Source organism: Aerococcus tenax (assembly GCF_003286645.3).
In the GTDB taxonomy this organism is placed as follows: domain Bacteria; phylum Bacillota; class Bacilli; order Lactobacillales; family Aerococcaceae; genus Aerococcus; species Aerococcus tenax.
In genome coordinates, this window is sequence record NZ_CP127382.2 from 2,012,783 (window position 1) to 2,070,453 (window position 57,671).

44 protein-coding genes (2 of these 44 running past the window's edge) are annotated in these 57,671 nt (G+C 46.0%); 14 read left to right on the forward strand and 30 right to left on the reverse strand.

The genetic code is table 11. The annotated features are described in order from the left end of the window. Window positions 1-2,683, forward strand: the 3' portion of a protein-coding gene (ppc, locus tag DBT50_RS09290; protein WP_111852283.1) for a phosphoenolpyruvate carboxylase. Its footprint begins 29 nt before the window's first position; only the last 2,683 of its 2,712 coding nucleotides appear in the window; its start codon lies beyond the left edge, outside the window; it ends in the stop codon at window positions 2,681-2,683. Between the two features lie 658 nt (window positions 2,684-3,341). On the opposite strand, the gene DBT50_RS09295 is transcribed toward ppc, so the two are convergent. From DBT50_RS09295 to DBT50_RS09330, 8 genes are all read right to left on the reverse strand, one after another. Then, the gene (locus tag DBT50_RS09295) at window positions 3,342-4,055 is read right to left on the reverse strand and encodes a DUF1129 domain-containing protein (protein WP_181566112.1); all 714 of its coding nucleotides are present in this window, start codon (window positions 4,053-4,055) and stop codon (window positions 3,342-3,344) included. A gap of 12 nt (window positions 4,056-4,067) precedes the next feature. After that, the gene (gene ychF, locus DBT50_RS09300) at window positions 4,068-5,165 is read right to left on the reverse strand and encodes a redox-regulated ATPase YchF (RefSeq protein ID WP_111852285.1); all 1,098 of its coding nucleotides are present in this window, start codon (window positions 5,163-5,165) and stop codon (window positions 4,068-4,070) included. A gap of 97 nt (window positions 5,166-5,262) precedes the next feature. Beyond that, window positions 5,263-5,466, reverse strand: coding sequence for a DUF951 domain-containing protein (locus tag DBT50_RS09305; protein WP_013668998.1), 204 nt, complete (start codon window positions 5,464-5,466; stop codon window positions 5,263-5,265). Between the two features lie 10 nt (window positions 5,467-5,476). Then, on the reverse strand, window positions 5,477-6,442 hold the full coding sequence (locus DBT50_RS09310) for a ParB/RepB/Spo0J family partition protein (RefSeq protein ID WP_111852286.1): 966 nt from the start codon (window positions 6,440-6,442) through the stop codon (window positions 5,477-5,479). Then, complete coding sequence (locus DBT50_RS09315; RefSeq protein WP_111853431.1) at window positions 6,432-7,196, reverse strand: ParA family protein; 765 nt, start codon at window positions 7,194-7,196, stop codon at window positions 6,432-6,434. Before DBT50_RS09315 ends, DBT50_RS09310 begins: the two co-directional genes overlap by 11 nt. A 321-nt stretch (window positions 7,197-7,517) precedes the next feature. After that, window positions 7,518-8,324: a hypothetical protein gene (locus DBT50_RS09320; RefSeq protein WP_111852288.1), complete on the reverse strand. Its 807-nt coding sequence runs from the start codon at window positions 8,322-8,324 to the stop codon at window positions 7,518-7,520. A 1-nt stretch (window position 8,325) separates the two neighbouring features. Next, window positions 8,326-9,195, reverse strand: a complete 870-nt coding sequence (locus DBT50_RS09325; protein ID WP_111852289.1) for an ABC transporter ATP-binding protein — start codon at window positions 9,193-9,195, stop codon at window positions 8,326-8,328. Window positions 9,196-9,627: 432 nt separating this feature from the next. Further along, the gene (locus DBT50_RS09330; protein WP_111852291.1) at window positions 9,628-11,343 is read right to left on the reverse strand and encodes a putative polysaccharide biosynthesis protein; all 1,716 of its coding nucleotides are present in this window, start codon (window positions 11,341-11,343) and stop codon (window positions 9,628-9,630) included. A 252-nt stretch (window positions 11,344-11,595) separates the two neighbouring features. Between DBT50_RS09330 and DBT50_RS09335 the strand changes: the two genes are divergently transcribed. Continuing rightward, a complete protein-coding gene (locus tag DBT50_RS09335) occupies window positions 11,596-12,840 on the forward strand; it encodes a peptidoglycan bridge formation glycyltransferase FemA/FemB family protein (protein WP_111852292.1) in 1,245 nt (414 codons plus the stop codon). 186 nt (window positions 12,841-13,026) lie between these two features. On the opposite strand, the gene DBT50_RS09340 is transcribed toward DBT50_RS09335, so the two are convergent. The 6 genes from DBT50_RS09340 to rsmG all read right to left on the reverse strand — a co-directional run bounded on the left by DBT50_RS09340 (window position 13,027) and on the right by rsmG (window position 22,904). Further along, a complete protein-coding gene (locus DBT50_RS09340; protein WP_111852293.1) occupies window positions 13,027-13,761 on the reverse strand; it encodes an ABC transporter permease in 735 nt (244 codons plus the stop codon). After that, window positions 13,758-14,510, reverse strand: a complete 753-nt coding sequence (locus DBT50_RS09345; protein ID WP_111852294.1) for an ABC transporter permease — start codon at window positions 14,508-14,510, stop codon at window positions 13,758-13,760. The genes DBT50_RS09340 and DBT50_RS09345 overlap by 4 nt, the downstream gene beginning before the upstream one ends. 1 nt (window position 14,511) lies before the next feature. Then, window positions 14,512-15,420 (reverse strand): ABC transporter ATP-binding protein, encoded by a 909-nt coding sequence (locus DBT50_RS09350; protein ID WP_111852295.1) that lies wholly within the window; start codon window positions 15,418-15,420, stop codon window positions 14,512-14,514. A 343-nt stretch (window positions 15,421-15,763) separates the two neighbouring features. Next, complete coding sequence (gene pepT / locus DBT50_RS09355; RefSeq protein ID WP_111852296.1) at window positions 15,764-16,984, reverse strand: peptidase T; 1,221 nt, start codon at window positions 16,982-16,984, stop codon at window positions 15,764-15,766. A gap of 285 nt (window positions 16,985-17,269) precedes the next feature. Further along, window positions 17,270-21,601, reverse strand: coding sequence for a Cna B-type domain-containing protein (locus DBT50_RS09360; RefSeq protein ID WP_111852297.1), 4,332 nt, complete (start codon window positions 21,599-21,601; stop codon window positions 17,270-17,272). Window positions 21,602-22,184: 583 nt separating this feature from the next. Continuing rightward, complete coding sequence (rsmG, locus tag DBT50_RS09365; RefSeq protein ID WP_013670093.1) at window positions 22,185-22,904, reverse strand: 16S rRNA (guanine(527)-N(7))-methyltransferase RsmG; 720 nt, start codon at window positions 22,902-22,904, stop codon at window positions 22,185-22,187. Between the two features lie 197 nt (window positions 22,905-23,101). Here rsmG and DBT50_RS09370 point away from each other — a divergent pair, with 197 nt between their 5' ends. The 4 genes from DBT50_RS09370 to lrgB all read left to right on the forward strand — a co-directional run bounded on the left by DBT50_RS09370 (window position 23,102) and on the right by lrgB (window position 26,959). Further along, on the forward strand, window positions 23,102-24,883 hold the full coding sequence (locus DBT50_RS09370) for a sensor histidine kinase (protein WP_111852298.1): 1,782 nt from the start codon (window positions 23,102-23,104) through the stop codon (window positions 24,881-24,883). A gap of 2 nt (window positions 24,884-24,885) precedes the next feature. Beyond that, on the forward strand, window positions 24,886-25,617 hold the full coding sequence (locus DBT50_RS09375; protein ID WP_111852299.1) for a LytR/AlgR family response regulator transcription factor: 732 nt from the start codon (window positions 24,886-24,888) through the stop codon (window positions 25,615-25,617). Between the two features lie 156 nt (window positions 25,618-25,773). Then, a complete protein-coding gene (gene lrgA, locus DBT50_RS09380; RefSeq protein ID WP_111852300.1) occupies window positions 25,774-26,223 on the forward strand; it encodes an antiholin-like murein hydrolase modulator LrgA in 450 nt (149 codons plus the stop codon). Between the two features lie 52 nt (window positions 26,224-26,275). Next, on the forward strand, window positions 26,276-26,959 hold the full coding sequence (lrgB, locus tag DBT50_RS09385) for an antiholin-like protein LrgB (RefSeq protein WP_013669843.1): 684 nt from the start codon (window positions 26,276-26,278) through the stop codon (window positions 26,957-26,959). A 423-nt stretch (window positions 26,960-27,382) separates the two neighbouring features. On the opposite strand, the gene DBT50_RS09390 is transcribed toward lrgB, so the two are convergent. From DBT50_RS09390 to DBT50_RS09405, 4 genes are all read right to left on the reverse strand, one after another. Further along, a complete protein-coding gene (locus DBT50_RS09390; RefSeq protein ID WP_111853434.1) occupies window positions 27,383-28,537 on the reverse strand; it encodes an MFS transporter in 1,155 nt (384 codons plus the stop codon). A gap of 121 nt (window positions 28,538-28,658) precedes the next feature. Further along, window positions 28,659-29,669: a transglutaminase domain-containing protein gene (locus DBT50_RS09395; protein ID WP_111852302.1), complete on the reverse strand. Its 1,011-nt coding sequence runs from the start codon at window positions 29,667-29,669 to the stop codon at window positions 28,659-28,661. 38 nt (window positions 29,670-29,707) lie between these two features. Next, window positions 29,708-29,914: a PspC domain-containing protein gene (locus DBT50_RS09400; RefSeq protein ID WP_111822088.1), complete on the reverse strand. Its 207-nt coding sequence runs from the start codon at window positions 29,912-29,914 to the stop codon at window positions 29,708-29,710. Window positions 29,915-30,788: 874 nt separating this feature from the next. After that, the gene (locus DBT50_RS09405; RefSeq protein WP_070558764.1) at window positions 30,789-31,706 is read right to left on the reverse strand and encodes a magnesium transporter CorA family protein; all 918 of its coding nucleotides are present in this window, start codon (window positions 31,704-31,706) and stop codon (window positions 30,789-30,791) included. Window positions 31,707-31,958: 252 nt separating this feature from the next. On the opposite strand from DBT50_RS09405, the gene DBT50_RS09410 reads away from it, so the two are divergent. From DBT50_RS09410 to DBT50_RS09425, 4 genes are read left to right on the forward strand one after another with little or no spacing between them, the layout of a single operon-like run. Further along, window positions 31,959-33,470, forward strand: coding sequence for an ABC transporter substrate-binding protein (locus DBT50_RS09410; protein ID WP_111852303.1), 1,512 nt, complete (start codon window positions 31,959-31,961; stop codon window positions 33,468-33,470). A gap of 50 nt (window positions 33,471-33,520) precedes the next feature. Next, the gene (locus DBT50_RS09415) at window positions 33,521-34,444 is read left to right on the forward strand and encodes an ABC transporter permease (RefSeq protein WP_111852304.1); all 924 of its coding nucleotides are present in this window, start codon (window positions 33,521-33,523) and stop codon (window positions 34,442-34,444) included. Beyond that, on the forward strand, window positions 34,434-35,213 hold the full coding sequence (locus DBT50_RS09420; protein ID WP_111852305.1) for an ABC transporter permease: 780 nt from the start codon (window positions 34,434-34,436) through the stop codon (window positions 35,211-35,213). The genes DBT50_RS09415 and DBT50_RS09420 overlap by 11 nt, the downstream gene beginning before the upstream one ends. 6 nt (window positions 35,214-35,219) lie before the next feature. Then, on the forward strand, window positions 35,220-36,722 hold the full coding sequence (locus DBT50_RS09425; protein ID WP_111852306.1) for an ABC transporter ATP-binding protein: 1,503 nt from the start codon (window positions 35,220-35,222) through the stop codon (window positions 36,720-36,722). Between the two features lie 109 nt (window positions 36,723-36,831). On the opposite strand, the gene mnmG is transcribed toward DBT50_RS09425, so the two are convergent. The 7 genes from mnmG to DBT50_RS09460 form a co-directional block, all read right to left on the reverse strand. Next, a complete protein-coding gene (gene mnmG / locus DBT50_RS09430) occupies window positions 36,832-38,736 on the reverse strand; it encodes a tRNA uridine-5-carboxymethylaminomethyl(34) synthesis enzyme MnmG (RefSeq protein ID WP_111852307.1) in 1,905 nt (634 codons plus the stop codon). 227 nt (window positions 38,737-38,963) lie between these two features. After that, complete coding sequence (locus DBT50_RS09435; RefSeq protein WP_111852308.1) at window positions 38,964-39,953, reverse strand: helix-turn-helix domain-containing protein; 990 nt, start codon at window positions 39,951-39,953, stop codon at window positions 38,964-38,966. Between the two features lie 379 nt (window positions 39,954-40,332). Beyond that, window positions 40,333-41,721: a tRNA uridine-5-carboxymethylaminomethyl(34) synthesis GTPase MnmE gene (mnmE, locus tag DBT50_RS09440; protein WP_111852309.1), complete on the reverse strand. Its 1,389-nt coding sequence runs from the start codon at window positions 41,719-41,721 to the stop codon at window positions 40,333-40,335. A gap of 189 nt (window positions 41,722-41,910) precedes the next feature. Beyond that, the gene (locus tag DBT50_RS09445) at window positions 41,911-42,651 is read right to left on the reverse strand and encodes an energy-coupling factor ABC transporter ATP-binding protein (RefSeq protein WP_111852310.1); all 741 of its coding nucleotides are present in this window, start codon (window positions 42,649-42,651) and stop codon (window positions 41,911-41,913) included. An 81-nt stretch (window positions 42,652-42,732) separates the two neighbouring features. Continuing rightward, a complete protein-coding gene (cbiQ, locus tag DBT50_RS09450) occupies window positions 42,733-43,410 on the reverse strand; it encodes a cobalt ECF transporter T component CbiQ (RefSeq protein ID WP_111852311.1) in 678 nt (225 codons plus the stop codon). A gap of 89 nt (window positions 43,411-43,499) precedes the next feature. Then, window positions 43,500-43,787, reverse strand: coding sequence for an energy-coupling factor ABC transporter substrate-binding protein (locus DBT50_RS09455; RefSeq protein ID WP_064293029.1), 288 nt, complete (start codon window positions 43,785-43,787; stop codon window positions 43,500-43,502). Then, window positions 43,788-44,519, reverse strand: a complete 732-nt coding sequence (locus tag DBT50_RS09460; RefSeq protein ID WP_064293030.1) for an energy-coupling factor ABC transporter permease — start codon at window positions 44,517-44,519, stop codon at window positions 43,788-43,790. A gap of 434 nt (window positions 44,520-44,953) precedes the next feature. On the opposite strand from DBT50_RS09460, the gene DBT50_RS09465 reads away from it, so the two are divergent. Next, complete coding sequence (locus tag DBT50_RS09465; protein WP_111853435.1) at window positions 44,954-46,276, forward strand: HlyC/CorC family transporter; 1,323 nt, start codon at window positions 44,954-44,956, stop codon at window positions 46,274-46,276. Window positions 46,277-46,922: 646 nt separating this feature from the next. On the opposite strand, the gene DBT50_RS09470 is transcribed toward DBT50_RS09465, so the two are convergent. Together DBT50_RS09470 and DBT50_RS09475 are read right to left on the reverse strand one after the other, a co-directional pair. Beyond that, on the reverse strand, window positions 46,923-48,452 hold the full coding sequence (locus DBT50_RS09470; protein ID WP_285935969.1) for an IS1182 family transposase: 1,530 nt from the start codon (window positions 48,450-48,452) through the stop codon (window positions 46,923-46,925). Between the two features lie 196 nt (window positions 48,453-48,648). Next, complete coding sequence (locus DBT50_RS09475) at window positions 48,649-50,445, reverse strand: heavy metal translocating P-type ATPase (protein ID WP_111852443.1); 1,797 nt, start codon at window positions 50,443-50,445, stop codon at window positions 48,649-48,651. A 219-nt stretch (window positions 50,446-50,664) separates the two neighbouring features. Here DBT50_RS09475 and DBT50_RS09480 point away from each other — a divergent pair, with 219 nt between their 5' ends. From DBT50_RS09480 to DBT50_RS09490, 3 genes are all read left to right on the forward strand, one after another. Beyond that, window positions 50,665-51,879, forward strand: a complete 1,215-nt coding sequence (locus DBT50_RS09480) for an AI-2E family transporter (protein WP_111852444.1) — start codon at window positions 50,665-50,667, stop codon at window positions 51,877-51,879. A 156-nt stretch (window positions 51,880-52,035) separates the two neighbouring features. Further along, window positions 52,036-52,359 carry a putative heavy metal-binding protein gene (locus tag DBT50_RS09485; protein WP_111852445.1) on the forward strand — a complete coding sequence of 108 codons (324 nt, stop codon included), beginning with the start codon at window positions 52,036-52,038 and terminating at the stop codon, window positions 52,357-52,359. Between the two features lie 194 nt (window positions 52,360-52,553). Next, a complete protein-coding gene (locus tag DBT50_RS09490; protein ID WP_111852446.1) occupies window positions 52,554-53,219 on the forward strand; it encodes a PepSY domain-containing protein in 666 nt (221 codons plus the stop codon). Between the two features lie 88 nt (window positions 53,220-53,307). On the opposite strand, the gene DBT50_RS09495 is transcribed toward DBT50_RS09490, so the two are convergent. From DBT50_RS09495 to DBT50_RS09505, 3 genes are all read right to left on the reverse strand, one after another. Continuing rightward, window positions 53,308-55,875, reverse strand: a complete 2,568-nt coding sequence (locus DBT50_RS09495) for a sigma 54-interacting transcriptional regulator (RefSeq protein ID WP_111852447.1) — start codon at window positions 55,873-55,875, stop codon at window positions 53,308-53,310. 171 nt (window positions 55,876-56,046) lie between these two features. Beyond that, a complete protein-coding gene (locus tag DBT50_RS09500; RefSeq protein ID WP_111852448.1) occupies window positions 56,047-56,895 on the reverse strand; it encodes a PTS system mannose/fructose/sorbose family transporter subunit IID in 849 nt (282 codons plus the stop codon). Next, on the reverse strand, window positions 56,892-57,671 hold the 3' portion of the coding sequence (locus DBT50_RS09505) for a PTS mannose/fructose/sorbose/N-acetylgalactosamine transporter subunit IIC (RefSeq protein WP_111852449.1). The gene runs 39 nt beyond the window's last position; the window shows 780 of its 819 coding nt (coding positions 40-819); its start codon lies beyond the right edge, outside the window; its stop codon occupies window positions 56,892-56,894. Before DBT50_RS09505 ends, DBT50_RS09500 begins: the two co-directional genes overlap by 4 nt.

A 57,671-nucleotide genomic window follows, 5' to 3' on the forward strand; every position in this document is an offset into this window, starting at 1 on the left:
CACCCAATCCATGGTCAAAGAAGAAGTTCATGTCTTAAAGGAAATCCTTGATGACACCACCCATAAAATGGTGGGGGACCAAGTCTTTGAAATGATCCAAGGTTTGGTTGATCTCTCCATGAAGGAAGACTACAAGCAACTGGAAAGTGTCGTCGCCCAGCTCAGTAACGATGAAATGGTGGTCGTTTCCCGCTATTTTTCGATTTTGCCGCTACTGATTAATATTTCTGAAGATGTCGATTTCGCCTATGAAATCAACTATCAAAACAATACCGACCAAGACTACCTTGGTAAACTCGCCTTAACCATTGACCGGGTCAGCCAAAGTGACCAGGCCAAGGAAATTCTCGAACACGTCAATGTGGTGCCCGTCCTAACGGCCCATCCGACCCAAGTTCAACGTAAAACCATCCTGGAATTGACCAATCAAATCCACCAACTCTTGCGTAAGTACCATGACGTCAAGGCTGGCGTGGTCAACCGCGACAAATGGTACACCGACTTGCGCCGCTATGTTGAAATTATTATGCAGACGGACATTATCCGGGAAAAGAAACTCACCGTCCGTAATGAAATCACCAATGTGACCGCCTACTATAACAATTCCTTAATCCGGGCCATCACCAAGTTAAGCCGGCAATACCGCCACTTAGCGGCTCAAAAGGGGATCGAGCTCGACCAAGCCAAGCCCATCACCATGGGTATGTGGATTGGGGGCGACCGCGACGGCAACCCTTACGTGACCGCCGAAACCCTACTCCTGTCAGCCACCACCCAAAGCGAAGTCATCCTCAATTACTACATTGAAAAAGTCCATAAACTCTACCGCAACTTCTCCCTGTCCACTACCCTAGTAGACATTAGTCCTGCCATGGAAGCTTTAGCAGCCAAGTCTAATGACCAGTCCATTTACCGGGAGAATGAACCTTACCGCCGGGCCTTCCACTATATCAAGGCCAAACTCGAACAGAACTTAGCCGAAGTCAAAAACGGCCTAAAAAGAGATGACCAAGCCCCAACCCCAAGCTACCAAAATGCGGAAGCCTTTAAGGCTGACCTCTTAGTGATTAAGGAGTCACTCCTAGCCAATGGCGAAGACGCTCTTTTAACCGGGGACTTCAATGAGTTAGTGGAAGCCATCGATATTTTCGGTTTTTACCTGGCTACTATCGATATGCGTCAAGATTCCAGTGTCAATGAAGCCTGCGTGGCCGAATTATTGAAGTCAGCCAAGATCGTCGACGACTATTCCTCGCTCTCGGAAACAGAAAAAGTTAAAGTCCTCCTCAAAGAATTACTGGAAGACCCCAGACCTCTATCTTCGGCCCATAGCGAAAAATCGGAGCTCCTGGAAAAAGAACTGAAAATCTTTAAGACCGCCCGTTTCCTAAAAGACCAACTGGGCGACCAAGTGATCAAGCAACATATCATCTCCCACACCGAAAGTGTCTCCGATATGTTCGAACTGGCCATCATGCTTAAGGAAGTCGGCCTGGTTGATCCTGAACAAGCCCGGGTCCAAATCGTGCCCCTCTTTGAAACCATCGAAGACTTGGAAAACGCCCAAGGGATCATGGAAGAATTCCTCAGTTATGACCTGGTCAAGAATTGGATCAAAGGTAACCATGGCTACCAAGAAGTCATGCTCGGTTACTCTGACAGTAACAAGGACGGTGGCTACCTCTCCTCCGTTTGGACCCTTTACAAGGTCCAACAAGAACTGACCCAACTCGGTGAAGACCACGGGATTAAGATCACCTTTATCCATGGCCGGGGCGGGACTGTAGGTCGTGGGGGCGGCCCTTCCTATGAAGCGGTCACTTCCCAACCCTTCGGCTCCATCAAGGACCGGATCCGTTTGACCGAACAAGGAGAAATTATTGAGAATAAATACGGTAACCAAGATGTGGCCTACTACAACCTGGAAATGTTAGTGTCAGCCGCCATTAGTCGGATCGTGCCGAACTCCGTTGATAAGAAGGCTGAGGTGGAAGACTTCTACCAAGACATGGATGACATTGTCCACTATTCCAACGGGGTTTACCGCCACTTAGTCTTTGATACGCCGGAATTCTATGACTATTTCTTTGAAGCCACACCAATTAAGGAAGTCTCCAGCTTGAATATCGGGTCGCGTCCCGCTGCCCGTAAGACCATCACGGAAATCACCGGACTCCGGGCTATTCCTTGGGTCTTCTCCTGGTCCCAAACCCGGATCATGTTCCCAGGTTGGTATGGGGTTGGTTCCGCCTTCAAACACTTTATCGACCAAGAGGAAGGCAACCTGGAAAAACTCCAAGCCATGTACCAAAGCTGGCCCTTCTTCCATTCCTTACTGTCCAATGTGGACATGGTCCTCTCCAAGTCCAACATGAATATCGCCGAGCAATACGCTCAATTGGCAGAGAATGAAGCGGTCCGTGACGTCTTCACCACCATCCGCGATGAATGGCAACTCACCAAAGAAGTTCTCCTAGCCATTGAAAACCATGACGACTTCCTGGCTACCAACCCTTCCTTAAGGGCCAGCCTGGACTATCGTTTACCTTACTTCAATGTTTTGAACTACATTCAAATTGAATTGATCAAACGCCTCCGTCACAATGAACTGGATGAAGACTACGAAAAACTCATTCACACCACCATTAACGGAATTGCCACCGGTTTACGTAACTCCGGTTGATACCTAGCTATGAGCATACGTTCTGCTTTTGAAATTTGGTCGTTATACAGCCATGGCACCGGCTCGGGCCAAGGTCCCTCACCTAGCGAGCTTCAAAGCCAGAGTGTGACAAAAGTATAAAAGCCCTGAAGAGCTACGCATACTATATCTGTAACTCGCTTGCGCTTCGAACAGCTATAGCAACTGGAATAAACGAAGGTAGAGCCTTTCCAAAGGCTCGAACATCGTTTATGAAGTGGATGTCAGGGCTACTTTTGGAACAGGTTTGGGGGCGTACGGCTAAAGCCTACGCTCCAGCTACGCATACTGAATCCGTAACTCGCTTTGCTTCGAACGGCTTCAGCATAATTCACATCGAGTCGGGTTCGGCCTGGCAGCTTTCGTGTCACTTCACAAGTCCCCGTTGCAGTCTTATGGACTGCTCTGGAGACTTGTTCCAGTGAACGAAAGCTAGTTGCCAGTCCTCACACCCTGATGCTTGCTTGTTCATGGCTAACGACCGCATTTCAAGCGCCACTACTGCTCATAGTTATTAGTTAAAAGAAACTTTATTTAATATTGCCAGTAACAAGAATAAATCAAAAAATAAAAAAGTGTTTCTATGAAAGCTGTCTTTTGCTTTCACAGAAACACTTTTTCTTTTTAACTTATTATTGAATTACTTTTTCCCCATAAATTGTCCTTGGAACCACCAGCGGGCGAGAAAGGCTAGGGCACCGATTACAAGATATGCGAAAGGCGGTAAGGCCCCGTTCCAGGATGGCGGTAAAACAGCTAGGGCGCCGACCAAGATCAGCATCCACAAGCCGACCACTAGAACCGAGAGCAGGATGTAACGACCAATGCCGCGTTTACCTTTTGCTTGGCTCATATCCGGACTGTATTGGTTTAAGACGGCCATAGCTAAGCCCCCCATAACAAAGTTAACCACCAAGGCAGCAGGACCGAAGGCGGTGGCTGAGTTGGCTTGGTTATTGGATAAGAGGGCTGACAAGCCAGCGATAATGGAGAAGAGTCCACCCACAAAGAGGGCCCCTTCTACCCAATGCATCCAGAAAGGTGCAGGGGATAATTCCTTAGCAGTTGGACGTTTTTCCAATTCTTCGGCGTATTGGTAGGGTTGGCCGTAGAGCTGTTGGGCGGTTTGGCCACTCGCTTGAGTCTCCACCAAGGTGGTTAAGATCTCATGGAGGACTTCGGTCTTATTCCGACCGCGTAAATCCTTATCTTTAATCGCCTTTTCAAATTGGAAGACAAATTCCTTATTGCGCTTGGTTAATTGAGGATAGAGGGCCTTATTTTCGGCCTCAAATTGGTCGAGTTGAGCCTGGCGCTCGGCGTCTTGGTCAGCTTTTTTATCTTGATTGAACACAACGTCCACCTCCTAAACATTGAAGCGGAAGAGCATGACGTCGCCGTCTTGGACCTCATAGTCCTTGCCTTCCGAACGGTAGCGGCCAGCTTCCTTGCAGGCTTGGATACTGCCGTATTCGACCAAATCATCGTAGTGGACGGTTTCTGCACGAATAAAACCACGTTCGAAGTCAGAGTGGATAATCCCCGCTGCTTGAGGGGCATGCATGCCCTTCTTAAAGGTCCAGGCCCGAACTTCTTGTTCCCCGGCCGTAAAGTAGGTGGCTAGGCCTAGTAACTTGTAGGCTTGTTGGATCAAGACGTCTAAGCCGGATTGGTCCATGCCTAAGTCTTCCAGGAACATGTCGCGGTCTTCCTCATCCATGGTAGCCAGGTCTTCTTCCAACTTGGCTGAGACCACCACCACTTCGGAGCCTTCTGCTTGGGCTAATTGGCGGACTTGGTTGACATAGTCATTATCCCCATCACTGGCATCGTCTTCGCTCACGTTAGCCACATAGAGGACCGGTTTCATGGTTAAGAGGAATAATTGCTTAGCTACCGCTTCCTCTTCTTCGTTGAAGTCGACGGTCCGGGCCGGTTTACCCGCTTCTAGGGCTTCCTTTAATTTCTTCAGGGTGTTGGCCTCGGTCACGGCATCGTGGTCTTTAGACTTGGCCATTTTGACCGCTTTTTCATAGCGCTTATTGACACTTTCCAAGTCAGCCAGAACTAATTCCAAGTTAATGGTTTCGATGTCATCTTGGGGGTTGATACCGCCAGAGACATGGGTAATGTTACCGTCATCAAAGCAACGAACCACGTGACAAATGGCATCCACTTCCCGGATATTGGCCAAGAACTTGTTGCCTAAGCCTTCCCCCTTGGAGGCTCCCTTGACAATCCCGGCAATATCGGTAAATTCAAAGGTAGTTGGGATGGTCTTTTTAGGTTGGTAGATTTCACTCAACTTCCACAAACGTTGGTCGGGCACTTCCACAATCCCCACATTAGGGTCAATGGTCGCAAATGGGTAGTTAGCGGCTTCCACTTGGGACTTGGTTATGGCGTTAAATAAGGTAGATTTCCCCACATTAGGCAAACCCACGATTCCTGCTGTTAAAGGCATGGTTTTTCGGTCACTCTTTCTCTTTAAAATTCTTATTCTTCACTGAGCCACTCAAAGCTTTTTGGCTTTACTCTCTGACTCCTAAACTGATCGGTGGCTACTTGCCTTGGTCATCATGGCCAATGACTTTTTTCATTTTCTTTTCAAATTCGCGCCGTGGCATCATAACAGACTGCCCACAGCCTTGGCACTTCATGCGGATATCAGCCCCCATCCGGATCAACTTCCAGGCATTGGTCTTACACGGATGGGGCTTCTTCATTTCCACGATATCATTTAAATCATAATTCTTTTCAGCCATCTTCTTCACCTCAATCATCAAAACGAATGTCTAAAATATCCAAGATCCGGGTGAGGTCTTCTTGGGATAGGTATTCAATTTCAATCTTACCGGCTTGGCCCTTGGGTTTAATCTGCACATTAGTACCAAACTTATCCATGAGGTGTTCTTCTCCCTCGAGTAGATAGGTCGGTTTTTCCGACTTATTATTGGCCACTTTGGGTGCTGGTTGAACCGGTTCGTTGAGATTTTGGACCAGCTTTTCCAAGTGACGAACGGTAATGCCTTCGTCGACGACTTTCTTGGCCAGGCGGCTTTGGTCTTTCTTGTTTTTCAATCCTAGCAAGGTCCGGGCTTGGCCCATGGAGAGTTTCTTGTTTTGTAGGAGCTCCTTGACATCTTCATTTAAGTCTAAGAGCCTCAAGGTGTTGGCCAGATGGGACCGGCTCTTGCCTAGCCGTTTGGCGGCTTCAGCCTGGGTCAGGTCGAGTTCATCCATCAAATTCCGGTAGGCTTGGGCCTCTTCTAGGGGGGTCAAGTCTTCGCGTTGCAGGTTTTCAATGATGGCAGTCTCGATCATTTGGGCGTCGGTCATGTCCCGGACGAGGGCCGGAATGCTATCGTAGCCCGCCAGTTTCATGGCCCGAAAGCGCCGTTCCCCAGCAATAATTTCATAGCCCTTGATGGCCGACTTTCTTAGGGTAATGGGTTGTAAGAGCCCCTGTTCTTCAATGGAATCAGCCAGTTCTTGGAGGGCGGTTGGGTCAAATTCCGTCCGTGGTTGGTAGGGATTGGGACGTATCTCATCAAGATGAATCTCTTGGACCTGGTCTTGGCCACTTTGGTTTTGGCCGCTCTCATTCGCTTCGGCCTCTTCGGCTTCTTGGTCGATGGCTTGGGCCTGTTGGGTCAGGTCGGTGGCTTCATTATCGAAGGAGTCCCCGGGAAAGAGGGCCCCGATCCCCTTACCCAGACCCCGGTTTTTCTTACTGGTCATTTGCGAGCACTTCCTTTGCCAGTTGTAGGTAGACTTGCGCCCCTTTGGAACTCATATCGTAATCAATAATCGATTGGCCATAGGAGGGCGCTTCCGACAAACGCACATTACGCGGGATCAAGGTGTCATAGACCTTGTCGCCAAAGTATTTGCGGACTTCTTCCACCACTTCGTTGGCCAGGTTGGTCCGCGAGTCGAACATGGTCATCAAGACCCCTTCAATCTTCAAGTGGGGGTTAAAATGTTTTTGGACCAGTTGAATGGTATTAAGCAACTGACTCAAGCCTTCCAGAGCATAGTATTCACTCTGCACCGGGATCAAAATCGCATCCGCCGCGGTAAAGGCATTAATAGTCAAGTGGCCCAAAGACGGTGGGCAGTCAATAATGACATAGTCGTAATTTTCCTTGACCCCATCAATGGCCTGCTTCATCCGGGCTTCCCGGTGGGGGAGGTTGGTCAGTTCCACTTCCGCCCCGGCTAATTGGATGGTGGCTGGGACCAGGACCAGGTTTTCCCGCGATGATTGCTGGATGGTAGTCGCCATATCCACATCATTGACTAAAACGTCATAAATATCCCGTTCGACTTCCGCCTTAGAGATGCCTAAACCACTGGTGGCATTTCCCTGGGCATCACTATCGACTAAGAGCACTTGTTTGTCTGAATAAGCCAGTGCAGCAGCTAAATTGACTGCTGTTGTCGTTTTACCGACGCCGCCTTTTTGATTGGCAATGGCAATGACCTTCCCCATGTTAATCCTCCTAAAACTTAGCAATGAAAAAAGGAACGAATGCGTTCCTTAATCCCCGCATTTCTTCCAAGTTAATCATTAACTCTTCGCTATCTTTTCTACTGTATCCGTTAAGCGCTCTTCCCTCAATCAGGAAAAGCGGTCCTTAGCGTGTCAAATAAGTTTGCCTGAGCGATTGCTGAGCTTTGACATTGGCCTAAAATCAACCGCTCCGGGCCCCAGTCACGGGCGTATAAACTTATTTGCATCGGTCTCTTTTATTGTATCAAAAAAAGCTTGACTTTGCTCAAGAAATATTAGCTGATTGCCTCTAACTTGCCCTTAGAGGTAAAGGTCCCGTCTGGAAAAATACATGACCGAGCCATAATCGATCAGGAGACTGACTAGAACCATGGCTAGGGAAGAGACGAGGAAGTAATGGGTATCGTTACAGATCTTATCGGGATCGTAAAAAGTGAACAAGGTACAATAATCCAGCCAATCGAGCTGATCCGATAATTTCCGAAAGACATCGGCCAGATAAAAGCACATGACTAGGCTAGTGGAAGCGGCCAAGGCCTGGCTACTATTGTCACTAATCACACTCAGCAGAATACACAGCGACCCCATCAAGATAAAAAGGGCCAGTAATTCGCCATTAATCTTCATCAGGTCAAAGAAATGAAAGTCTTGATCTGGTAGAAAGACCTGCCCCACAGCCGCTCCCAAGAAGGCCACCAAGGCGATAAAAGCGAGAGCCAATTTAAAGACCAGGATCTGACTAAGTAAGAACTGCTTCCTGGAAACAGAGGCATTGAGAAAATAAACCAGGGACGTATCACCCAGTAATTTAGCGGTCAAGCGGACGGCCAGGACAATCACTACCAAGATCAAAATATAAATGGCAAGGGAATTATAGAAATTGATATAGAGATAATCATTGACATTGGTCACGTCTCCCTGCATTCCAAAGGCAGCCAGCATATTATCAGGCAGCCCCTGGAGCATCTCGGCATAGCCGGCATTGCTATTCACCCAAGGAAAGACTGCTAACAAGGACACTTCCGCAATTAGGACTGATAGCGTCACTAGGGTCAAGAAGGCCCGGTTCATTTTTAAGGCGGTTTGACAGATAACTTTTACAGGCATGTTAATCCCCCTCCCGGTAATATTTTTGGAAAAGCTCGCGTAAGGTCACCGCTTGGCCACGTAAATCAGCAATATCATGTTGGGCCAGTTCCCTAAGGAGGGCATTATAATCACCCTCGAGGGGAATTCGGTAGGTCTGCTGACCTAAATCCTCAATCCCCGCTAAGACAGGAGCTAATGGCTTATCATCCTTTAAGGTCACCTGCAGGAATTCCTTCATTTCGGCATGGAGCTGGTCAATATCCAACTTTTTCACGATCCGACCTTCTTTGATAATACAGATTTCATCGGCGATCCGTTCAATTTCTTCCAAGACATGGGAAGAGAGGAAGATGGTTTTGCCCTTGGCCTTTTCTTCTCTTAAAAGCTGGATCAATTCTTCTTGCATGAGCGGATCAAGTCCGGTGCTGGGTTCATCGAGGATAATAATGTCCGGATCACACATAAAACAAGCCACCAAGGCCAGTTTCTGCTTCATCCCCTTGGACATCTTATGAATAGGAATAGCCATATTCAATTGAAAGCGATCAATTAAATCTTCGGCTAGGCGGGTATCCTGATGGCGGTGGATTTCCCTTTGCATGGCTAGAAAATCATGAGCGGACAATCCACTGGGAAAGACAATTTCCCCGGGTAAATAACCCAAGCCCTCCTTGACCTGGTCAGCTTCCCGCCAGCAATCCAAGCCATTGATGGTCAAAGTTCCCTTATCGGCCTTTAAAAAGCCCATCAAATGGCGAATGGTCGTCGACTTCCCTGCCCCATTGGGCCCAATAAAGCCCATAACCTGACCGTCCGCCACCTCCAGGCTAATATCAAAAATTCCCTTATGGTGGTCAAAAGACTTGGTCACATGATCGATTTTAATCAATTACTTCACCTCCGCGTAAACTGCGCTTTTAGGAGGACTTGGCTAACTCTTCTCATAAGCTTTCCTCAGGCGATCCTCCTTAATTGGATAGAATTATACTCTAAAATATATAAATTGAAAGACTTTTTTTACTCCCACAAAAAAGAGAGCCACCCACAAGGAGTAACTCTCTGGATAAAAATAGTTATTATTTTTAAAATATTCTTTTGATTAATAGCTTTGAGCAGTAGTGGCGCTTTAAATTTGGGCGTTAGCCATGGACAAGCAAGCGATGTGAAATAGGGATCGTAGGTTTTAGCCTTACGATCCCTTTGAAGCTCGCTAGGTGAGAGACCCAGGGCTCGAACCGGTGCCATGGCTTTTAAACGCCCAAAATTTAAAAGCAAAACGAATGCTCAAAAAATAATTTAAAAAAGCATGTATTCCTATTTTTTAAGCGATATGAAAGAAGTTTCTTAAGCGTTCGGCTTGTCTTTGGCCGATAATGACATCCAGTTGCCGGCTCTTACTAATCGACAAGACATAGACAAAGGCACCCACGCTAGCTAAGACCAGTAATTCCACCAAGGCACCCAAGCGATTTGGCGCGCCGATAACGACCTTAAAGAAGACTAAGAGTAACCCGTCAATCAGAAGCATGAGCCCACTCGCCTTCAAGGCCCCGGATAAGCGGCTGAGGACTGCCTTCGTTCTGAGCTGAACCTGGGACTGAATGATCACCAAGTAGTAAGCACACATGTAAACAAAGGCCAGGATGGAGGCGTACATGGCGCCTTCACTACCAAAGACAGCCAAGAGTGGGTATTGGACGATCAACTTCATAACCACCCCGAGGGCAATCCCCACCATAGCACGTTTTTGTTCGTCCATGGCTTGGAGAACCATCACTAAAACCGAGAAGAGTCCCATGGGAATGGCCATCACCGAAGAAATCTGTAAGTACCATTCACCTAGGGGGTCATAAATCCCATAGAGAAGTTGGTAAACCGGACCCGCAACCAGGGCCATCCCCAAGGAAGCCGGTAACATGACCAAACTGAAAAGATTCAAGGTATGTAAGATCACTTCCCGAGTCTTGGTGAAGCTGGCCTTGACCTTTTGTGTCAACTTGGCCCGGCGGTAGTGGGTCAATTCCCGGATATAGGTATCGGTCACCACTGGAACCGAAGTCGAAGCAATGGCGGTCGCAAAGGAGAGGATGATTTGAATCACCCGCCGCGCATTAGCGTTAAAGACCCCATATTGGTAGACCAGTTGATCATGGGGTAAGTCACTCACCTGCTGCATCATCGGCATGTAGGTATTCATATCGATCAAATTGATGACTTCAACAATTGACCCGGTGATGACAAAGGGAATGGCCACCCGGACAATCTCGAATAAGAGGCTTTTGGTAGACACCGTATTGGTATCCACATAACCTTCTGGCAGCTGGTACTGGTCCTTATCACGGATATAATAGAAAACCAAGGTGATAATGGCTACCACCGCACCGATAAAGGCCGCAAAGGTGGAGTGTCCCACCGCTGCCGCCACCGAGCCGTCTAAGAGTTGACGGATCACATAAACCGCCACTAGCATATAGGCTACCCGGGCGATCTGCTCGGTCACCTGGGAGATGGCACTCTGCTTCATCTCCAGATAGGCTTGAAAGCCCCCTCTAAGAATGGATAAGAGGGGAATCACGGCCAAGGCCGGCACCAAAGAGCGGATGACTAAGACCACATCTTCCTCCCGAGCCGCTGGTAAGTTTTGCGACAGGGCCGGCGCTGCCAGGTAGAGGAGGAGGGCACAGACTAGACCGGTGATGGTCATTAGAATGGTCCCGCTCTTAAAGAGGCGGCGGCTGGTCCCGTATTCTCCCCGGGCCATGTAATTGGTCATCTGCTTAGAAATGGCGGCTGGCACGCCAGCAATGGCCACCGATAAGAAAATCAAATAATAATTGTAACCAATACTATACAAGGCATTGGCCTGGGTTCCCGTATGGGGGTCTCCAATCCAACGCATCCAAGGAATAATATAGAGGACCCCGATGATCCGTGAGACCATACTGGATATGGACATCCAGGCCGATCCTTCATTCAATTTGGCTTTTGCGCGTGCTTCCTGGTCGATAACTTCCAGGTCTTTTTCATTTTTTGGCATCATTACTCTCCCAGAATTGTTTGACATGTTTTTTATACATCATAATCTTACTTATTGTACTCAAATTTAGCCATCAATTCAATACAACTTCCCTAGGCTCTTTCAGTCAGCCCCCTACCGTCCATACCGCTAGGGCAAAAATTGCCTGAGTTTTAGGCGGTTTTTTTGCTATAATGGGAGCTGTTAGACAAGATTTTGCTTATTTTTAGTAAAATAAACAGATAATATATTAAACATTAGCAAAGGACTATTATGATTTTTAAAGAAATTTCAGCCGATCAACTTGAACACTTTCAACAAAAGCAACCCGACCGTCACTTTTTCACCCAGGGCGCTGACTACCAACGACTGGCCGAAAGCAACCAGACCACTTCCAAAATCCTGGCCGTCGTTGAAGGCGACTCCCTACTGGCTTATGCCATCTTCATCTACTACCCTTACAAAAAGTTTTTCTACAAGGTGACCACCCAATTCGGTCCCATTATGGATTATGCCAACACAAACCTGGTCAATTTCTACTTCCACCACTTAAAAAATTACTTTAAGAGGAATTGGCGGGTCCTCTGTGTCCGGGTCAACCCCTTCCTCAATGAACGCTACTTCTCCGATGTCGACTTTATCGAGGATAATCCCCAAGCCGGCAGCGTGGATAAGGCCCTGCAAGCGGAAGGCTTTATTAAAACTGACCACGACCTCTTCGATGATCCCACCCTGGCTACTCGTTGCGTCTTTTCCAAGGATTTGACCGGGCTCACCAAGGATAATCTCCTGAAGAACGTCTCACAAATCGCCCGCTACACCATCAACCGTACCATCAAGGAAGGCGTGCAAGTACGGCCGCTGGATATTTACGATGAAGCCGATGGTAAAATCCTCGATGCCATCAACCAAGAGACCTCAGAACGGATTGGTTTTGAATTAAGAGATTCCCAATACTTCCGAAATCTCAAAAATATCCTCAAAGACGACCTCATTCTGGCCCTGGCCTATATCGATTGTGACTACTTCCTAAGCCAAACCAAAGAAACCATCGAGCATCTCAAAGAAGAAGGTCAAGAACTAGAAGAAAAGCTCGCCTTGGGCAAGGTCAACCCTAAAAAGACCAAGAACAAAATCCGCGAGCTCAATGAAAATATCGGTATTTGGGAAAAGAAAATTGAAAAGATCCAAAAGTTGAAAGCAGAAGAAGGCAATATTGTCAACCTGGCCTCAGCCAGCTTTATCCAATCGGCTGAGGACTTTATTTACTTCTCCAGCGGGGCCTTCAGCAAGTTTACCCGCTTTGAAGGGCCCTACGCCATCCTCTATCGTATGCTCCTAGAGGCCATCGAGAAAAACTTTAGCTACTTTAATTTCTATGGGACCAGTAGCGACTTTTCTGAAGAGGGACCTGATTACGGCGTCCTCCAATTCAAGCGTAACTTCAAGGGGAATATTGAATGGTTCATGGCCAACTACGAATTAAGAAATGCCCTAGGGAAAATTGTTTCCTGGTAGGACTGACCCTAGCTATAGTAAAAATAAGGCGCTGGTGAAGCTACACATGCTCCACCAGCGCCTTTTTCTTGTGGCCATTATTGACTAAAGCTTCTTTTTACTCGCTCAAAACCTTCCCTTAGAGCGGTCTAATCCTTGTTGAGCTTTCATCTTATATCTATCTGAAGCCCATCAAAGGACCTACCCTTATTTTGTTTTAGCTAATTCTTGACAAGATAATTGGTAGAATAAGCCCGTAACTCCCACATTGACTAAAAGGAATAAAACCAGTTCAGCCAAGCTAAAGTCTTCAAGCGCTCGGCTGCGTAAGGCCACCATGACTTGGGAGTAAGGATAGAATGGCACCAAGTTTTCATTGATGAAGAGCAAGACAAAGCCACCCATAGCACCTAGGGCGGAAAGGCCCACTGACTGGCTGAAATTTCTGCTTTTAGAAAAGAGATAACTTTGAATAGAAAGAATGCTTGCCGAAGCCAACACTGACAGGGCAATCCATTTTAAATTGACCAAGACATCCAGCGATAAAGCCAGGTCTGCAGCCCACGCTCCTCCAAGATAGACTAAGAAAAGCATTACCTGGACGAGAACGACGATTCCAAGAACCGCTACAAGCTTGCTAAAAAGCAGCTTCCTAATCGATACGGCATTGGCTCGAAGCATTTCAATATTCTTTCTTTCAAATTCTTGATTTAAGCTCATGGAGATAAAAATGGCCAGCATGGGCGCCGATAAAACCTGGCTGTAATAAAAAGTCAGCTGGCCCCACATGACTTGGTATTGGGTGCCTTCAGTAAAAACGGACTGGTTGGCAAAATAGATCCCCAAACCAATAAAGCTGGCTATAGCCAGAAAGACCAGGCCGATACAGACTAATTGGACTTTTCTCAATTTAACCCATTCTTGTGCTAGATAGTCTCTCATGCGAAGGCCCCCTTTCTGGCAATCATGGCCCGGATGACAACCGCTATGATAGCTAGGTAAAGCAAATAAAGCAGTAAACGTAATCCCAGATACCCATCCAAAACATAGGTATAAGTCATACTATCAACTAGGCTGAATTTATAGGGGGCTAAGTAGCCTGCCCCTAAAAAAGGTAGGATAAAACTCCCAAGCGCTGAGGTTTTTGAGGCTAAAACCAGGCCAAAAAAGCCACCCATAAAACCTAAGGATAACAAAAGCCCTTGTTTTTCGATCACCAACGCCAGGAATAAATAGAAGTAGATTAAGCTGAGACTGGCTAGAAATTGTCCAATCACTTGCAGGAGACTGATTGACAGAGGAACATGGACCCCATGGCTATAGGCATATAGGGTCACAAGCCCGGTTTGGACGATTGCAATTAGCAGGAAAAATAAGGCCGTGAGGAGCAATTTACTATCAAAAATCTTCAGTGTGCTTCTGCCATTGGCATTTTGCAGTTTAAAGGTCTGCCCCATTCTTTCATTGTTAACGATCCGACTGGTAAAAATACTAATGGCTATGGGGAGTAAGAGGCTATTAACGGTCTGATTATTAAACAAGACCCCTACCGCATCTAGTTGGCGGCTGGAAAACTCACTCCCCACACTGACTAGATTCCATAGCAAGGCCACCAGCATCAGGATGGCTGCGAGCGAAAATGACCGGGTTCTGCGACTCTTTAAAAGTTCGATTCCTAAAGCTTTCACCATCCTATACCTCCTTGGTTAACTGTAGAAAAATATCTTCCAGACTTTCCTGTTTGGACTCGATTCTAAAAAGCGGGAAACCCATCTCAACCAAGGCTTTGGCGATCAAGGCGACCTGGTCATCAGTCGTCCGATTGATTTTCAGAATATGGTCCGCCACTTCAAAGTCATTGGGCCCATAGTATTGACTTAACAAACGCTCTACTGACTGGCTTTCAAATTTTCCGCGAAATTCGATCCAATGATTGGCATTGATTTGGTCAATTTCACCTTCGTAGACCAGTCTTCCGTGATTAATAATCCCTACACGATCAGCCATCTGCTCAATTTCAGATAAAATATGACTGGAAATCAAGACGGTCAAACCCTGACTCTTGGCCAGATTAATAATCAACTCTCTGACCTCGTGGATACCGCTAGGATCTAAGCCGTTGGTTGGCTCATCAAGCAGTAAGATTTGGGGTTGCTTGACTAAGGCAAAGGCAAGGGCTAAGCGCTGTTTCATCCCTAAAGAATAGTCTTTGGCCAGTTTTTTCTGATTTTTCTCTTCAGCTAAGCCAACTAATTCAAGGGTTTCCAAAATATTTTGCTTATCAAAACCCAGCATTTTTTGAAAAACTAAGAGATTTTCATATCCGGTTAAATTGGGATAGTAGGAGGGCTCTTCAATCATTGAGCCGATGTCATTTAAATAAGCCCTATTTGCTAGAATGGATTGACCGCCGACTTCAATCTGACCCGATGAGGGTGGGATTAAGGATAGAATCATCTTCATGGTGGTGGTTTTTCCGGCTCCGTTAGGTCCCAAGAAACCATAGATTTCTCCTTTTCTCACGGTAAGATGATCCAAGTCAACCGAATGCTGGCCATTAAAGTCCTTCTTCAAATTTTTAACTTCAATCATATTGGTCATGTCATGCCTCTTCCTATCAGTAAAAATCATTTGCAATATACTTTTTAGATCATATCTCATTATAGGTTGAAGCAAGTAGACCAGCCTTTACCTAAACTTACAAATCGAAGGGGGAAGCTTACAGTTTTGTAAGGTTAATTGATGTTTATTAACTCAAGGCCTGACTGCGCTTAGCTGTGCTTATATCTACTCCACGGTCCCAGAGAAGATCCTTTCTTTAACTTCAAGCCAAAGAAAAAATGTCATACCATCACTGATATGACATTAATGATAAAAATTCTCATCAACACGATTTGACAAAGTACCATTGTTTATCGACATGATTTTGATCTCAGTCGTTGTCTTAGCCCCTAATAATGGCGACAATGACCTCTTGCAGGGCTTGGAGGCCTTCCGCACTGACAAATTCGTATTGGCCGTGGAGGTTTTCCCCGCCGGTAAAGATATTAGCGGTAGGGAGGCCCTTGAAGTTGAAGACACAGCCATCCATGCCGCCACGGAAGGGTTGGACATCAGGTTCAATGCCACAGTCCCGGTAAGCCTTCAGCGCCCGTTCCATAACGTAGGGATGGTGGTCGAGAACTTCTTTAATATTCTTGTACTGGTCCGAAATTTCATAGCGGATCCGCGGCCGTTTATACTGGCTATTGATCTTATCCACCACTTGGGCAAAGATTTCCTTACGTTCCTGGAACTTGTCCGGGTCATGGTCACGGATAATAAAGACTTGGTGAACCTGACCTAAGTCCCCACTTTGTTCGGTTAACATGAAGTAACCCTCATAGCCATCGGTCTCTTCAGGCACTTGGTCCTTGGGCAGGTCGTTGACGATCTGAGCCCCTAGGTGCAAGGGATTAATGGCATTGCCCTTGGAAGAACCGGGATGGACACTCTTGCCCTCGATCCAGACTTCTACCTGGGCCGCGTTAAAGGTCTCTCCTTCAATCTTACCCACCCGGCCTGAATCTGGTGTATAGGCAAAGTCGGCCCCAAAGCCTTCCACGTCAAAACGGTAGGCCCCTAAAAGGCCAATTTCTTCATCGACCACAAAGGCGATTCTGACTTTGCCGTGCTCAATTTCGGGGTGGTCTAGGAAGTATTCCATGGCCCCAATGATCCCCACCATACCAGCCTTGTCATCAGCACCAAGCAGGGTGGTCCCGTCACTGGTAATCAGGGTCTGGCCCACATAGTCTTTGAGAAAGGGAAATTCGGCCACTTCCATGACAATCCCTTCATCCTCGTTTAAAACAATGTCCTCGCCGTCATAATTTTCATGGACCTGGGGTTGAATATTTTCCGCATTGAAATCAGCCGTATCCACATGGGCGATAAAAGCAATCACGGGGTAGTCTTTGTCAGTATTGGCTTCTAAGGTCGCCGTCACACAGGCCCGCTTACGGTCAAAATCGACCTCACTTAGACCCAGTTCCTTCAGCTCTCCAGCAATGCTTTCTAAGAAGTCCAGCTGACTTTTACTACTGGGAAAGCTGTCACTATGCATATCTGAGCGAGTATTAACCTTGGCATAGCGAATAAAACGCTCGCTTAAACTTTCAGACATGGTCTAGCTCCTTTCTCATAAGCTTTTACAGCTATCTTTCACTGTTTATATCAAATTGTCAAACCTTTTGTGCAATAAAAATCCGCACTCAGACAATAGGTATATTTGATTGTAGAAAAAATGAGGCCTTATGACATCGATCTTTTCTGACCTTAAAAGCAAAAAGTGCTTTTACCCATGTTGATGACACAGGCCTAAGCACTTTCGGAGTGATTTTTGAAATATCGTTTGTTATTACAATGATTCTTTTCTTTACAATGTGTCCTTCTTTTCCACGATTAGGTCTCAGCGCTTGGATTTGTTATTCTTCCCCAGCCAAGCGAAGAGACAACCCACAAAGACTGCTCCCAATCCTAAAACCAGCCAATCCTGAGTCTCACTATCCAAGCCAGTCTTAGGTAAATCCGCTTTTTTATGGACTTGTTTTTGACCTGGTTGGTATGGATTTGTGACAGGATGTTCCACTTTTGTTGAGGTCATCGGTGGTGTCTCTTGCTTCTTTGGTTTATCCGGCGGCGTCACAGGTGATGTTTCCGGTTTCTTCGCTTTGTCCGGTGGTGTCACAGGTGGCGTTTCTGGTCCCTTTGGTTTATCCGGAGGCGTCACGGGTGGCGTTTCTGGTCCCTTTGGTTTATCCGGAGGCGTCACGGGTGGTGTTTCCGGCTTCTTCGGTTTATCCGGTGGCGCCACAGGTGGCGTTTCTGGCTTCTTCGGTTTGTCCGGCGGCGTTACAGGTGGAGTCTCCGGTTTCTTCGGTTTGTCCGGAGGCGTCACGGGTGGCGTTTCCGGCTTCTTTGGTTTATCTGGTGGCGTCACGGGTGGCGTTTCTGGTTTCTTTGGTTTATCCGGCGGCGTCACAGGTGGCGTTTCCGGCTTCTTCGGTTTGTCCGGAGGGGTTTGTGGTTCTTCTGGAGGATAAGCTTGGTTAACTACTTTAAAGCCGTCCTTCATCCTTCCTAAGTAAGTCACTTTAAAACACTGTCCAGCGACTTGTATCGATCCCTTGTATTCATCTACTTCCTTAATACTGTATTCATAGACTTTGGTGTTTTCAATCGATTCGTAAACTGGCAGGTCTTTGAATGAACCGGACCAGTGATTTTCCGCTGACAAGGTCAGCTTCTTACCAGTCGCTTGGCCATCACGGTAAAGTTCCACTTCAAGTTTATCTACTGGCGCGTTCAGCGATTCACCCTGAGAATTCAGCCAGGTCTTCGTCACTTTAAGCTCTCTGGTTGGAGGTGTCATTGGTGTCCAGGATGGCGTTTCTTGGTTGAGAATAGTGAAGCCATCCTTCATTGTCCCTTGATAGCTCACCTTGAACCATTTTCCAGCGACTTGAATTGAACCCTTGGCTTCGCCTACTTCTTTAATACTGTATTCGTAAGCCTTAGGGTTCTCAATCGATTCATAAACTGGCAGGTCTTTGAAAGATCCGGCCCAGTGATTTTCCGCTGACACGGTCAGTTTCTTACCAGTCGCTTGACCGTCGCGGTAAAGTTCCACTTCAAGTTTATCTACTGGCGCGTTCAGCGATTCACCCTGAGAATTCAGCCAGGTCTTCGTCACTTTAAGCTCCCGAGTCGGTGGGGTCATTGGGGTCCAAGATGGGGTTTCTTGGTTAGCCACTTTGAAACCATCCTTCATCGACCCTTGATAGCTCACCTTGAACCACTTTCCAGTCAACTGAATTGCACCCTTGTCCTCGCCTACTTCCTTAATGCTGTATTTGTAAGCTTTGGTGTTTTCAATCGATTCGTAAACGGGCAGATTCTTAAAGGCCCCAGTCCAGTGGTTTTCTGCCGACAAGGTCAGTTTCTTACCAGTTGCTTGGCCATCACGGTAAAGCTCCACTTCAATGTTATCGATTGAAGCTTTCAATGCCTCAGCTTGGGCATTCAGCCAAGCCTTCGTCACTTTAAGCTCCCGAGTCGGTGGGGTCATTGGGGTCCAGGTTGGCGTCTCTTGATTGAGAATAGTGAAGCCACCCTTCATTGTTCCTTGATAGCTCACCTTGAACCACTTGCTAGAAACTTGAATTGAACCCTTGTCTTCACCCACTTCTTTAATACTGTAGTCGTAGGCTTTGGTGTTTTCAATCGATTCGTAAACGGGGAGGTCATTGAAAGCTCCACTCCAGTGGTTTTCCGCTGACAAAGTCAGTTTCTTACCGGTTGCTTGACCATCACGGTAGAGTTCCACTTCAATTTTATCTACTGGCGCGTTCAGCGATTCACCCTGAGAATTCAGCCAGGTCTTCGTCACTTTAAGTTCTCGACTCGGTGGCGTCATTGGCGTCCAGGTTGGCATCTCTTGATTAAGAATGGTAAAACCGTCCTTCATCGTCCCTGAGTAAGTCACCTTGAACCATTTTCCATCAACTTGAATAGCCCCTTTATCTTCACCTACTTCTTTAATACTGTATGCGTAGGCTTTGGTGTTTTCAATCGATTCGTAAACTGGTAGGTCTTTGAAAGCTCCAGTCCAGTGGTTTTCTGCCGACAAGATCAGTTTTTTACCAGTGGCTTGGCCATCACGGTAAAGTTCTACTTCAATTTTATCAACTGGCGCGCTCAGTGACTCGCCTTGGGAGTTTAACCAAGCTTTCGTCACTTTGATTTCTCGTCTTGGTATCCTGAATGGGATTTCGGTGTTGGTAATTATGAAACCTCGACTGACATCACCAGCTACATTTTGTCTGATATCCGTCCGATATCCTGCCACAGGGGCTTCTTCTACGGTATATTCAATGGGACTGCCGTCTGACTTGAATTTAGCTAGATTTTCAAAAGTATGCATCCAGAAGGTATCAACTGAAATTTTGCCTTCTTGAATCTTTTCACCGTCTGCTTTTAAGAAAACGGTGACCTCCTTTAACATCTTCCCTATCCAAAACTTAGTGACTGGAATTGATAGTTTTTCTTCTACCTTTTTATTAGTAATAGATTTAATGGCCAAGTTCTCTGGATTATCAAAGTCTTTGGCCCCGACAGCTATGGGACGAGGATCCAATTGATAGCCGACTGGTGCTTGACTTTCCTTCAAGGTGTAAGCATCTCTCAGTAGGTTTTTAATCACGATTTCTCCCGCTTGGTTGGTCTCATACTCACCAATAAGGGCGCCAGTACGGTTGCGAATCAGCTTAAATTTAGCGCCTGCTAAGGTTTTATTGGGATCCGCTTGATCCGACTTGATCAGTTTAATCTGATAAACATAGCCTTGGGCCTTACCCCCAGCGGAAATATAGCGATAACGACTGATGCCTTCCTCATTGTTAATCCCATCGCCAGTAAGTCGCACGTAATTTTTAATGACTTCTCCGTCAAGAGCTTGGTAGTCAATTTGGGCCCGGTAGGTAATCATCAGGCCTTGATCAGGTCTTAGGCGTCCAAAGTGAATGTTGAAACTTTTATCATTCTCTCCCCAAGTAATCTTCACTTGGGAGGTCACATTCCTCCCATAGTTAAAATCAAAATCACTTTTATTATCGTTCCACTGCCACTTGCCCATATACACGCGCAAACTATTCTTGAGGTATTCCACTTTTTCACTGACTAAGGCGTCTGAAATGACCCCGTTATAAATGTCTTGTCCCTTGCGATTAATCGAAATCCGATACTGGATGATATTATCCCTTACTCGGCTTTTCCAGGCATCCTTTTGTAAAGGATAAGCTTTGGCTCGTTTGACCCCTTGCCAACGTATATTCCCAGCAAAGATCAGCTGGTTACCGATTTTAAAATTCAGAGGAATATTTTTGGCTTTCTTCTCCTTAGTATGGTCAACCCGGGTGGAGAAAAATAGGGTCCCCTTGATCCCCGAATGTTTTTCGACATAGTCAGTGTAGGAAAGGGTAAGGGTCTTGGATTGTGGATTAACATAACCTCTAGCAACCACTGCCCCGGTCGAATCCTTGACGCCAAAGCGATCAGGGGTATCTTTAAAGACCAGCTCCTTAGGCAACTGAATCGTGGTGATATCTCCCGCTTTAATGGTATTATCCGGAAGTTGAAAGTCCATATTGACCTTAATCGTCATCCATTGGTAGGCGCTATTGACTTGCTGACCATTTGCCTTGGTCACGCTTACCCCTGTAATCACATCGTCATGGTGCTTTGGGGCACTTCTTTCTGCCACATCGACAGCCTGGTCGAGTAGCTTGTCTGCTTTGTCCGCTTCCCTAGTGGCTGAGGCTTGCGCAGGCTCTTCGATATCTTTAGGAATTTCCTCTTCTTTGACCCGCTTAGTCTGGATCGTTTTAGTGGAAGGCCTTTCTTCCTCAGTCACTCTAGGATTGATGGCATGTGCACCATCACTAGCTACTGCACTTGCTTGGACTGGTTGGGTATTTTCCTTTAATGTCGCTGGTTCTTGTTCGCCTCCTTCTTTCACATGGCCAGCAACTTGACTCGTCGTGTCCTTCTTCTCGATTGAATTTACTTCTTTGTGAGATTCAGAACTTGGAGTGCCCTTATCCTGATCATTTACCTCATTTATTGCCATAACTTCCTGATTAGCAATGGGCGGTCCCAGCTCCTTAGCCTCTACTCGAGTCGGCATGAAACTGAAAATTAACATTGCTATTGCCAATAATAAAGCAGTAAATCCCTTCTTCATTTTTCAACCCTCCTCAATCAATTTTTAAAGCAATCAAAAGGTCTTAAGCAAAAAGATAAGGGTTAATAAAACCAGGATATTACTAACCATTCTTGCCCAAGCTTTCCCGCTTTTGACTTAGGAAAAGGCATCATGATTCCAATCATTTCTGTTTTTCACATTTATTTTAGCACGTTACCTAAATAAAAACTATTTAAAATTGAAAACGTTTTAAATAAGTTTATTTATTATTAATTCTTGTTCATAAACACAAAAAGCCTGCTAAGACTTATTGAATGACTTCAGTCTTAGCAGGTAGATAAGAAAGCTTCTATTAAAATTTGCTCTGGACATTTTTCTTCTAAACCTGCTCCAAGCGCAGAGCAAGCGTCCTCTTCAGAAAATTCCAACGCACAGCTTTCCTGTGCTTATGGTATTTTCCTCCAGCGTTTCACTTTTTTGTTGTCAGCTCGCACTCTCTTCTAAACCTGCTCCAGTCACAGGACGAACGTCCGCTTCAAAAACTGGTAACGCTCAGCTTTGCTGAGCTTATCCCAGTTTTCTCCAGCGATTTCGTCCTTTGGTGTGACTGTCGCACTCTCTTCTATTGGATGGGTTTCTTATTGGGCAAACCGGCCTTGCGGGGGTATTTATTGGGGGTTTCTTTACGTTTTTCAATGACTAGGAGATGGCGTTCGCCGGCTTGGCCAGGGAGTTCTAAGGCCAAGTCTTGACTAAACTTGCCCCCTAAAGTCGCAATGGCCTTCTTAGCATCAGCGATTTCTTCATCCGCCTTGGCTGCCTTCATGGCTACAAAGAGGCCGCCTTTTTTCACTAGGGGTAGGCAGTATTCACTTAAAACGCTCAAGCGTGCGACTGCCCGGGCGGTGGCTAGGTCAAATTGCCCGCGGAAGGCCTTATTTTGTCCAAAATCTTCGGCCCGGTCATGGTAGGCTGAAACGCCTGCTAGTCCCAGTTCTTCCGTCACAGTTTCAATAAATTTGATCCGCTTGTTCAAGCTGTCAACAATACTGACCTGTAATTGGGGAAAAGCAATCTTGAGCGGGATGCTGGGAAAACCCGCTCCCGATCCCACGTCAACCAGCTTTTTACCCGTCAAATCGGTCTCCAAGCTAAAAGCCAGGGTCAGGGAATCATAAAAGTGTTTCAAATACACTTCATCGCGGTCGGTAATGGCGGTGAGGTTAATCTTTTCATTCCAGGAAACCAGCAGTTGGTAGTAGCTCTCAAATTGTTGCATTTGTAAATCGGTCAGGTCAATCCCCTGCTCAACCAGGGCTGCCTTAAATTCTTCTGGGTTCATGTCAAATCCTCCTTTGACTTTATCCCATTCATTATAGCATAGGCAAGCTCGGTCTAGAAATCATCGCCAAGGAATCATTTTTGTTCTTCAAACTAAGATAACTTGCCTTCCTAAAAGAAAAAACTTGCGCTCCTTTCCCCTTCATCTGCTAAGCTATATGAGTAAAGTAAAATTGCACGTGGAAAGGAGCCCGTAAGATGGGACTGACTTATCTCGGTGAACTTTTCATTCTCATGATGGAAAGGGTCGGTTTGATTGTTCTCTTAGCCGTTCTCTTAGTTCACTTCACCTATTTTAAGAAACTACTGGTACAAAGAAATTCGCCTAAGCGAATGTTGTCTTTAATTATTTTGTTTGGCTTTTTTGCCATTCTCTCTAACTTAGTCGGGATTCAAATTACTTCAGAAGGCCTCAAGTATTCTGGCTTGCTGACTCAGATTTCTCCTAATTCATCCATTGCTAACACCCGGTCCCTAGCCATTGGGGTGTCCGGATTTGTCGGTGGCCCCTGGGTGGGAAGCGCGGTCGGCTTAATCGCTGGTGTTCACCGCTTCTTCCAAGGTAATGGATCCAACGCTTTCTATATGGTCTCTTCACCCCTGATTGGTTTTCTAGCCGGTTACGCGGGCAAAAAATCTTCCTCCAGCAATGCCTACGCCCCCTTCATCAAGCCCATCAAGGGGTCACTAGTAGCAGTGGGCTTAGAATGTATTCAACTGCTCTTTATCGGAATCTTCTCTCGGGAAGGTTGGCCTCTGGTCCAATTAATCGCCCTGCCGATGATTCTCTTAAACAGTGTGGGGACCTTTATCTTCCTCTCAACAATTGTCAATACCCTGATCCAGGAAGAACAAGCTCGGGCCGTCCAAACCCACGATGTCCTCGCCCTAACCATGCAAACCCTTCCCTACTTGCGGTCAGGTCTGGAAGGGCTCAAAGGGGAGAAAGCTCAAGAACTAGCAACCATGATCAAGGCCTCCACCAAGGTTTCGGCGGTTTCTTTGACCAACCAAAGCAAAATCCTGGCCCATGTTGGAGCGGGGATCGACCACCACTTTCCCAGCCACGATGTGATTACCGAGCTATCCCGGGAGGTCATTGAATCGGGACAGATGCGGATTGCCCACAGTAAGAGCGAAATTGGCTGTACCCATCCTGATTGCCCCCTAGAAGCCGCTATTGTGGTGCCCTTGAAGTCCAACCAGCAAGTCCTCGGTTCCATGAAGCTCTACTTCACTAACCCCAGCCAGCTCTCCTATGTGGAAGAGCAACTCGCCCGTGGTCTAGGGGCCATCTTCTCCATGCAGCTGGAACTGGGGGAAGTCCAACTACAAAGTAAGTTACTCCAAGATGCCGAAATTAAGTCCTTACAAGCCCAAGTCAACCCCCACTTTTTCTTTAATACCATTAATACGATCCTGGCGGTGATGCGCTTTGACCATGACCGGGCTCGTCAGCTCCTGCTCCAATTAACCACCTACTTCCGCCATAATCTCCAAGCCAGCCGGCAAACCAAGATCCCGGTGGAAAAGGAATTGGAACACCTCTATGCCTACCTGTCCTTGAATGACGCCCGTTTCCCTGACCGCTACCATATTGAACTGGACATGCCCGAGGCCCTTAACCAATATCTCCTGCCGCCCCTCTGTATCCAGGTCCTGGTAGAAAATGCGATCCGCCACGCCTTTCCCGACAAGAAGGACAATAATACTGTAGTCATTGAAATTAAGAAGCTGGACGACAAACTGGAAATTGTGGTCGCAGACAATGGTGTCGGGATTGAGGAAGACCAACTCCAACGCCTAGGTAAGGAAAGTGTCGAATCCAAGGAAGGGACTGGGACAGCTTTAGAGAACCTAGCAAGGCGGATTGAGAACCTTTACGGCGACAAAGGCAGCTTCCAAGCCGCCAACCGTCCAACTGGTGGCGCTCGCTTTACCCTGACATTTCCCTTAGAATTAGCTAACAAGGAGGACTAACGATGAAAGTTTTGATTGTTGATGACGAACAAATGGCGCGCCAAGAGCTGGCTTACTTGGTCAAGGAACACGACCAGGTTAGCCAGGTGAAAACCGCCGACAGCATTGACCAAGCCATCACCATGATGTTGGATGAAAAGCCCGATATCCTGTTTTTAGACATCCACCTCGAGGGCGAAACCGGCTTTGACCTGGCAGAGAAATTAAAGGCTGTCCATAACCCACCCTATCTCATCTTTGCCACAGCCTATGACCAATATGCCCTGGAGGCCTTTGAAGCTAATGCCAATGACTATATCTTGAAACCCTTTGAAGAGTCCAAGATCCATGCCGCCATCGATAAATACTACCAAAGCTTGGAACGGGCTAATGGCCAAGTCGACCCAGACCAGGAAAGTAAACGCCATGAGGCTATCCCTATCCAAAGTAATGACCGGGTCTACCTCCTCCGTCCCGAAGAAATCTACCTGGTTTCGGTCCAAGGTCATACCCTCAGTATCGAAACTTATGACAAGACCTATGACATGGCGGGGAGTTTGAGTGCCATTGAGAAGAAATTACCCAAGGACCTCTTTTTAAGAACCCATCGCTCCTACTTAATTAATATCGACCAGATCCAAGAAATCCAACCCTGGTTCAACCAAACCTACCAAGTGACTTTGAGAAACGGCAGTAAGGTGCCCGTTTCACGGTCTTATCTTAAAGATTTTAAGGACCGCCTGCCTATCGAATAAAAATTAAGCCTGTATTTAATGTCCAGGCTCATGTAAGTTATGTTCCAATCCTCGTATCTTATGAATAAAACCGCTTCCATCCTTGTTATTAGGCTAAACTATGATTGTCAGATAAATGAAGAGTTAAAAAATAACAAACAAAGGGAGCGATTCATAATGGAAAAGAAACAAACAGAAAAACAAGAGGTTAAGCAAGCCAACTTTCTAACTCAAGCGGGGATCTTTGCAGTGATTATGTTAATTTCATCCTATCTATCTAAACTATCCCCCATCCCCATGCCAGCTTCAGTGATTGGTTTAATCTTACTTTTCGCCAGTCTCTGCCTAGGCATTGTCAAACTGGAACAAGTGGAAAGCTTATCACAAAAACTGATTTCGATCCTTTCCTTCCTCTTCGTCCCCTCCGGAATTTCCTTAATTAATTCTCTCGGGATTATGGCCACATCCGGCGTACAAATTGTTTTCCTAGTCATCTTCTGGACCATCATGGCCATGGTATTCATCGGTTACATCGGTGAAGGCATTGAATGGGTACGTAAGAAAGTATCCAGCTCACAAGAAAGCAGCGAAAGTTCTTACTCATACAGTAACAATGTCAGCCACTAGGGCGCAGTTGTTCGATCAGTAAGCAGTCAAGAGAAGAAGGAGCGTTCATCAGATGTCAGCTTATTTAGGAATTGTTATTTCATTTGTTGCCTTTGGGATTGGGACTTGGTTATACAACCGCTTTAACCATTTCTTCCTCTTTACCCCACTCTTTGTCGCTATGATTTTAGGGATCGGTTTCTTAGTCGTCACCGGCATCCCTTATGAAGCTTATCAACCCGGTGGAAAGGTGATCATGTTCTTCCTTGAACCAGCCACCATCGCCTTTGCCATCCCACTCTATAAGCAAAGAAAACTACTGGTTAAATACTGGAAACAAATCGCTATTATGTTAGTTGGTGGGATGGCCCTTTCCTTGGTATCACTAGGAATCATGGCCAAGTTAATCCATATGGATAACTCAATCATTGCCGCCCTCTTACCTCAACCAGCGACCACCGCTATTGCCCTACCGATCGCAGAATCCTTAGGCGGTATCTCCTCCATCACTGCAGCAGCCGTGATCTTTAACGCCGTGATCGTTTCCGCAGTCGGTAAAGGCCTGCTCGAATGGCTCCATATCGAAGATCCCGTTGCCCGTGGCCTTGCCTTAGGGACAGCCGGACACACCATCGGAGCAGCCGTTGGTTTAGAAATGGGTGAAACCGAAGGCGCGATGGCTTCCGTTGCCATGGTCGTAGTCAGTGTCTTGACCGTCTTCGTTGTCCCCATGATCGCACCACTCTTTGGTATCTAATCCCTACTTTAAAATACGCACCCTTCAAAAAAATCACTCTAGAATGTGCTCTAGAGTGATTTTTTATTTCTCTTATTTTTATTATTGAGCTGTTATGAAACACAGCTACTTTGAATAAATGGCTTCGAGCAGTAGTGGAGCTTTGAAATTGGTCGTTAGCCATGAACAAGCAAGCGATGTGAAATACGGATAGTTGGCGGCTAGCCATACTAACCGTTTGAAGCTCGCTAGGTGAGGGAAGAAAAGTGTAGCAACGTTGCTGTCGCAACCTTGAACTATATCTCTAAGTCGCTTTGCTCCTAGAGCTATAGCTGCTCGAACCGATGCCATGGCTTTTCAACGACCAGATTTCAAAAGCAGAACGAATGCTCTTTTTTACCATTTATTAAAAAATTTTTTTCGTGACCACTATGGCATAGCGGTCTATTTATAATATTGTCTAAAGACCGTCACCACCAGGGCAGCTCCCAGGAAGAGTAGCATAGCTATTAAGAGGTTAGCTCCTAAGCCTAGGCCTTGGTAGAGGGAAGCGCCCATGACACTGGCCCCCATAATGGAGAGATCAAAGACCGTGGTTTGAATGGACATGGCCACGTCATGGCCCTTGTCCACTTGGCGAATCACCGAATTCTGTAAGAGAGAAGAAATGGGGCCAAAACTCATCCCCCAAAGTACCATGGCTCCTAGTCCAAGGACCGGGTGGCCAGAGAGGACTAGGAAAACAAACATGGCGATAGCTCCCGCTAAGAGGGCCCCTTGCATTAAATGCTTCAAGTGACTGTCAATAAAGCGGGCCACAATCCAAACCGCTAGGAGGGCACCGACCCCAAAGAAGATTTGAGAGCTTTGCAGGGCCAGACCCAGGCGATCACTAATCAATTGAATATAAACATAGACACTATATTCAGCCATCACCATCAAGAAGACCACTAAGATAGCTACCCGGAAACCCGGTTTCTTCAAGACATCAGTCGGTTTAACCCGGCTGTCACTTGCTTGTCCCGGAATCGAAGGAAGAAGCCGCCAAGCCAATAAGCCTAAGACAAGAAAAGCTAGTGCAGTGGCTAAAAAGGCGATCCGCCAACCAGCGACTTGACCTAAACGCGTCCACAGGGGCAAGCCAAGCGAAATCCCAATCGGTGACCCCGCCAGAGCAATGGTCCCGGCCTTACCGCGGTTTTCACTGGACACCATGTCCATAGCATAAGGGCCCAACATGGACCAAAATGTCCCGGCACTGGCCCCACCGATCAAACGTCCCATAAAGGCCAAAGGAAAGTTAGGGGCCAAGAAAACCAGGAAATTCGACAAGGCAAAGCCGCAGGTTAACACGAGTAAGAGGGGTCGGCGGTTGAACTTGGTCACCACCTGGGTCATCGGAATCGCTAAGAGCCCAGCGGGTAAGGCATAGCCTCCCACCAAGTAAGACACCGTCCCATAATCAACTCCCAGGTCATCCCCCATTTGCACTAAGAGGCCGGAAGGTAATAATTCCGAAATAATAGCTAATAAAACTAGCCCCAGCATCACCATCAAGGGCAGCCAGGGCAAGCCTTGCTGTTCTGTATCTGTTTTCATCAATTCACAACCTTTCTCAATCTTTTCCAATAAAAAATCCTGCCGCCCGCATGCAGGATCTTAATAAAAAAGTAGGACAAGAGCGTGCAAGAAAAGTTCAACACTCTCCCCTAATAATCGCCTAACGTATCTTATCGTCAGCAAAGTGGGTGTCAGACAAGTCCACTAAGAAATAATCGTAACGTTTAAACTCAGCTTGGGGATTATTGAGGTCCACGGGATCATCCCAAGTCGTATCGACCCCCAGCCACTGCCCATTAACTTGGACCAAGTTCCAGGCGTGGTCGATGGGCTGGTTCTTGTCGGCGTGTTGATAGGCAATGCCGGTCCGAGCCAGTGACTTGACCCCACTCTCATCACACATAATCTGGAAGAGACCAGCATAAGCCTGGCAAACCCCAGTGCCTTGGGAGAGGATACAGGCCGGCGAATAAATCGAGACACCTTGGACATCATTGCCCTCACCTAGGTGGTAGTGGGCCTTGTCAATAATGGCATCATGGATGAGACGAACCTTTTCATGGTCGCTCTTGCCCTGGATCTGACTGGCAAAGTTGCGGGCATAGTCACGGATGGCCTGGTCAGCAGCAGCGTCATGGTGGAGGCGGAAGGTCAATAAGACCTTCAACTTACCGGGACTGGCCTGGTAGGAATAGGCATTGGCATAGTCCAGGACAATCCCGTAATAAGTCCCATACAAGTCTTGGCGCAAACGCTCAAAGAGGTCTGAGCCACTGGCTTGGGGAGAAGTCACGTCAACCACAAATTGATAGCTCCCCTGCTCTAATTGCCTTTGGACAATTGGCAGGAGGTCGGCATAATCAGCTTCCTTAATCTGGCCAGCCAGGGGGGCCTCTTTAAATTGCTGGATGACTTCCTGCTTAGACGGCGCTTGAGGCCGGCCCTTCTGCTGAGAAATCTTCCCTGGCTGGTCCTTACTAGGAGCTGCCTGACTCTCTTCTTGAGAAGCCGATTCGACCGGCTTAGTTTCACTTTCTTCTATGACTTGGTTAGTCACTTCTTCTTGATCAACCAGCTGGTCTTCTACCCAGTTGAGGGCTTGCTTATGGTCACAGCCCCACAAAAAAAGCAGCATGCTGAAAAACAGGCCGAAAACTTGTCTCTTTTTCATACATACCACCCCATTATAACTTAGTAAAACTGTAAGGCTTATTCTTGTGAGTCAGGTTCTTCAGGAATGATCAAGGCCATCAATAAGTACAGCCAAAAACCGACTGACCCTCCTAAGAAAAGGGCAACGAAGATGATGCGGAAGATAACGGGATCCACATTGAAATACTCTCCCAAACCACCACATACCCCTAAAAAGGTACGGTCATACTTTTTACGATATAAACGTTTTCCATGAAAATCCATCCTTCTAGCTCCTTTCACAGGCTATCCTGCCTTCTAGATACCTTTATTATACCCTAAACGTCAGCAATTCTCATGTCTAAGCGCCAGTTAGGACCAGCTTTTAAACTTTTTAATGAGTAAGCACTCAATAAGGAGCTTTCCCTATTCTACCGTAAAAAGACTTCAGATTCACGGTGCTTTTCCCTCCAGTTGCTATAGCTGTTCGAAGCGTCAGCGAGTTACAGATATAGTATGCGTAGCGGTTTCGTCCTTTGTTGTGACTGTCGCACTCTAGCCAAAACGTGCTCCAAGCGCGAGGTGAGCTCCATTTCAGAAGTCCTTGTAAATCCTCTTTGAGGATTTTCGACGTACTTCTTCCAATGGTCTCCCCTCTTCTTGCGCTTGTCGCACTCTAATGCAAACGTGCTCGCTGACAAAAGTGAACTCCGCTTCAGAAATATTTGGCAATCCTTTTCAAGGATTACCGCATATTTCTTCCAGCGTTTCACTTTTTTGTCGTCAGCTCGCACTCTAGTCCAAACGTGTTCCAAAAGGCAGCCCTGACGTCCGCTTCACTAAAGGTCGACGAATTCTCTATGAGAATTCTTTCGCCCTTTAGCTCCAGCGGTTCAGGGCTCTAGCGGCGTCCTCACATCCTTACAGTCGAGTTCGGAAGGGTGAGGGGATGTCCTTTCAGAAAAGTTGAACGATCAGCAAGCTGATCTTATCATCTTTTCCTCCAAGGAATCGCCCTCCCTGATCCTTCCTCACATCCTTTTCAAACCTGCTCCAGTCACAGGACGAACGTCCACTTCAAAAACTGCCAACGCTCAGCTCTGCTGAGCTTATGACAGTTTTCTCCAGTGGTTTCGTCCTTTGTTATGACTGTCGCACTCTAATGCTTATCAAAGAATCGTTTTAATATTCTTGCTAGGATCCACCAGCCTAGGGCGGAGATGATTAGGGCGAAGACCCAGGAAAAGCGGCTTTGGACGAAGGGGAGGTCCATATTCATCCCGTAAAAACCGGTCACAATGGTGGGCACGGTAAGCAGGATGGAGAGGACGGTCAAGATCCGCATGGTCTCGTTCAAGTTATTGTTCAAGACGTTGTTATAGGTGTCGGAGAGGCGATCGAGGATTTGCCAGGACAGTTCCGTCATTTCCACGAGCTGCTTGGCTTCAATGACCGCGTCGTCTAATTCCTCAATATCAATCCCATCCAAGCGTTTAAAAAGCGAAGGTGAGCGGAATTGTTCCAAGAGAATTTCATTTTGCCGAGCCCCGGTACGGAAATAGGCAATCCCGGTTTCTAAGTCCGACAGGTTGAAGAGGTTCTTGCGAGTCGTTCGGGTCCGTAATTCCTTGGTTAAGAGGTTACGCTCCCGGTCCATCTCCTCCACCAAGGGAAAGTATTCCTTAACAATCAAAAAAAGACTAGAGAAGAGGAACTTATACAGCCCTTCATCCGAGTGGCGGTGGATATAATGCTTCATCAGCTGGATAACATAATCATTATCCTCATGGGCAAAGGTTAAGAGGACATTGTTGCGAATGATAAGGGTCATCGGCAAGGTTTCATAATGGTAGTTCACCTTCTTCTTATTGGCAATATTAAAAATAATCAGCAAGGTATCGGTATCATCATCGTACTCCAAGCGGGCCCGTTCATTCTTGTCGCTGGCATAGGCCAACATTTCTTCACTGATCCCGTAAGTATTCCCAATCTCGAGGAGGTCGTCTAAATCATCCACCGGTAAATTAATCCAGGTAAAACGTTCATCCACTGGTCCATATTCCTTCACTTTTGCCATGGTCTCACTTCTTTCCTCACTTTTTTAGCTATCATTGCCCCACTATTGTAGCACTGAGCCGAGCCTAAAGCTCCTATTAACACTAAAATAGGCTTTTTATTTATCCTTAAAGCGCTTCCAAATTTAACTTGTTTTCTCTCCCTACATATTGTAAAATCGGTAAGGGAATTCCCTATATATAGTTTGCTTACGTCTTAATCTAGGGAATCGAAAAAGCAACCCTTAATAAATTTTTTATAGAAAGGTATAGCTATGAATAAAAAATTATTAAAATTCATCGTCCTTTGCTCTTCTAGCTTGACCCTCTTTTTAGCAGGCTGCCAAGCTGGCGGCGACAGTAAAAACCAGGGCCAAGCCAGTCAAGACAGCTACCAAGTTGGCCAAAGCCTGGTTGCTGCTGACCTGGACCCCTTAAGTTCAAGTTGGTCCTTGGCCAGTCACGGGGTCGCTGAATATGTATACCAACAAAACCCAGACGGCAACCTCTACTCCCGCTATATCGCTGAACTTAACCATGTCGATGCCAATACCTGGCAAGCAACCACAAAAAACGAAGCCAAATTTGCGGATGGCAGTGTCGTTGATGCTCCAGCTTTAGCGGAATGCTTAAACGAGATCCAAGAAAAGAACCCGCTGGCGAATGCCACAGCTGGTAAGATGACCTTTACCGCCGATGATGATAGCCATCTCACCATTACCACCGAACGTCCTACCCAAGTCATGGACTCCGTTCTCGGCGAGTGGACCAATGTGGTCTACAAACGTGACGGCGACCAAGTCATCTACTCCGGCCCTTACCAAGCTAAGAACTTACAATCCGAAGAAAAATTAGACTTGGAACCTAACCCCAACTACCCCGACGCTGACCAAAGAAAAGCGGTCACTATTACCGCCTTTAACGATGAAGCAGCCATGAAGTCGGCCTTCCAATCCGGGGAATTGGACTTAATCGCACCAATTTCACCTAACTTAAAGGAACAACTGGACAAGGCCGGGCAAAAGACCCAGTCCTATGACGCGGGTTACCAATACTTTGCCCTAGTTAACATCCAAAGGCCTCTATTCAAAGAAGCTAAGATGCGAGAGGCGCTTGATTTAGCCTTGAACCGAGAAGACTACCTCAAAGCCCTTAAAGGCGGACGGCTTCCAAGCGGCCTCTTTGCAGATATTTACTCCTTTAACGCCGATGTCCCCCTAGAACATGACACTGAAAAGGCCGAAGCACTTCTCGATGAACTCGGCTGGAAGAAAAATGACCAAGGCCAACGGGAAAAGGACGGCCAAGCCTTAGAACTTAATGTGGCTACCCTGTCCTTCCGTCAAGACTTGGTAACCATTGGTCAAATTCTCTCTTCCCAACTCAATCCGCTGGGTATCAAGGTCAATGTTCAAGCCTTAGACAATGCTGAAGATGTGAAGACCGGGTCTCCTTATGACCTCTTACTTTACAGCCAACACACCGCTCCATCGGGTGAGCCAAGTTACTTCCTCAACCAATTCTTTAGAAGTGACGGATCCAACAACCGCTTTGACTATAGCAATCCGGAAGTAGACCAAGAACTTGACCAATTAGGCCAAGAAGCTGACAGTGAAAAAAGAGATGAAATCGCTAAGTCCATCCAAGAAAAAATCATTAATGACCGCCCTATAATCCGTCTGGTCGACCCAGAATGGCATGCGGGGATTGGCACTGACTTAGGCGACTACCAACTCTATTGTGGTGACTACTACATTGTTAATCCTTCCTTAGGCGTTAATAAATAGGGAAAACTTACACACCGAAAAGACGTAAGCAAGATTTGAAGGAGGTAAGTATGAAGTTAAAAACGCTAGCCAAAGCTCTGGGCTTGCTCTTTTTAATGAGTCTCTTTGCCTTTTTCATCGCGCGCTTAATCCCGGGGGACCCGGCGACGCTCTACTTAGAATCTAAGCAGCTCGCCCCTAGCCCCGAGAATATCCGCCTGGTGAATGAGGAGTTTGGTTTAGATCGTTCTTTACTGGTCCAATATTTCCATTGGGTCAGTCATTTCATCACTGGCGATTGGGGAACTTCCTTCTATTCTAGTCAACCCATTCGTCAAGAAATACTCAACCGCCTACCGGCTTCTTTAACAGTCGGCTTGGGCGGGCTCTTATTAGCGATGCTGGGAAGCTTTTATTTAGGCTTCCTAGCATCGCTTCGTTCTAATGGTTTCTGGGACAAGCTGAGCCGAGGCCTATCCCTAGTCTCCCAGGCCATTCCTAGTTTTATTTTAATCATTGTCTTTATCCAAATTACCAGTGTCCGTCTCCAATGGTTCAAGTTCTACACCGAAGAAAGTCCCTGGGCCATTGTCTTTGCCCTAGTCGTGGTGGCCCTCTACCAAATCGGCCCCCTCTCTCGGATCGTCTGCCGCCACTTTGAAACGACTCAGAAGGAAACCTATATCAAGGCCTTAATCTTACGGGGTTACCCCTTAAGGACTGCCCTGGCTAAGTATGGCTGGCAGGAGTCCTTGTATGGCTTACTGGCTGCCTCCCTGGCCCAAATGAGTTGGGTCATCGGAGGAACGGCCGTGGTGGAGTATTCCTTTGGAGTGGCTGGAATCTCCAATTACCTGGTCCACAGCATGCAGCGGCGCGACTACCTAGTCATCCAGTCCTATATTATGATTGTGGGCTTGTGGATGCTAGTGGTCCAAGTAATCTTCCACTACTTAATGAAGCACCTCAGAAAGGAGACCAGCTATGTCAGCTAAGCAAAAAATCTTAACTGGAAGTCTCCTGCTCATATTAGTGGTATTTTTACTGATTCCCTCACCGGATTATTTCCAAACTGATATGGCTAATATCTTAGCCCCGGTCTCTTCGGCTCATTGGCTAGGGACCGACCACTTGGGCCGGGATGTTTTGGCCTTGATGCAGGCAGGGGCTTTGCGTACCTTGACGGTAGTAGCGGTTGGTGGGAGTCTTTCCTTAATCTTAGGGACGACTTTGGGCATTGTTGCCGGCTATTACGGTGGCTATTGGAAGAAAACTATCCTGCTCTTCGCCCAAGCTCTCTTGATTTTACCTAGCTTCATTATGGCCTTAATTATTACCGCCTTAATTGGACTCACCCCCATGAGCGCAGGTATTGTCTTAGGGATCGGGGCCATGGGGAATTATATCTTCCAGGTTTCCGCCCTCACCGAGGAATTGAAGGAAGAGGAATTTATTATTACCCTGAAGAAACTAGGTCTTTCCAATTATGCCCTGATCAGGGACCACCTGGCCAAAAATTTACAGCCCTACATCTTAACCAATCTGGCCAACCGCTTGAGTGGGATGGTCTTATCCTATGCCAGCCTGGCTTTTATCGGGCTGGGGACGGACATTGTCCAACCCGACTGGGGGACCCTACTCTATGACTACCGACTTTATGTCTTCGAGCGTCCCCTCCTAGTTCTTGCTCCCACTTTGGCCATTTTTATCCTGGCCCTACTCTTCCAAGCCCTGTTTGACCGTCAGGCCGTCTTAGAAAGGTGATGACTCATGGATTCAAAACCCCTATTAAGCATTAAAGCCCTTCAAGTGGCCATCCAAGGGCAAACTTATGTCAAGGACCTGTCCCTTGATGTCTATCCCGGTGAACGATTAGGACTAGTAGGCCCTTCTGGCGCCGGTAAGAGTCTTACCGTTAAGGCCATCATGAACTTCCAAGACCAAGTCCAGGTCAAGGGTCACATCTACTACCAAGGCTTGGGTGACATTGTTGACCTGTCGCCTAAAGACCGCCAACAAGCCTTGCCCCAGGAAATTGCAGTTATTCAACAAGAGGCCCTCGACAGTCTCAACCCCCACTATGATATTGGCTTTCAGTTGGAACTAATCATGAAACAATTTCAATCCCAAGTCGACAAAGCCGACTACCCGGCTGTCTTTGACCGGGTCTTAAAGCAAGTCAACCTCCATCATGCTGACCAGGTCCTAGCCAGCAAACCGGCCCAACTGTCAGGGGGGATGAAGCAGCGGATTGTCATTGCCATGGCCCTCTTACAGAAACCCCGGCTGATTCTGGCTGATGAACCCACTACCGCCTTGGACCAGGTCAACCAAGAAACTTTTATCGACTTGATCAAGTCGGTGAGCCAAGCAGAAAACATTGCGGTGCTCTTTATCAGTCATAACTTAGAACTGGTTAGCCAACTCTGCAACCGCTTGGTCATTATTGACCAGGGTCAAGATATTGAGACCAACAGCGCCCAAGCCATCTTCAAGCGTCCCCAAGCGCCCACTACCCAACGCTTGGTGGAGAGCGTGGCCTACCGGAAAGCGGCCAGTCAGGACTTTGTTAGCCAAATGCCCCAAGGCCAAGCACCGGTCTTAAAAACTCAGGGTCTTAGCCTCCACTATCCCGGCGCAGACAAGCCGGTCCTCCAAGAAGTCAACCTAGACCTCTATCCCGGGGAATTTGTCGGCTTGGTGGGCGAATCCGGTTCAGGCAAGTCCAGCCTGGCAAAGTTACTGACTGGTCTCTATCCTCAAAGTCAAGGAGAGATTATTTTTAAGGGTCGAACCTTAGAAGGTCAGTCTCTAGGCGATTTCCAAGCCATCCAAATGATCTTTCAAAACCCCTACCAGGCCTTTGACTCCCATTACCGGATGGGGGAGAATTTAAGGGAAATCTATCAGATCCCCTCGATCAAAGCCAAGTATCCTTCTCAGGAAGCTTTTGAGGCCAAGTTAAAGGAACTGGCCCAGCGGCTCAAACTTGACCAGAACCTCATGACCAAGTCGCCCAAACAGCTGTCAGGCGGACAAGGTCAACGTTTTGCGATTTTACGGATTCTCCTGGCCCAACCCGACGTCATCATCGCTGATGAAATTCTCTCTGCCTTAGACTGGGAGATCGCCCTAGAGCTGATTGACCTGCTCAAGGACCTGCAAAAGGACCAAGACTTCGCCATGCTCTTTATTTCCCATGACCTAGCCATGGTGAAGATCCTCTGCCAACGCATCTACCAGATCCAAGCCGGGCGACTCAGTCAACTGTAAAATGAAATCAACAAAAAACATCCCTCCCCATCCAGACTAATTAGCCCGGACGAAGAGGGATGTTTTATTTTATAGTTCTTTACCTGTCTTGTTACTAGCTAAAGGCAAACTAAGCCTCGCTCTTTTGATTTGGGTGACTTTCCAAGTAAACCGCTAGGATAGACACATCAGCAGGGTTGACTCCAGATACCCGGCTGGCTTGGGCCAGGGTCCGGGGTTCAATGGTGGATAGGCGGTCTTTAGCCTCTGTAGCTAGGCCTTCGATTTGACTGTAGTCAATATCTTCTGGGATCAACTTGCCTTCCATTTTCCGCAGGCGTTTGACTTGTTTTTGAGCCTTTTCAATGTAGCCGGCATACTTAATGGCAATGGCCACTTCTTCGTAGACCTTATGGCCCAAGTCTTTATCGCCAGGAGCAAATTTCAAGATATCCTCAATTGAAAGTTCCGGCCGGCGTAAGAGTTCAGAAGCCAGGATACCGTCTTTCAAGCGAGCAGACCCCTTAGATTCTAGATAGTCTTGGAGTTCATCAGTCGGTTTCAGACGGGTATGTTCCAAGCGGTCCAATTCTTCATTGACTGCCGCTTGGTGGGCCTTAAAGGCTTGGTAGCGGTCTTCAGTCACCAAACCCATTTCATAGCCCTTCTCCGTCAGGCGCCAGTCAGCATTATCGTGGCGGAGCAGGAGACGATATTCGGCCCGAGAAGTCAAGAGGCGGTAAGGCTCGGTCGTTCCCTTGGTGACCAAGTCATCCACTAAGACACCAATGTAAGCTTCATCACGGCCCAGGATAAAGGCTTCCTTGCCTTGGATTTTTAAAACGGCGTTAATCCCGGCATAGAGCCCTTGACCGGCCGCTTCTTCATAACCAGAAGTCCCATTGGTTTGCCCAGCGGTATAGAGGTTTTCAATCTTCTTGGTTTCAAAGGTAGCCTTTAACTGGCTAGGACGGACCACATCATACTCAATGGCATAACCATCGCGGATGATTTGGGCCTTTTCCATGCCAGTAATGGAATGAACCATTTCGATTTGGACATCTTCAGGCAGGGAGGTTGACAAGCCTTGCAGGTAGATTTCCTCATTGTCCCGGCCTTCTGGTTCCAAGAAAAGTTGGTGTTTGGGCTTATCCGCAAAGCGGACAATCTTGTCTTCAATGGAAGGACAATAACGAGCCCCGACTCCTTCAACAATCCCGGTAAACATCGGCGCCCGGTCCAAGTTAGCTCGGATCAGGTCATGGGTCTTACTGTTGGTGAAGGTTAAATGGCAAGGCACTTGTTCACTCACGGGTAAATAATCTTCATCCGGAGTCATAAAACTAAAGTGGTTGGCTGCTTCACTGCCAGGTTGGACTTCCATCTTAGAGAAGTCGACGGTCTTCTTATCAACCCGAGGCGGGGTACCAGTCTTAAAGCGGGTAATGTCGAAGCCATATTTTTCGGCCAGATTTTTGGTTAAATGGAGGGCCGGTTGAGAGTTATTCGGACCGGCAGAATATTTGAGTTCGCCGATAATAATTTCTCCCCGGGCACTGGTTCCCATGGTCAGAATCGTCGCCTTAGACCGGTAGAGAGCCCCAGTTTGGGTAATCACACCCCGGCAGACCCCATCTTCTACCACCAGGTCATCGACAATGCCTTGGCGGAGGGTCAAGCCTTCCTGTCTTTCCACGGTCCGGCGCATTTCCCGGGCATAGGCTTCCTTGTCTGCTTGGGCCCGCAAGGCGCGAACAGCTGGTCCCTTACCGGTGTTTAGCATCCGCATTTGAATGTAGGTCTTATCAATATTCTTACCCATTTCGCCACCCAGGGCATCGATTTCTCTGACCACAACCCCCTTGGCTGGTCCTCCGATCGAAGGATTACATGGCATAAAGGCCACCATATTCACATCAATGGTCATCAATAGGGTTTCCATCCCCATCCGGGCGCTGGCTAAGGCCGCTTCACAGCCCGCGTGGCCCGCGCCGACCACAATGACATCATAACTTCCCGCTTCAAAAGTTTGCATTCATCCTCTTCCTTCCTCAATCAAGTCGTTCTTCTTATCTTCTGCTAGTGGTATCCATTTTCCTTAACTAGGCAGTAGTCACTTTATAAGCACTAAAAAAGTGTCCACTCCGCCCCCTAAAACAGGACGGATAGACACTTTGACTGTCTAATTATTTAATTTCCTGACAGATTATAGCAGGAAAAGTGGTATTTGTAAAATAGGGGAAGGGGGAAATTAAGGCTTATTTAATCTTTCAAGACAATTCCCAATAGGTTTTCTAGAACTACACTGAGCATTCCAGCTACTGGGAAGATGATCCAGGACCGGCCCCAGTCCTCAGTCCAGAAACTATAACCCAGGTAGAGGGCCAGGACCAAGGGCCAATAAATTTCCATATAGCGGTCAATTTTAGCGTCCACTTCCCGGTCTCCAGTACTTTCGATCAATTCCTCATCTTGCAAGAGGTAGCGGAAGGTGTTTCTGCGACTAATCACCTTGACCAGCTGGTAAACGCCCAATGCCACGATGAGAATAGTCAGACCAAAGCCCAGGGCGAGGGCAGTATTTTCTTCCCTAATCGATCCCCATAAGAGCGGGATGGCCGCCAAGATACAGAGCATAATGCCTAATATTAAGCCCCGCTGGTAGGCGGCTTGGTAACGTTTAAGTCCTTCGCTAGCCAGGCCACTGACCCCATAAGCCGGGGTGAATTGACCTTCACAAATGAATTGGTAGGCCTTTAAGACTTGACTATTCTTTACAAACAGGGCTACGGCAATGGCGACAATGGCCAAAGTCAAAGAGACCCCAAGAATGGAAATTTGCCCTTGAACATAAAACCAGCCCTGGCCTTCACTCAAAATCCCCATCACGGTGACGGGAATCCCGGCTAGGATACAGAGAAAGACCCCGAGTGCCAACTTATGGGCCCCTTTAAAGCGGGCAGCGATAAAAGCATTGGCCTCCTCAACCGATAATTTGGGAAGGGCGACTGCGTCCACCGGGGCATCGTCACCATCACTATAGTCCACCTGGTCTATTTCGTCTTTAATCAGGTAATCAGTAGTTACCCCAAAAATCCGAGCCAGGTCCAATATTTTCTCTAAATCAGGAATGGCTTCGGCCCGCTCCCATTTAGAAATCGATTGCCGGGAAACATTTAATTGTTGGGCCAGTTCTTCTTGAGACCAGCCCGCCTGTTTTCTTAAATATAAAATCTTGTCAGCTAAAATCATGCCAACCACTTCCTTTCAATGAAAGATCCATTATTTATTATTGAAAGCGGTCGACGCCTACCCCTTTCTTTGTCTTAATTATAGGTGATTTGCCTGGGGGCAGCTAGCACCAGTCCGGATCATTGACGCAACCAGGAGTTGCAAGCCCGTCAAATCAAGCTTTTTAAGCTGGATGAGAGTGAAAACATTAAATAAAAATTTTTTAGCAAAGAGTCTTGATGAGTATTTCTTGCGCTTTAAAATCTTACTTGCTAAGAATTAGAGCAAGTCTTGAAAGCAAATTTAGCCATAAAAATCCCCTACTTTCACTTCGATAAATCAAAGTAGGGGTTCTCTGCTTGATAATAGCTATTCAAATATTTTAGAAAGTGTGTATAGACTACTTTCCTAAGCAGAATTGGCTAAAGAGTTTGGTAATCAATTCATCCGGTGCATTTTCGCCGGTGATTTCACCGAGAAATTCAAAGGCCCGGTTAAAGTCGATTTGGATCAAATCAACGGGAGTCCCCATACCAATGGCCGCCTTAGCTTCCCCAATGGCTTGGCTGGCCTTTTGGAGGAGGTCAATATGGCGAGTGTTGGACACATAAGTAGCATCCCGGTCGCCTGTTCGCCCCGAGAAGAAGAGCTGAGAAATTCTTTCTTCCAAGTCATCCACCCCTTGGTCTTGAGTAATCGAGGTTTTGATGATCTCTTCCTGACCAGCATAGTCAGCCAGGTCGTCAAAGCTCAAGGCTGGATCCAAGTCGGTCTTATTGAGGAGGATAATCCGGGTGGAGTCCTTGGTCATGGTTAAGAGTTCCCGGTCCATATCCGTTAAGGCTTCGCTTTGGTTGAGGATTAAGAGCACCAGGTCGGCTTCTTCCATGGCCTTGCGACTGCGTTCTACCCCAATCTTTTCGACCACATCTTCAGTATCACGAATTCCCGCCGTATCCACCAACTTCAAAGGCACCCCCCGTAAGTTGACATATTCTTCAATGGTGTCCCGGGTGGTCCCTTCAATATCGGTCACAATAGCCTTATCTTCACGTAAGAGGTGGTTCAAGAGACTGGATTTGCCCACATTAGGCCGGCCAATAATGGCGGTTTCGATCCCATCACGGAGGATCTTGCCTTGCTTGGCGGTTTGCAGTAAGTTTTGCAATTCAGCTTGAATAGCATCAGCGGTTTGGTCTAAGAGTTCTAGGGTCATTTCCTCTTCTTCGTATTCCGGATAGTCAATATTGACCTCCACTTGGACCATGGCATCGGAAATCTTGTCCCTTAAGGTTGAAATCTTGGTCGACAATTTTCCGTCTAATTGCTTCATGGCTTGGTCCATGGACCGGTCTGTCTTGGAGCGGATCATGTCTTGGACCGCTTCTGCTTGGGTCAAATCAATCCGACCGTTGAGAAAGGCCCGCTTGGTAAATTCACCCGGTTCCGCAAGTCGGGCTCCTTCTCGTAAGACCAACTGCAGGATCCGGTCAGTAGCTACCATCCCCCCATGGCAGTTAATTTCCACAATATCTTCGCGGGTATAGGTCTTAGGCGCACGCAGGACTGTAACCATGACCTCATCCATTTCTTGCTCGCTTTGGGGATCAACAATATGGCCATAGTGGATGGTATGGGAATCCTGGTTGGCCAATTGCTTGGTACCCATTTGGTAGACGGTATCGGCAATAGCTAGGGCTTGGTCCCCGGACAAGCGCACAATTCCAATCGCGCCTTCCCCCGGTGCCGTTGAAATCGCAGCAATGGTATCAAAACCTTCAGTAAACATGGCATTACTCCTCTTCAAAACATGTTTAAATTCAATAAAAAAGTGCCTTTTCTGCCTAGTTTTTGCTTGCAGAAACGACACTTTGACTGTCTGAATAATTTATTTTCTTAATAACTACACCAGCATTATAAGGGCTTTGGACCTAAAAGTAAACTATTAGCGTCCAATTTCTGCCTCCGATAGTCGTCCTTACTCGTCTAGCAGTCGAACTTGCCAAGGAAGTTCTAGGCCAATGCTTTCCATAAAGGCTTCGGACTTAAAGACCGCCTCACTGTCCCCTTGAACTACGATACCCTTGTCAGCGATGGCCAAGTATTGGTCACAGAGCTGGTAGAGAAAGGCCATATCATGGCTTGAGATCAAGAAACGGTGGCCTTCCTTAACCAAATCTTGAATGATTTTAGTCAGGTCCTTGACCCCTGCTGGGTCTAGCCCCACAGTCGGTTCATCCAAGAGAATCATGGCCGGTTGAATCACCAAAATCCCCGCCAGGGCTACCCGTTTCTTTTGCCCATAGGACAAGGTTTGAATGGGACGGCTGGCCAAGTGATCGATTGCCAGGGCCTTGAGGGCACTCGCCACTCGGTCTTTAATTTCAACCGGGTCGCGCTTTAAATTATGGAGGGCAAAGGCCACATCGTCTTGAACCGTGGGATAGAAGAGTTGTTGGTTAGGGTCTTGAAAGACCATATTGACCGCTTGACGAAGTTGGTAGAGGTCCTTCTTCTTATAGGAGAGGGGTTGGCCTTGGAAGAGCACCATCCCTTTCTCCACCGGAATCAGACCAGTTAGGATCCGCATCAGGGTGGTCTTTCCGGTCCCATTAGCCCCCATCAGACCGATCACCTGGCCCTTGGAAAAATCATAGGAAATATCTTCAAATACAGTATGCCCTTGGTAGGCAAAAGATAGGTGTTTGACACTTAACATAATTTCTTCCTCACTTATTATTTTGTAAGCCTACAAATCCTTATACCCTAGCCATTTTTAGCCCCATTTTAGTAGATTAAACTAATCCAGGTAAAATTCATCCTGGTAGAGTTTCAAATCTAAGGTGTCAGTCATTTCCGTAAATCGATACAAAGATCGCTCTAAGACTACCTTAGCCAGTAAGGCCAAAGAATGGATAGACACTCTAGGGTGGGAGTAGCCATAGCGCAAATTTTGGGCCTGGTAGACCACCACTACATCATCTAAGAGGACAAAGATAAAGCGATACATCAAAAGGACCAGTTCAATCACCACATAGGGGATATGGGCTTGCTTCATCAATTGTAAGATCTGCTTTAAAGGCGTGGTCAAGGTAAAGAAAAAAGTCACCGTGATCGCCGTCAGTGCTCTAATGATTAGGGTCAGAGTATAGGAAAGCTGACCACTTAACAGCCCCAGGTAATAATCCCCTAAGGGTAGCGACCAGGAGAAAAGGGCAGGCTCTTGGCTAACAGACACCAACAAGGCTAGGCTAGAAAAGGCCAGAAACAAAACCGGACCAATGTATAGGTTTAAATAAGTGCGAAATCTAATCGGTACCAGGTAGAGGGTGAGGGCCATAATCAAAAGGGTATAAACCACTTCTAAGCTATTCCAGCCCGAAAAGGCCACTAGAATTCCCAAGAGCCAAAAGACAAATTTAAACTTGCCGGACTTCTTGGCCCACTTGGATTGATAAGTATAACGATCAATCCCCATAACATCACACCTTTTCACTAATCATTTGCTTTTTAAAAGAAGCTGGGCACAGAACCTCAGCTTCTTTATTGAGAATACACTTAACTGGTTTATTTTTTACCTTGGTCTAAGCCCTTGTTCTTACCTAAATAGTATCCAACGATCCCACAAATAATCCCGGTCCCAATACTACCTTGTAAGGTAAAGAGTAAGCTTTCAATTTCACCGGAAGCCGGTTCAAAGATGGGTTCAAACCAAGGGGTATAGGATTCGTCTAATTCCCCAATCAATTCTTCAGCCCCACCATCGGAACCTTCGTATTCACCATCAATGGTAAACAAGGGGATAAACATAATTAATAGGGCTAATAAGATGAGTAATAAATTTTTCTTTTTCATCTATTTCTTCACCTCTTTCAAGACGGTGTCGTTGATCATATTCACCATTACCACGGAAAGTAGCCCTTCAACAATAGCTAGAGGAATTTGGGTAATCATAAAGACCCCCATAAATTTCATAGCTGCCGCAAAGATCCCTAAGGCAGGGTCAGGGTGAGCCAGAGCCAATTGGAAGGAGGTGGTCATATAGGTGGCCAAGTCAGCTAAGGCTGCACAGAGGAAAATATTGACACTACTTGGTAGGTTGATTTTTTCGCCTAAACGGTAAACGGCATAACCAACAAATGGTCCGACAACCGCCATCGAGAAAGCATTGGCACCCAGTGTGGTTAAACCACCGTGAGCTAGGAAGAGGGCTTGGAATAAGAGGCAGATCGTCCCTAAAACGCTAATCACCCCAGGACCAAATAAATAGGTCCCCACACCGACACCCGTAGGATGGGAGGTTGACCCAGTCACGGATGGAATTTTTAAGGAAGATAGGATAAAGATAAAGGCACCACTGAGGGCTAATAAGACCTTATTTTTACTATCCTTTTTGACGCTTTCCTTAATTTGGTAAACCCCATAGCAGAAGAAGGGAATGAAAATCGCAAACCAAATGATTACCCATTTCAGTGGCAAATAACCCTCCATAATGTGCATGGCGTGGGCTGGTTCAGAAAAGGCCACTAATAAAAACAAGAAAGCCGCTAGAAATAACTTTAGGGCTTGACTTTTAGATAAATGCATTAAAAATTTCTCCTTTTTGATACACTAAAATGCCTAACAATAACAACCCCCATGGGAAAAAAGGTCAGAAATAAGCGGACTAGTCGCAAAAGCCTTGACCCCCAAGTCCTTGTGAAAGGTGCTGGTCATCCTCCCAGCAATGGTCACTCATGAAACTAGTCCTGAACTTATTTTCTTTACGCAATGTGGCTCGGCGAAGTCACTGCCTTACCCAAGATCTTGTAGCTACGCGAAAATTATACCCCAGATCTAGGCTACTTGCAATATTTTTCACAAGATTAGAAGGATTCTAAAGACAAATAAACTTTATGTTCTCTTAAAATAAAGCAACCTTCTAACCGGTTCATTTTTTAGAATTCTTCTAGGCTATTGATAGGACAAGGACAGGCTTTGTGCTATGATAGAAGTAATAAAATTTAGGAGGAATTTCATCTATGGATGACAGTTTTCTTGTCAGCATTATCATCTTTTTTGTTTGTGTAATCTTATCGGCCTACTTCTCATCATCAGAAACGGCCTTCACCTCAGCTTCTTCGATTCGTTTACAGAATGAAGCGGAATTGGGGGACGACCGCGCTAAACAGGCCCTAGACCTACAAAATCAATTTGATTCCTTATTATCGACGATTTTAATCGGTAATAACTTCGTTAATATTGCTGCTTCTTCCATTGCGACAGTGATCTTTATGGAGTTGATTCCTGAATACGGCGCCACCATTGCCACGGTCTTTACCACAGTGACCCTCTTGCTCTTCTCAGAAATCACCCCCAAACTGATCGCCAAGATTGTCCCTGAACCCTTTGCCAAGTTCTCAACCCCCTACCTACGGGCTATCATGTGGCTCTTCAAGCCCCTCGTCTGGTTAGTTAACCAATGGCAAAAAATGGTCCAACACTTCTTTCCCTTGGAAGCCCAAGAAGGCATTAGTGAAGAAGAATTGCTGTCCATGGTGGATGAAGCCCGGGTCGGCGGTAGTATTGAACATGACGAACAACGTTTAGTCAAGGCCGCTATCCGCTTCGATGACCGAGAAGTCTCCGCCATCATTACCCCACGGATCGATGTTGAAGCCATCGATGTGTCGGACAGTGACCAAGAAATTGAAGCGATCTTTGAAAACCAACCCTATTCCCGGCTCTTAGTCTATGAAGAAGACATCGACAATGTCCTCGGTGTCCTCCACGAACGCGACTTCAACCGCTATTTACGGGAAAAATTCAAACATCCTGAGAAAAAGATTCTCTTAAACAGTCTGCTACTGGATACCTTTTCCATCCCACAAAATATGAAACTGGCCACCCTCTTGCGGCAAATGCAAGCCAAACAAATTCATATGGCCGTGGTCCGCGATGAACACGGCGGCATGATAGGGATCGTCACCATGGAAGACGTCTTAGAAGAATTGGTCGGTGAGATTTGGGACGAGGACGATGTGGTCACCCAAGATATTGAAACCATCGAAGCCGGTCAACACTATGTCTTCAGCGGCGGTTGTGCCATTGAAAAAAGCCAACCCCTCCTCCAACTCCCGCTCAAAGAAGCTAACCTCTACCACACCATTAACGGTTTTGCTACCCACTACCTGGGTAAGCTGCCGGAACTCGGCGACCACTTTGCGGTCGGGGCCTGGGTCTTTGAAGTGGTTGAAGAGGACAAACAAAGAGTTGGCAAGTTAGATGCCAAACGCCTCCCCGAAGATGAAGTCGTTGGCCAAGCCGCTCAATATGAAGAAAGTGACCACGACAAAGAAGAATAATTAAGAGATTTGTTAGTTTCTTCCCAGTTTGTTCACAAGTTCTTCACAATTATCCTTTACTATAAAAGCGTAGTAAATAGATACATTATTTCTATCTTTCTCCTCCCATTATAGAAAGACTAGAACAAAAGACGCCTGAACGCGTCTTTTTTATTGCCTAAAATCAAAAAGAGCTAGTTCGCTGCCAAGGCCCAAGTTGAGGCCAGGTTAAGCGACTAGCTCTTTTTCTTATCTTTTTTACAGCGATTTCGTCCTTTGTTGTGACTGTCGCACTCTTTACTTAGTTGAGTTCGGAAGGGGGAGGGGATGTCCTTTCAGAAAAGTTGAACGACCAGCAAGTTGAGTTCGAACGCCAGCCTTGAAGTTGCTTCAGAAAATTCCAACGCACAGTCGTGCTGTGCTTTTGGTATTTTCCTCCAGCAATTCAAGTCTCTGACGGCGTCCTCACATCCTTATTTCTGATCTTATCATCTTTTCTTCCAAGGAATCTCCCTCACTGATCCTTCCTCACATCCTTACCAAACCTGTTCCAAGCGCAAGGCAAGCGTCCACTTCAGAAAAGGGCGACGAGTCTGGGACAAAAGTCTGCGAACTCTAAAACTAAAAGAGAATCTACAAATTACTTAAGCGTGATTTGTAGATTCTCTTATTTTATTGCTTTTATTTTGCTATATTTTTTCAAATTATTGGCCATGAAGGCCAATCCAACATCAGTTTTAACCCTTGTTTTCCCTCTGAGGTTAAATCGAGTGAACCCTAAAATAGCCTTTATCTGGCCAAAAACTGGTTCAACGTCAATTTTCCGTTTGGAAAAGAGCTTAGATCCTTCTTCAGATAAAAGCTTCTGTGTTTCTATATTCTTTAATTCCTGATAGTTTTTATTATAGTAAAGCGCCTTTTGCGGCGCATTTTTTGGGTCCAAAGGCTTATAAACCTGAATTTCAGAAATATAACCACTCATTTTATTTTTTCGTTTTTGGAGATGACTAAAGAAATAAACCGTGCCGTCAGGATGTGTAAAAGTATTACTTTGCTTATCGTAACTCCAATTATCCATATTTTTAGCTGATTTTTTATGTTTCTTTTTCTGCTCTTTATCAAACCGATTATATTTAATCAAATGGTTAATTTTATGGTTATCTAAATAAGTAAGGTTTTCTTCGCTACCATAACCAGCATCAGCTATAATGCATTTCGGGAAATTAGGAAAACTTTCAACAAAGGGTTGTAAAGTCCGCGTGTCCGTCGGATTGTGGAAAATATCATAATGAAGGACAAACTGGTTTTCAGTCGCTACTTGGATATTGTATCCCGCTTTCAATTGCCCATTCATCATATGATCATCTTTCATTCGCATGAACGTAGCATCAGGATCTGTTTTTGAATAGCTGTTTCTTCCGTTAAATGTTTCAAACTGTTTGGCATACTTTTGTTTGCGGGGTAGAAAATCTTTACTCACTTTACGGTAATGTTTTTTCAAACGACGACGTTCTTGTTTACGTTGATCTGGCCCTTTTACAGGAGTTTCCTCAATATCTTCAGTGAGTTTATCGATTTCATCCTTAAGAACTTTAGATATCTCTTGAAGCATATTTTCTTCTAGATCTAAATTTTCATCATATTGGATGCCAGCATCAACCATCGGTTGAATTTCATTAAAGTAATATTCACGTGAAGTCACTTTTAATTGCTCTGCATATTTTTCAGTTGCCTTTTTCCAAACAAAAGAATATTTATTGGCATTCGCTTCAATTTTAGTTCCATCTATAAAGCAATTTTCTAAATGAATTAATTTCTCTAACTTTAACTGAGTGGTAAACTCAACGAATAAATTTTCTAATAAACATCTACAATTTTCTGAGGAACGGAAGCGATTAATCGTTCGATAGCTAATAACTTGTTGAGCGACTAGCCACTGCATGGGTATATTTTCAACCATTAATTCTTCTATTTTTCTTCCACTAAATACGCCTTTACTATAAGCATATAAAAGCGCCATAATTAAAGGTTTTGGATGATAGGCAGGACGTCCGTCCTGGGTACTGAAGCTTTCAAAATGTTTTTCATCCAGAGATTCAATAAAATTATAGATTGAAAATACAATATGATCTGGATCGATACATGCAGATAATTCTAGTGGAAGTGTTGTTTGATTCATGTTATATTGTATGTACACAAGAAGCACCCCTTAATCTTTAGTGTGGTTACTAATATTATAGCAGGGTGCTTTTTTTATACCTAATTTTAAGTAAAAGGGATAAGAAATTAGTGAAAGCTAACTTCTTATCCCTTTTTATTTCGAGGCTTTTGTCCCAGCCTCTTACGCCCTTTTCTTCCAGTGGTCTTGCCTTCTGGTGCGCTTGTCGCACTCTCTATTTCACTTGCATTCTGGCTCTTAGGGCGTAGAAGATGGCCATGAGGTCCATGACTTCTTGGAGTATGGCTCCGAGTAAGGCCGGGATAACACCAGTCGAAGCAATTAGCATTAAGATAATTGAGGTTACAATCCCAAAGACCACTGCTTGTTTAGCCACTTTCAGAGTGTGCTTAGCAATCTTCACCGCTTGGGCCACCTTGGAGAGGTCATCTTTCAAGATCACTGCATCGGCCGATTCACTGGCTGCGGTTGATCCGTGGGCCCCCATGGCAATCCCGATATCGGCAACAGTTAAGGCTGGGGCATCATTGACCCCGTCCCCCACCATCATGACCGGACGAGACTCTTCTCTTAGGTCTTTGAGCAAGTTAATCTTATCTTCAGGCAGGAGATTAGCATGAACTTCTTCAATGCCGGCACTGTGGGCAATTCTTTGGGCAATGTTTTCATCATCACCGGTCAGCATAATAATCCGCTTGAAATCCAAGCTTTCCAATTCATGGATGGTGGCTGGGGCTTCGGGACGGATTTGGTCGTTAAAGGTAATCCGACCCGCATAAGCGCCGTCAATGGCCACATAGACATTGGTCTTGCCGTCAGTAATCTTTTCAGCTCCGACAAAGCCTGCCTTACCCACCTTGACTTCCTTGCCATCCACTTGGCCTTGGACCCCAGCAGCGGTCACTTCTTCTAAGTGGTTAACGGGACTGAGGTCTAAGCCCTTGTCATGAGCTGCATCCACTAAGGACCGGGCCAAAACGTGGGTCGAGGATTGTTCGGCACTGGCTGCATAGTGGAGAATATGATCCGCCTCAAAGCCTGCTTGGACTTCGATATCATCAACAGCTAAAGACCCCTGGGTAATGGTTCCGGTTTTATCAAAGGCCGCGGTTTTAACTTGGTCGAGTTTTTCCAAGCTGGTGCCTGATTTCATGACAATCCCATTGCGGCTAGAATTACTCATCCCACCCACAATAGCCACCGGAGCAGCAATAATCAAGGGACAAGGTGACGCCACCACCAGGACTTCAGCAAAGCGAACCGGGTCTTTGGAGACAAACCAAGCAATAAAGGCAATGGCATAGGCAATAATGGTAAAGGGCACCGCATAACGGTCAGCCAGGCGGACAAAGGGAGCGGGCTCTTCCTTAGAATTCTCCACCAGGGCCACTAAACGTTGGTACTGGCTATCCTTAGCCGCCTTTTTCACTTCAAAGGTCAAGCTAGCTTCCCCATTAATAGACCCTGACATGAGTTCATCGCCCACGCCTTTTTCCACGGGTTTGGATTCTCCGGTCAAGGACGATTCATCGACAAAGGTCTCCCCTTGGACAATGACTCCGTCCACGGGCACCAATTCATTAGGACGGACTCTAACTTGGTCGCCAACTTGAATCTCATCCACCGGAACAGAATCTACCGAACCGTCGGCATTAATTCGGTGGGCAAATTGGGGGGAGTGTTCCAGTAAGGCTTCCAGTTCCCGACTGGCTTGTTGGGTAGCATAGGCTTCCAGGGATTCTCCCCCAGTCATCATCACTAGGATCATTAAACTGGCCCAATGTTCCCCCACGGCTAGAGTGGCTAGGATAGCGGTAATGGCTAGGATATCCACCCCATAGTAGCCATCCTTTAGAGTTTCGATCATGTCCTTAGCCAAAATGAGGGCCATGATAATCCCCCAAATGGCAATCAGCCAAAAGGCCATAGCTTCCTGGCCCATGAGAAATTGTAGACAGAGAGCGACTGCCCCAGTGACTAAGGTCACGATGAACTGTTGAAAATCAGTCATTTTTCTTCCTCCTTGTTAATCATCTTACTTGCGTATGCTTAGTATACACTAGTTTAGAATATTTCTAAAGTAGTAAAACTTATTTTTTCAAAATATTTCCAAAAGGCCAAAAAGGTCGCTGACTTTGCTTTTTTCTTAAGACTTCTAACCAATAATTTGTTAAAGTAAACTTATGCCAAAAAAATATTCAATCATTAACCAATAAAGGAGGTTAACTTTGTGCATTTTAACCGTAAACAATGGTTATCACTGGGACTAGGCATCATTGCCCTCTGCCTGATTGTCCTCAACTGGTCAACCATCATCTCCTGGCTGGGCCAAGTCTGGTCGATTGCCTATCCGATCACTTTAGGGGCCATGATGGCCTATGTGGTCAATATTTTAATGTCGCTTTATGAGAAGTATTTATGGCCCCATACTGATAAGGACTGGCTGAGAAAAATCCGCCGTCCCATCGCCATTGTCTTGGCGCTCTTAACGATTCTGGCCATTATCGCCCTCACCTTGGGCTTGATTATTCCCCAATTGGTGGCTGTAGTGACCAACTTCATGGAGATCCTCCCCCGCCTCTTCCAAAGTCTCGATCGACTCCTAGAGCGCTATGAGGACCTCTATCCGGAAATTGTCTCCTATATGGGGAACTTGGACCTCAACTGGCAAAACATGGTCCGGCGCACCGTTAGCTTTGCCCAAGGACTCACCTCGAGTTTAATTGGGTCAACCATTGGCGCTGTCACTTCAGTCGCCAGCTGGATCGTCACCATCTTTATTGCCATCATTATTACTTTCTATATTTTGATGTCTAAGGAAACATTGGGCCACCAATTCCATCGGCTCACCAAGGCATATTTAAAGGACAAGCGTTATAACCAAGTCCACTATGTCCTCGCCATGATCAATGACGCCTTCTATAACTTTATCGCTGGCGAAGTCGTCGAAGCTGCTATCCTGGGCTGTATGGTTGGCTTTGGCATGTGGATTTTTGGCTTCCCTTACGCCAGCATGATTGGGGTCCTTACTGGGGTGACGGCCATTATCCCGCTCTTGGGGGCCTATATCTCTGGGGGACTGGGTTTTCTGTTGATCCTCATGCATTCTCCCATCCAAGCCCTGCTCTTTGTGGTCTTTATCGTGGTGGTCCAACAAATTGAGGGGAACCTGATCTATCCCAAAGTGGTGGGTAATTCCCTGGGACTCCCAGGTATGTGGGTCTTAATTGCCGTGACGGTTGGTGGCGGTTTAATGGGGGTCGCTGGTATGCTTATCGGCGTACCCATTGCTTCTGCCGGCTACCGGCTTCTTAAATTTGACGTCAACTACCGCGAAGCCAAAGCCCAAGCTACTGACACTCAAGAAGTCAAAGCTCCTAGCCAACTGGCCCGCCAGCACGACTTCAGTATCCAAGCCTTGGCCAGTGAAGAGGGCTTGAACTAGCTAATAAAAATGTATCTCAACTTTAATCAAAAACCCTTCCCCTAGAATAAAAAAGGGAAGGGTTTTTGCAATTCCTTATATTAAGTAGGCCAGCTAAGTGATAAAATAATGATAGAAGTGAATCGCTTTCATTATAATTGACTAAGGAGGCTTATCATGATTACTACAACTACCCCAAACATCCAAGGCAAGACCATTACCGCCTACCAAGGCATTGTCTTTGGCGAAGTGGTGACAGGGGTCAACCTGCTCAAAGACATGGGAGCAGGTTTTCGTAATGTCTTTGGTGGCCGGTCCAAGGGTTACGAAGGAGAACTGACCCAAGCCCGCGAAGAAGCCCTCCAAGAAATGGCTGACCGGGCCAAAGAACTGGGCGCCGATGCTGTGGTGGGCGTCAAGATGGACTATGAAACCCTAGGCGCTAATAATGGCATTATCATGGTCACCTGCAGTGGCACCGCAGTCAGCTTAAGTGATTAAGTCAGGTGCCTGTCCAGCAAATTATATAAACCATTCCCTGCTAAACAGAGAGAAACTCTAAGTTTTTCTCTGTTTTTTATTAAGGAGACGTTAAGAATCTGTGAAATGAAGCGTTTCCATTTGTGGTTTATCAATATTTCTCCTAAGCTTAAAGTATGTCAATCATATAAAAGCATTTTGAGGAGGACGATTCGATGAATAAGAAATTAAAAATCTCATTAGTTAGTCTAGCCAGCATCTTTACCCTAGCTGCCTGTGGCCAAGCCAATGATGGGGGAGATAAGGCCAACACTGACCAAAATGAAAGCAGCCAAGAAGTTTCTCAAGAAACCAAGGGAGAAACGGCTTCCAAAGAGGAAAATCAAGACCAACAAGAGTCCAAAGAGGGCAATAAGGACCAAGCGGAGTCCAGCCAAGACCAAGAAGGCATTGAAAACAAAGAATATGCCGTCTCTATCGAAGATGCCGTGAATACATTTAACGAAGAAACCGGCGCCCAAGACGTGAAGATCGAAGAAATCGAATTTGATTACGAAGAAGAATTCAGCAAATATACCTATGAAATCCAAGGCTACAACGCTGAAAACGAATGGGACATGCACATTGATCCCGATAGTGGTGAAGTCTTGAAAGTAGAAGCTGAAAAAGAAGCCAATGACGAAACGAAACAACTCGAAGTCACCAGCCTAATCACACCAAAAGAAGCTATGAAAAAGGCCCTCGCCGAACACCCGGACCAAAAAGTGAAGAACTGGGAACTCTCTGTTGATGACAACGGCGTCATCCACTACGAAGTCGACCTCACCAATGTCGATGATGTGGACGTCAATGCCACAAGCGGAGAAATTATAAACAAGTAATCAATAAATAAAAAAATAAGGATCTAGTAGAATAAATCTGCTAGATCCTTTTTACTTAGTCATTGCTTTTAAATGATACCTAAAATAGTTAACTGGAATAACCTTTCTCTTTTTGACTTTCCTGGTAGCTGGTTAACATGGCATAGATACTATAAATCTCCCAATCATTGACCTCAATGCGGTAGAACTGCTTCAAAGGGTAGAGTATGGTATTGAGATAGTTATAGAAAGGTTTATCGTTTAAACGTAATTGGTGAATATCAACGGCAAGCTCATAATCCACTGGATCTAAAATAATCCGTTCAATCATCAAAGCCAAATGCATAGTCAAGGTAAAGTTAATCTTGGGTGGGAGCTCGATTTGAAAACGGTCCTCAAGCTTTTCAATCACGCCGGTTACTTGGGTAATAATAACTTCAGGATTTAAGAATTCTAAACGCGAGGACAAACCCTCCACGGAAAAGAACTTGAGAAAGTCCTTAAACAAAACTTGTAGGTCGGTTAGAGCCACAATATCTTTAAAATAAGTACTTAGATTATCAAAATCATTTTCTAAAAGTTCCAGTAAATTGACATTTTTCACCCTCCCCTGGCAATCCAAGGGCGTCGTGGTGAGGACAAAATAAGTGGCATCAAAGTAATGTTCATTGATATCCTGCTGGTGAATTAAATGAAGAAGCTCATTATAGTTCATCACGATGGTTTTAATATTAGGCTTCAAATACTTTTTCAAAATGTCAGCCATTCCCTCAGCCAGCTCTTCCCCAGAAATACTGGAAATAATAATATTTTTTTGAATATCAAAACCTTCAAAGAACTGAACCTTTGGTGAAAACTTGCCCTCGGTTTCTTCAATAAAATCGGTCATTGAACGTTTTTGGATCAGGTAATTACCAATTTCTAGCGCCAAGGCAGTACTTAGCTGGTTAATGACAAAGAGCTCCCCGCGAATTTCCGGTTTCAAGCCCTTATAGAGGGTCGTCAGTGACCCCATATCCACCAACATAATGATCCCCGACAAAGTTTGATGGTCATCCATCCACTCCTTGACCCGAGCGATCACATCATGAACTGAAGCGGAAAAAGGCATATTAATGGCATCAAAAATATAATTGTCATTTAATTGGTTGGCCACCTTTTGGATGCTGGAAGCCGTCGAATCCCCATGGGCCACTAATAGGGCATGGTAGGCAAGATTTTCATTGACGGCATCCAAGAGCAAGAGACTTAAATACCAGACCAAGTTCTTATAAGCCTTGGGATCAAGCCCTTTACAGAGTTCCCTGGCCAAGGAATAGGTTCTCGAATAATCAGCAAGGATTTGCTTTTTAATAGAACTAGGGAAAGTAATTTCTTGCAAATAAGACTGGTAGGAACTATAAAAACGAATAAAAGTTTCGACATGACCAGCGATAATATTTTTCCCTAAGATGTCTTGGCAGGACTTCACCAAGGTCTGATAGAGAATCACTGGCTCCAAATTGGACTGCTCGATATTATTTAAGTGGTCTTGGGTAAAACCAATAAAATCCGAGCGGACACTATAAATCGACTCTTGGTCAAAAACCTTCTGTAAGGGTTTGATAATTAATTGCTCAATGTCCTCTTGGCGCTTAGACGCTCCTTCCTTAGCGTCGATCGTCAGGACCTGATCAATATGGTTCTGATTAGAAATCAAAAGATAGTCCGCATTTTCCTGGTATTCAAAGGCCTGGGCACATAATAACTGAATATTATTGTAGAGCGACCCGATATTACCAGGATATTTTTGATTAACCAGAAATTCAAAGTCACCAATGTCAATTTTTATGGGCAGGTCTAAGCGCTTAGATTCCTTACGAAAGAGGGTTTCCACTAACTTAATCCGCTCATCATAGGGCCTTTGATGGAAATCAGGGAGCTTAATAGTCAAGGGAATCCGCCGGTAAAAGGTGGGCAAGAGGACTTTTTCGGGATCTTCAGAAGTCGCTAAGACCAAGCGCACCTTGGAATAGACTTCCTCATTTTCCTCACCCAGGGGCCGAAAATAGCCCTTATCCAGGAATTGGAAGAGCTTCTCTTGATTTTCATAAGAGAGCCGATGAACTTCGTCTAAAAAGAGAAGTCCCTGGTCGGCAGTCTTTAGGAGCCCCTCCCGTTTACTATCTGCGCCGGTAAAGGCCCCCTTGACATGACCAAACAAGAGTGAAGACATTAACTCCGGGTTATTGGCATAGTCGGCACAGTTAAAGACGGTAAAACGCTCGGAGCAAGACTTATTCAAAGCATGGAGTTGCTTATAGATCAGTTGAGCCAAATAAGACTTGCCTACCCCAGAATTCCCATTTAATAAAATTGGCAAACCGATGGGAGGATAATTGACGGCCGCTTTAATTTGTTTAATTTCTTCCTTAACCGACCCCTGACTCCCAATAAATTGGGCAAAATAATCAATCTGCTCTTGGCTTTCTTCCAGACGTTGACCTTGAAGAGCTAAAGTCCAATAAACAGGGCGCGAATCAGACTTGTCTACCTTGCCGAGCTTGGCTAAATTATTGAGATAATTACTGGTTAAGGACCGGCTGCGACCAATCGCCTCACTCAAAGCTTGAGTACTTAAGGGCTGGGACTGCTGTAAAAGGATATTCATTAATTCTTTCTGGATGTCTTTCTTCACAATAACTACCCCGTTTCTGAAAAAGGATGTGCGGACGCCGTCAGGGACTTGAATTTTCTGAAGCAACTTCAAGACTGGTGTCCGAAGTCAACTAAAGAAGGCTACGTTTAATTCGTAGCCTCCTAGTTTGTGATTTTTATCACACTATCTATTAAATGATAACTCTTAATATTATACAACCCCTAAAAGGCCCAGAACGACTGAAAGGAGGATAATTCCTAGCATAATCCAGTTAACATTCACGCGTTTATTCCGAATTAAGTAGAAGGCTAATAGGGTCACGGCCATTGGCACTAAACCTTTAAAGAGTTGGTCTAAGTATTCTTGAATCAAAATCGGGTCGCCACCGCCGTTAACGGCAACTGACAAGGTAGTCTTAAATTTAACGTGGGAAGCGGTCATCGAGCCCACCATCATCAAACCAAGCATAGAGGAAGCTTTGGTAATGACTTTCATGGCTCCAGATTCATAGACCTTGCGGATAAAGTTGGTCCCGAGCGAGTAACCAATATCCAGCATGTAGTAATGAATTAGGAAGGCTGGAATATTGTACAGTAGTAGGAAAATAATAGCTCCTAAAGGCGAACCCGTCGACGCAATGGATATCCCAATCCCTGCGGCAATCACCCGTAAAATTCCCCAGAAGAAGGAGTCGCCAATCCCTGAGATGGGTCCCATCAAGGAGGTTTTTACCGCGGTAATGGAGTTAGGGTCAAAGTCATCGGACTCAGCATTGGATCTTTCCATAGCGGCAACAATCCCAGTAATCAGGTTATTTAAGTGCATGGTGGCATTGTACCAAGTGGTATGACGCACCAAGGCATCCGCTTTTTCTTGGTCGGTTTTATAGAAACGATTAATGGCTGGTAAGAGGGTATAAATCAAACCAATGGCGTGATATTGGTAGGCCCCGGTCCGACTCATATTAATGGTCCAAGACCGCCAAAACATCGACCGCAACATCTTTTTATCTTCAATTTCTTCAGGGCTTTGCGCCTTTTTTTGACCTAATAATTTCATGAGAAAAAGTCATCCTCCTCTGCTTGATCGGTGTTTGCAACATTATTGCTTGGTGACGTTGCTTGTCGTAAACTTCTTAATTCGTTCAGTTCTAAGTCACGTTGAGCGCTGACTAGACAGATCACAAATCCAAGAGCCGCAACAGCAACAGCTGGTAATTTCAAGTAGGCGGTTAGAATAAAACCGAGTAGGTAGAAGACAGCTAATTTATTATTCCATAAGAGTTTCATTAAGAGGGCAAAACCTACAGCAGGCAGGAGCCCACCAGCAGCCTTCAAACCATTCATTAAGGCTTCAGGGATATTATTCACTAATTGTTCAATCGGACCACTTCCGGCGAGGACACCGATGAAGGTGATAGAAGCTAAGATAAAGAAGTAGACCACGAAACTAAAGTAATGCAAGAAAACAATTCCCTTTTGGTTATTTTCCCGAGCAAATTTATCAAGAGCTGGGGCAAAGATGTTCATAAAGACGTTCTTCAAAAACATAACCACAAAGGCAGCTAACATACCGATTGGGATCGCTAAGGTAATGGCAGCTTGTTGTTCAACATTAGAAATAATAGCAAAGGTTACGGCCAGAGCAGTCGCGGTAACCGGTTCAGCGGAAATCACCCCACCGATATTGACATTACCCATAAAGACGGCTTCTAAGGCAGCCCCGATTAAAATACCTGTTGTCATGTCTCCCATACATAAGCCCGTCACCAAACCAACCACTAAGGGCCGTTCGATCATGGATTGACCCGTCAAGTAAGTGACTGATGAACAGAA

Coding starts and splice junctions, on each gene's coding strand:
- ychF (WP_111852285.1), bottom strand. CDS start 5,165: ATGCCTTTAACAGCAGGAATCGTGGGTTTGCCTAATGTGGGGAAATCT.
- DBT50_RS09305 (WP_013668998.1), bottom strand. CDS start 5,466: ATGGCTGAAAAGAATTATGATTTAAATGATATCGTGGAAATGAAGAAG.
- DBT50_RS09310 (WP_111852286.1), bottom strand. CDS start 6,442: ATGACCAGTAAGAAAAACCGGGGTCTGGGTAAGGGGATCGGGGCCCTC.
- DBT50_RS09315 (WP_111853431.1), bottom strand. CDS start 7,196: ATGGGGAAGGTCATTGCCATTGCCAATCAAAAAGGCGGCGTCGGTAAA.
- DBT50_RS09320 (WP_111852288.1), bottom strand. CDS start 8,324: ATGCCTGTAAAAGTTATCTGTCAAACCGCCTTAAAAATGAACCGGGCC.
- DBT50_RS09330 (WP_111852291.1), bottom strand. CDS start 11,343: ATGCCAAAAAATGAAAAAGACCTGGAAGTTATCGACCAGGAAGCACGC.
- DBT50_RS09335 (WP_111852292.1), top strand. CDS start 11,596: ATGATTTTTAAAGAAATTTCAGCCGATCAACTTGAACACTTTCAACAA.
- DBT50_RS09340 (WP_111852293.1), bottom strand. CDS start 13,761: ATGAGAGACTATCTAGCACAAGAATGGGTTAAATTGAGAAAAGTCCAA.
- DBT50_RS09345 (WP_111852294.1), bottom strand. CDS start 14,510: ATGGTGAAAGCTTTAGGAATCGAACTTTTAAAGAGTCGCAGAACCCGG.
- DBT50_RS09350 (WP_111852295.1), bottom strand. CDS start 15,420: ATGACCAATATGATTGAAGTTAAAAATTTGAAGAAGGACTTTAATGGC.
- pepT (WP_111852296.1), bottom strand. CDS start 16,984: ATGTCTGAAAGTTTAAGCGAGCGTTTTATTCGCTATGCCAAGGTTAAT.
- DBT50_RS09360 (WP_111852297.1), bottom strand. CDS start 21,601: ATGAAGAAGGGATTTACTGCTTTATTATTGGCAATAGCAATGTTAATT.
- rsmG (WP_013670093.1), bottom strand. CDS start 22,904: ATGAACCCAGAAGAATTTAAGGCAGCCCTGGTTGAGCAGGGGATTGAC.
- DBT50_RS09370 (WP_111852298.1), top strand. CDS start 23,102: ATGGGACTGACTTATCTCGGTGAACTTTTCATTCTCATGATGGAAAGG.
- DBT50_RS09375 (WP_111852299.1), top strand. CDS start 24,886: ATGAAAGTTTTGATTGTTGATGACGAACAAATGGCGCGCCAAGAGCTG.
- lrgA (WP_111852300.1), top strand. CDS start 25,774: ATGGAAAAGAAACAAACAGAAAAACAAGAGGTTAAGCAAGCCAACTTT.
- lrgB (WP_013669843.1), top strand. CDS start 26,276: ATGTCAGCTTATTTAGGAATTGTTATTTCATTTGTTGCCTTTGGGATT.
- DBT50_RS09390 (WP_111853434.1), bottom strand. CDS start 28,537: ATGAAAACAGATACAGAACAGCAAGGCTTGCCCTGGCTGCCCTTGATG.
- DBT50_RS09395 (WP_111852302.1), bottom strand. CDS start 29,669: ATGAAAAAGAGACAAGTTTTCGGCCTGTTTTTCAGCATGCTGCTTTTT.
- DBT50_RS09400 (WP_111822088.1), bottom strand. CDS start 29,914: ATGGATTTTCATGGAAAACGTTTATATCGTAAAAAGTATGACCGTACC.
- DBT50_RS09405 (WP_070558764.1), bottom strand. CDS start 31,706: ATGGCAAAAGTGAAGGAATATGGACCAGTGGATGAACGTTTTACCTGG.
- DBT50_RS09410 (WP_111852303.1), top strand. CDS start 31,959: ATGAATAAAAAATTATTAAAATTCATCGTCCTTTGCTCTTCTAGCTTG.
- DBT50_RS09415 (WP_111852304.1), top strand. CDS start 33,521: ATGAAGTTAAAAACGCTAGCCAAAGCTCTGGGCTTGCTCTTTTTAATG.
- DBT50_RS09420 (WP_111852305.1), top strand. CDS start 34,434: ATGTCAGCTAAGCAAAAAATCTTAACTGGAAGTCTCCTGCTCATATTA.
- DBT50_RS09425 (WP_111852306.1), top strand. CDS start 35,220: ATGGATTCAAAACCCCTATTAAGCATTAAAGCCCTTCAAGTGGCCATC.
- mnmG (WP_111852307.1), bottom strand. CDS start 38,736: ATGCAAACTTTTGAAGCGGGAAGTTATGATGTCATTGTGGTCGGCGCG.
- DBT50_RS09435 (WP_111852308.1), bottom strand. CDS start 39,953: ATGATTTTAGCTGACAAGATTTTATATTTAAGAAAACAGGCGGGCTGG.
- mnmE (WP_111852309.1), bottom strand. CDS start 41,721: ATGTTTACTGAAGGTTTTGATACCATTGCTGCGATTTCAACGGCACCG.
- DBT50_RS09445 (WP_111852310.1), bottom strand. CDS start 42,651: ATGTTAAGTGTCAAACACCTATCTTTTGCCTACCAAGGGCATACTGTA.
- cbiQ (WP_111852311.1), bottom strand. CDS start 43,410: ATGGGGATTGATCGTTATACTTATCAATCCAAGTGGGCCAAGAAGTCC.
- DBT50_RS09455 (WP_064293029.1), bottom strand. CDS start 43,787: ATGAAAAAGAAAAATTTATTACTCATCTTATTAGCCCTATTAATTATG.
- DBT50_RS09460 (WP_064293030.1), bottom strand. CDS start 44,519: ATGCATTTATCTAAAAGTCAAGCCCTAAAGTTATTTCTAGCGGCTTTC.
- DBT50_RS09465 (WP_111853435.1), top strand. CDS start 44,954: ATGGATGACAGTTTTCTTGTCAGCATTATCATCTTTTTTGTTTGTGTA.
- DBT50_RS09475 (WP_111852443.1), bottom strand. CDS start 50,445: ATGACTGATTTTCAACAGTTCATCGTGACCTTAGTCACTGGGGCAGTC.
- DBT50_RS09485 (WP_111852445.1), top strand. CDS start 52,036: ATGATTACTACAACTACCCCAAACATCCAAGGCAAGACCATTACCGCC.
- DBT50_RS09490 (WP_111852446.1), top strand. CDS start 52,554: ATGAATAAGAAATTAAAAATCTCATTAGTTAGTCTAGCCAGCATCTTT.
- DBT50_RS09500 (WP_111852448.1), bottom strand. CDS start 56,895: ATGAAATTATTAGGTCAAAAAAAGGCGCAAAGCCCTGAAGAAATTGAA.